Source organism: Caldithrix sp. (genome assembly GCF_056497305.1).
In genome coordinates, this window is sequence record NZ_JBSMDE010000060.1 from 1 (window position 1) to 57,671 (window position 57,671).

Below are 57,671 nucleotides of genomic sequence, written 5' to 3' on the forward strand. Positions count from 1 at the left end.
AAAAAAAATTACATTTTTTAACAAATAATCTTGATAAAGTGAACAAAATTAATTACATTTAGCGGTCATAATAAAAATTGGATTGATGTCGGTAGGCTATGCTTGAAGAACTAACTTCTAAACTGGAATCGACGTTTCGGCGGTTACGCGGCTACGGAAAACTGACCGAAAAGAATATTGACGATTCGTTAAAAGAGATACGCCGGGCTCTGTTAGAGGCGGATGTCAATTACAAAGTTGTAAAAGATTTTATAGCCTCGGTAAAAGAGAAAGCGATTGGCGAGGAAGTACTGCGCAGCGTTACGCCCGGGCAGATGATCGTCAAAATTGTGCATGATGAACTGGTGCGTTTGTTGGGCGGGACGACGGCTACCATCCGGAATGCCGGCATCCCACCGACCATCATCATGTTAACCGGATTGCAGGGCTCCGGTAAAACCACTTTTGCTGCCAAACTGGCTAAATATTTGCAAAAGAAGAATCGTAAACCCTTGCTGGTGGCCGCGGATGTGTATCGTCCCGCAGCCATTCAACAATTAAAAATATTGGGCCGCAGCATCAATGTGCCGGTGTACGATGAAGGCGCGGGCGATCCGGTAAAGATCGCTTTTAATTCCATCAGCCAGGCCCGTCAGCAGATGCTCGACACGGTCATATTGGATACGGCCGGTCGTTTGCACATCGATGAACAGATGATGGAAGAGCTGGTCAAGATAAAGAATCGCATCCGTCCACACGAAATTTTGTTCATTGCCGATGGCATGACCGGGCAGGATGCGGTTAACACCGCCCAGCAATTTGCCCAAAAATTAAATTTTGACGGTGTTGTCCTGACCAAGATGGATGGCGATGCCCGCGGCGGTGCCGCTCTTTCTATCAAGGCCATTACCGGTAAGCCGATCAAGTTTATCGGTGTGGGTGAAAAAGTAGACGACATCGAGCAGTTCCATCCCGATCGCATGGCCTCGCGCATTCTGGGCATGGGCGATGTGGTTACCCTGGTTGAAAAAGCCCAGGAGACCATTGATCGGGAAAAAGCCGAAAAATTAGAAAAAAAGCTGCGGAAGGCAGAATTTGATCTGGAAGACTTTCTGGATCAATTGCAGCAAATCAAAAAAATGGGTTCTCTGGAGTCGCTTTTAAAGATGATTCCTGGGGTAGGGAGTCAGTTGAAAAACGCACAGGTTGACGAAAAAAATTTGGTGCGGGTGGAAGCTATTATCAATTCAATGACTCTGGAAGAACGGCGCAATCCGCGCATCTTAAATGGCAGCCGTCGGAAGCGGATTGCCATGGGCAGTGGAACGCGGGTGCAGGATGTCAACGCCTTAATGCGCCAATTTGAGCAGATGAAGAAAATGATGAAACAAATGAATAAAAAATCATTCCGGGGACTCGGCGGAATGCCCTTCGGAATCGGTTAACAAAAAATAATTGGAGGTTTTAACTTGGCAGTCAGAATTAGATTACGTCGCATGGGAAGAAAGAAAAGGCCATTCTACCGCATCGTGGCAGCTGATAGTCGTTCACCGCGTGATGGACGTTTTATTGAGACTTTGGGTACCTACAACCCATTAACAGAACCGGCGACCGTTGAGGTCAAAGAAGACCGCGTGTTCTACTGGTTACAAAACGGTGCTCAACCTACGCAAACTGTAAAGGATCTGTTGCGTCACAAAGGAATCTGGTTAAAATGGGATTTGATGAAGCATGGAGCTGATGAAGCAAAGATTGAAGAAGAGTTCAAAAAGTGGGAAGTGCTCCAATTAGAACGTCAAAAACGTTTAGAAGCCAAAAAGGTACAGAAAGAAGCCAGCACAAAGGCTAAAACAAAAGAAGAACCAGCGGCAGAAGCTAAAGAGGAGCAGACAGCAGAAGCTCCGGCCGACGAACAGACAAATTCTGAGGCTCAGGAAGCATAAAAGTCTTGTTTTTTGCGAAGAATCTTGCTATAATTATTAGTAAGCATTATAGTTAACAGCAGTTATGAGTTCACTAAACGGAGGGACGTATTGTGGATATGAAAAATTTCGTCGAGTTCATCGCCAAGCATCTGGTTGACAAGCCTGATGAAGTTCAGGTAACAGAGGTCGAAGGTGAGCGTGTAACAGTTTATGAACTGCGCGTTGGCGAAGGCGACCTGGGCAAGGTGATTGGTAAACGAGGCCAGACTGCGAAATCCATACGGACTTTGTTGGCAGCTGCTTCTGCAAAGCAAGGAAAACGTGCTGTTCTGGAAATTCTCGAATAAACGAGAATGTTTGTTGTTGGCAAGGTATTAAAGCCGCAAGGCATCGATGGCTCGGTTAAAGTGGAAATTATTACCTCTTTTCCCGAGCACTTTTTAGACTTAAAACGAGTCTACATTGAAAAAGAAAATAAGAAACAAGCCTATTCGATAGAACAGGTACGTTTATCGAATAGGTTTGTTTTTATCAAATTTAGCGAAATAAATAGTATTGAAGAGGCGGAAACGCTTCGCGATCAATACCTTTACATTGCCAGGGAAGACTTGACCCCGCTGGGTGAAGATGAATACTACATCCATGACTTACTGGGGTTAAAAGTGTTCGATGAGCAGGGCGTCTATCACGGTGTGGTGAAGGATGTGCTGACCTTTTCGGCAAATGATGTCTATGTGGTAGAAACAGCGGCAGGTAAAGAACTGTTGTTGCCTGCTATAAAAGAGGTCATTAAAAAAGTAGACCGGGCAGCCGGAACCATGACCATTCATTTGATGGAAGGTTTACTCGATCTTTGATATGCGCATTGATATTATAACCGGATTTCCCAGGATTCTGGAGCAGCCCCTGAACGAGAGCATTATTAAAATGGGGCAGCGCAAGCAGGCCGTGGAGATTCACATCCATGATTTGCGCGATTTTACAACGGACAAGCACCGCACCATCGATGATTATCCCTATGGCGGCGGGCCAGGCATGGTGCTCAAAATTGAGCCTTTCTATCGGGCCCTGAAACAGATCTTTGAAAAGCAGGATGTAAAAATGGCGCACATTGTCATGCCTTCGCCAAAAGGCAGGGTGCTCACACAGCCGGTGGTTACCGAACTGAGCATAAAAGAGCATCTGGTCTTTTTGTGCGGGCATTACAAGGGAATCGATGAGCGCATTCACGATTTCTTTGAAATCGATGAAATCTCCATTGGCGATTACATCCTCAGTTCCGGTGAGGTGGCCACTCTGGTGATGGTAGATGCTATTGTGCGTTTGCTGCCGGGAGTGATCAAGGACATCAATTCAGCCTGGACCGATTCCTTTTCGGATGATTTGCTAGATGCGCCTTATTACACGCGACCCGATATTTTTGAGGGCAAAAAGGTTCCGGACGTACTTCTTTCCGGTAACCATCAAAAAATTGCCGAATGGCGACAAAAGATGCGTGAGAAAATTACGCGTCAGCGTCGCCCGGATTTGTACGAAAAATATTTGAAATCAATTAAATAAAAAGAGTGAGACAGAACCATGGACATTTTACATCAGGTTACAGCCAATCAATTACGAATGGATATCCCTGAATTCAAAGCCGGCGATACGGTTGCCGTACATGTGCGCGTTATCGAAGGGAATAAAGAACGGATTCAGGTATTTCAGGGAGTATGCATCAAACGCAAAGGTGGCGGCATAAACGAAACATTCACCGTGCGCAAAATTTCAAACGGCATTGGCGTGGAAAGAATTTTCCCCATTCATTCGCCAAGAATTGCCAAAATTGAGGTCTTGCGTCGCGGAAGGGTGCGTCGCGCCAAGCTCTATTATCTGCGCAAATTGCGTGGCAAAGCCGCCAGAATTAAAGAGAAAAAATAGTCTTCTAAAACCGCCGTACGGCGGTTTTTTTGTTCTCACCCTCAATCTGCCTTTACCGCAGTGGGGGCGGAGGGAAAAACCTGACCAGTAGCTGTGCTTTCTTAACCTCACCTGGAACAAACGCGGATTGAAATTTGTTTCAACCAGCCAACGATTAACTTTCCGAATGCTGCCTTACATTTCCTTTGCCTTGAATAGTAATTTGCTGCTATATTACCAAAGCATTGTATGGAGAACGGTCTTGAAACGAGGAATTTTTCTTTTATTAATTTTTAACCTTCTGGCCTGTGCAGTTCAGGGACCGCCTTCTGGTGGGCCTGTAGACCGAACGCCTCCGGAAATTGTGCAGAGTTCGCTTTTGCCCGGGGCCGTGCATGTTTCTCAAAACTTAAAAGAAATCCGCTTTACTTTTTCTGAAGCCATGAAAGAGGGCAGTGAGCGCAACAATTTATTCCTCTCTCCGCCTCTCGAGTTTTCCAGCGAGTGGAAAAGAGGGAAAATTTTGCTCATCCGTTTTCATGAGGCGCTTAAGAACAATCAAACCTATGTTTTTACGGTGGGAAGTGGAATCCAGGATTTGCGAAATAATAAGATGGCCCAGAGTTTTATTCTGGCCTTTTCCACAGGCGATAGCATTGATCAAGGGCAGATATCCGGAAAAGTGTACGACCTGAAAGCCGGAGAAACCTTCAATGTTTTTGCCTATTTGCTGTCCGATTCGCAGGCCTTTGATCCCTTTAAGCAAAAGCCGGATTACATTTCACAAACCGGCGAGGACGGCGCCTTTGCCCTTCAATTCTTAAAAAATGGCTGCTACCGCCTGCTGGCTGTGGAGGATCGAAATCACAACCTGGTGGTCGATGCCATCATCGAACGCTTTGCCTTGAGCTACCAGGATGTCTGTCTGGATTCTGTGCATCACAATTTTCGGGGAATCGGACTCAAACTGGCGCAATTTGACACCCTTGCCCCGCAGGTGATTGCTGTCCGTGCCCTGTATCAGGACTGGGTGCGTGTGCGCTTCAGCGAACCAGTGGTTCTGGATTCAACGTTTTCCGTGCAGATTCAGGATAGTGCAAATCAGCAGGATGTGCCCATTACTTTTTGGGGCAGAAATCCGGAAAACGATAATTGGCTGGACATCTTAACCCAATCCATGGATAGCGCAAAAACCTATTCCATCCATTTTAGCCAGTTTAAGGACAGTAGCGGAAATCGGCAAAGCGATCAACTGAATTATGACTTTAAAGGCTCGGCAAAGAAAGATACCACGCGTTTAAAGATCGTCAAATATTTTCCGCAGGATAGCGCCAAAAATGTCAGGCCAGAGAGCAAAATCTATTTTAAATTTTCGCTGCCCATTCGCTGGCAGGAATGGATGGAACATTTCAGCTTGGTTTTGCCTTCCGGTCAAGAAGTGCCCGGCGCCTGGCACAGGTATTCGTTGTTTGATGGCGCCTTTGTGCCGGATGTATTATTAAAACCAGATTCTCAGTATGTGGTGCACTTTAACTGGCAGGAGGTACACGATTTCCGGGGGCAGCCGCCGGCTGATTCACTTTCAGCATTTACTTTTTTTGTTGTTTCGGCTAAAGAAATGGGACAGGTGAGCGGTACGGTTACAGAAGAGCATCCGGCTCATTCACTTGTGTTAACATTGCAAAAATTATCGGGTAAAAGATTGACTTTAAAGACGGTTTTACGGAACAGCAATCGATTCTATTTCCCTTATGTACCCGAAGGAGAGTACCGGTTACATGGTTACGAAGATCGAAACAGCAATGGCCGATTCGATAGCGGACGTTTGCTGCCCTTTCAATTTTGTGAACCATTTGCCCTGTATCCCGACACCATAACCGTTCGAAAACGCTGGGAAACCTCAGGAATCAAATTCAGCATACCCATAACAAAAGAAGGGCCATGAAAAAAATAATTCCCTTTGCCAAGCTACAAGCTACCGGCAACGATTTTATTGTGATCAATGACCGCGATGCGCAGTTAAACGAAATAACGCCAGCCATTATTCAAAAATGGTGTGACCGCCACTTTGGGATCGGTGCCGATGGCCTGATCTTTGTGGCTTTGAAGGAGGTTAAATTTCCCCGGATGCATTTTTTCAATGCCGATGGGCAGCGCGGTGCAATGTGCGGTAATGGCTTACGGGCCGTGGCCCAATATCTGCTGACCATGGGCGTGTGCGATCAAAAACATGAAAATACCATCGAAGCCGATGATGGCCTTCACACCTATTATTTTAATCAGCAAGGCCATATTACAGTAGAACTTCTAATCTCTGAACAAAGGCAGATGAATGTAGACCTTAAAGCATTGGAATTGCCATCCGGAATTTTACCGCTCGGATTTAAAGTCGTCGGTGTGCCGCACCTGGTATTGGAAAGCAGAGAACCTGATTTGCAAGATTTTGAGTTGCTTGGACGCCGGTTGCGCGCCCATCCGCTGTTTGGCCGGGAGGGAACCAATGTAAACGTACTCTATCGGGTTAGTCCCAATACCCTCCGTGTGCGAACCTTTGAACGGGGCGTAGAAGGGGAGACTCTGTCCTGTGGCACCGGTGTTACAGCCTGTTCCCTATTGTTCTGGGAAAAGTATGATGAATCCAAACCGCAACTGAATATTGAAACCCGAGGCGGAAATCTTAAAGTTAGCCAAAAAGAGGGTCGACTATTTTTAACAGGAGCGGCAAATGTCGTTTTTGTCGGCCACATCATCTTAAACAGATGAGTAATCTGTACCATTTAAGCGTGGGAGGGAACCATGCGTTGTATTTATGTTTTAATGCTCACCTTTTTTATTTCCGCCTGTGCGGTCTTTCAGCCCAAAGAAAAAGCCAAACCACAGGTGCAGCCCCGGGTTAGCCAGGAAAATGTAAAAATGAAGGTGGACAGCCTGATCGCCGCCGGCATTCGCTGGCATGCCAATGGAAATGACACCCTGGCTATTGAAAGCTGGCTGAAAGTAATGAACTACACAGATACCATCCCGGATGTGTACAACTACCTGGGCGTGGCTTATCAAAATTTCGGCCAGTTTCAGCAGGCGCTCGACTATTTTCAAAAAGCAATCCGCTTAGATAGCACCTACTACGAAGCGCTCAATAATGCCGGATACATGCTCTTGTATCTCAATCGCTTTGAGGAGGCTAAACGTAATTTTGAAAAAGCGCTTGCGTTGAATCCGCATTTTGAACGGGCCAGAGAGAATCTCAATCTGGTTAACAAAATTTTAGCCGGAAAATTGGACTGGAAAGTTTTTTCTCTTACGGAAAATGCAGAAAAAAGCAATGACTTTTTTGAAGAAATTCAGGGCTACAAAAAGGTTTTGCGCCTGGATTCTACTTATGCCAAGGCTCACAACAACCTTGGCGTAATCTATTATTACGAGGGGAATCTGGACAGCGCTTTTAAACACATTCGTCTGGCGCTTACCTATGAGCGGGACTATCCGGAAGCCCTGAACAATTTGGGCTACCTGCACAAAGAGCTCGGTAATTACGACCTGGCTATTCGTTTATTTTTTAAAGCCCTTACGCTCAAACCAAGATACATCGGTGCGCTGAACAATTTAGGGGAAACCTATTATTTAAAAGGGGAATACGAAAATGCCAGACGTGTGTTCGAGACCGTTCTGGAACTGGAAAAAAATAATCGTGTTGCGAAAAGATGGCTGAAAAAGCTGAACGCTCTTTAAAGTCTGCTTTAATTTAATGTAAAAATTTATTAGTTTAGTGGCATCCAGTGTAACTCAATATGTTCGGGTTAACGAGTAGTGCAAGTTTTACATAGGAGTATTCAATGCATATTGTTCTAATGGCCGGGGGAGTCGGTACGCGTTTTTGGCCCAGAAGCAGAAAAAATTTCCCCAAACAATTATTAAATCTGGCAGGCGATAAATCCATGATTCGTCTGACCTACGAGCGTGTAAAAGACTTAACCAGCGATGAAAATATTCTTATTATTACCAACCAGGAATTAAAAGGGCCGATCCACGAACAAATTCCCGAAGTTCCCACCGAGAACATTGTGGCCGAACCGTTCGGCAAAAATACAGCGCCCTGTATTGGACTGGCTGCAACCATTGTGCGTAAAAAGGCCTCTTTACAGGAACCGATGGTCATTTTGCCCGCGGACCATTTAATTAAAGAGATCGATGTGTTTCACGATGTCATAATAACTGCGGTGGAATATGCCCAGAATAATGATGCGCTGGTGACCCTGGGTATCACGCCGGCCTATCCGGAAACAGGTTACGGGTACATTCAACGTGGAGAGCCTGTTGCAACATTAAACAATCGTACTGTGTATCGGGTTAAAACCTTTGCCGAAAAGCCCAATTTAGAGACCGCACAGCTTTTTTTAAAAAGCGGCGATTTCCTGTGGAACAGCGGCATGTTTGTCTGGAAAACCGGTGTCATCCTGGATGCGTTCAATAAACATCAGCCGGAGATGGCTCAGGGATTTGAACGCATTTATCAAAGCCTCAACACAGACAACCAGGAAGAAACCATAACGGATGTTTACATGCGCATAAAGTCTATTTCGATTGACTATGCCATCATGGAAGTGGCTCAGTCTGTTTACATCATCGAAGCCGATTTTACCTGGAATGATGTGGGCTCCTGGGAGGCGGCCTACGCCATTTCTGATAAGGATGAAAAACAAAACGCCCTGACAGCAGCGCATAATGTGGTGATCGATTCTAAAAACAATTTCATCTATGCTCCCAAAAAATTGGTAGCCCTGATTGATGTGGATAATTTGGCTGTGGTTGAAACGGACGACGCCATTCTCATTTGTCGCAAGGATGCTTCGCAGCGTGTGAAAGAGGTGGTCGATCTCTTAAAACAACGCAAATTAGAGCAATACTTGTAAGGTGAAATTAAACAGGTAATAATGAAACAGTGGGTACCATAAACAATCTGGATAAACGGAATGAAGAAAAGATCCTGGAGAAACTTCTGACATTGTTGCAGGAGCTGTCGATTACGGTACGCTATGATCGGGGCTTTTTTAACGGAGGGTTGGTCCGGTACAAGGATCATTTGTATTTGTATCTGAATAGAAAAAGCAAGAATAGAAACAAAATAGAGTTAATTCTGGAAGAACTAAAACATATTCACATCCCGGAAGAAAAGATTCCGGAAGCATTAAAACCGTTCTTTCAATTTAACAAGCAGGAGGTTTAAATTGGATTTCAGCGGCCGTAGTGCAAAAAGACTGGAAACAGAAAACCTGTTGGCGTTTCAGTTGTTCGATGACAAAGATCAGGTTATTTTACAGGGTGTGGTTAAAACAATCGACATCAGCCGCACGGGTATTAGTATTGAATCGTTTGATGCGATGGAGCTCGGTCGTAAAATTGAGTTGACGGTGGGATTGGGGGAAAATGTTGTCAAGGCCCGCGGTACCATTAAAAATTGTACGCCTAAAACCGATAAAACCTATCACGTTGGCATTGAATTTGACTATTTAAGCGACGAAGACCTGAACAAGATGGCTATGGTTTATCCTGAAATTTTGCGTTAATAATAAATCCCCCTATCCATAGATCCTTTTAAAGCATCCGGTTTGCTCTAAAACGCGGCCCATGACTTAATCGAACAGGTTGTTGATCTTTCTCAAATCTTGTTGACAAAGAAACTGAAAGAAAGGTAAACGCGTACACGATCAAGATTTTTGGAATAAGCAAATGCCCGCACTAAGGCAACTTATAGTACCTGGTCATTCTCCCTTATAGCTATAGTTTTCAATTTTATCATTTTCCCCCAAAATACTTTACAATATTTTAGACCCAATCAAAAAAATTTTTCCCATATTTGATTTTGTGGTTATCTTTTTTTTAATTTAGAGCTATAAAGATTAATAAGTGGTTAAAAACAATTGAGGGGATTCTCTGGCCGTTTCGGATCGTTGTAAGAGCAAACTGGTAAAAGGGGGAAAAAAATAGAATTATTTAATCGGCCGGAGAAAATGGAAAATCATTTTTTATTGTGCAAAATGTGATAAATAACATATTATTATTTGCAGATTAGTAATAATCTTATTAAAAGTGTCATAAGAAAAAGGAGGAGAGAGCGTGCGTTTTGTTACAACTTTATTCGTAGTCCTATTTTTTATTGTTACGGTTGAGGCTAAAGGCCTTCCAAAACAGATCGCCAAATACAAATCTTTCAGAGCCCACATACAAAAAGTAACCTTCCATGATGAATGGGCTTCTAAGGAATCAAACCAGATTATTCCAGGTAGTGAGCATCCCGTTCTTCCTCTTCAAAAACCGATGGCGGCAGCAAAACTGTACACAGACAACTCAGTCCTGGTCAAGATTGATTCTTCGCGCAATGGTTTTGGCTGGTTAAACACAGCGATCCGTTCTGTGGATCATTTTGAAGGCATTGACGCCCTGGATGTGGATGCAGATTTTGTGTTGGCGGCCTATCGGCAATATATTCTGGCGAATCCCGCCACCGGAATTATTGGAGCCACAACGATTGATGTTTCTAATGGTCTGGATAATGGCGAGTTTTTTCGCCATGTGGAATTAAATCAGGACCTGTATGAAGGTACTGTTGGCGGGCGTTATCCTGGAGCCGTGGCGATCGATCGTCCGTTCGTCCATTTTAACCAGTACATTTCGGGAGATGCCCAATCCAGCCCTGCGCTCTCGGATCCTTATTTGATTACCGATTATGGTTCCTACGGCGTAAATGGTGGCGCCTGGACGCCTTCCTTTCGGATGGATGAAGGGTATCAGCACTGGACCTTTGCTCAGAATCGTTTATGGAACGGACCGGTAGAAATTGTGAAAGGGGAGGATGAAAATTACCATTACTTAGGTGCCTACCGTAATTGGACCATCGAAGGCGAGAGTCAGCCCTATGAATATGTTTTACTCAATGCCGAAACGGATGACCCCACTTTTGGCTGGACCATCGATACCGATCCAACGGTCATTGACACCATGAACTTTTTTATTTATCCAGCTATCTCAATGAACACCAGCGGGTTTGGAGCCTGTATTGGGGTGGGGCATGCCGGCCCACATCCGGGCAATACGTTTTATCTTAGCGAATTACGGTTAATGGTCATGATCACCCATGATTACGGCAAAACCTGGTCAGATGTAAGGGAAGTTAGCTGGGCTGAACTTGGAATTCCAGAAGAGATTACAGCGGACGATTCGGTATATGTGCCTGCTAATCCAGGTGACCCCAACGACACGACCATGGTAATCTATGAAGGCCCGGCCTATGTGGCCATTCCCAACAACCATTCTGTGGATGTGCTGGTTACAGAAGACAATAAAATTTACACGGCCTTCGATATTACCTGGGGGCCCTGGGCCGATGAAAATAGCTATTACCGTAATTACAAATATTGCGGTTTGCATTTGGGAATCAGTACGGATGAAGGTCAAACTTTCAAAGACTCGCATGTGGCCATTAACAACGGCTTTTTTGTGGGCGATGAATTTAGCGAAGAAGTCGAAGATAATTTCTTTTTTAATTCAGAAGCCGATATCTCCATTGATGAAAATGGAGCCATTTATCTGACCTGGTTAGATCGACCCAGTAAAAATGTAGAACCTGCAGAAAAGAGTCGTTACAACAACCCGAATGAAGGTATTTTGTTAAAAGCCGATGTTTTTACGGCCCGTTCCATCGATGGCGGCAAGACCTGGACATGGAAAATGAATGTCACCCAAACACAACATGTGGATGAGTATGAACTTAAAGCCGTTCGTCGGGCTTCCTCGCGGAACAATGGAACAACCTGGTTCGCTTATTGCGAAGTCAATCCCAATGAACAGGTTGCTCAGGGCGATCCGGACGCTTATACCTATCGCACCAATCGTGTGTGGGTTGGCGAAGCCTTTAGCTATCCGGATTCAGGAGTAGGTATCGAAAATGAAGAGCAGCTAATTGCAGTCAATCATGTCCTGTTGCGCAATTATCCGAATCCTTTTAATCCCAGTACTCAAATTGAATTCAAGAGTGAGCAATCGGGTAAAGCGGTCCTTGCTGTTTATGATGTAAACGGCCGTTTAATCGGTAAGATTTTTGATCAGCCCGTGACGGCCAATCAATTGTACAAAGTTTCTTTTAAAGCCAGCGAACTGGCTTCGGGCGTTTATTTTTATCGCCTTAATGTCAACGGCCATTTTACCACGCGTAAAATGGTATTGATGAGATAAATGTAAGGTAAGTTCAATAAAATAACTCGGAGGAGGAGTTATGCGTCGTCTTTTTTCTGTAATTTGTGTTTTATTAATAACCGGACTGCTTTACGCAGGCCAAAAACCGATTGCCCCTGAGGCTAAAATGGCTAAATACAAGGTCTCAAATGTGGTAAAAACAGTTTCAGAGACTCCGGTGGAGCCTATTATCCCTTATGCTAAATATCCGGTTGCTCAAAAAAAAGCAAGCCAGAGGGGCTTGATGAAACGAACGGCCAGCGCAACCAATGTCTATCTGGATCGCTCTGGTAATGGCTATGGTTGGTTAAATTCGATGACCAGAAAATTGGATCGCTGGGCTGGCACTGATGTGCAAACAGGAGATTCTCGGGATGTTGTCTTAGTCGGTTACCGCGGTGAGATGTCAGATGAAAATGGTAGTGCTCGTGATATCTGTGCCGCCGAAGTGGATGTTAGCGCCGGTTTGTCAACAGGGATCAATACAGCTTACATCTATTCCGGTGATGATGGCACGGAACTCAATGCCGGATTAGGAGGCATTGGCGGTCGCTACCCCAGTGTTTCGGCTCTGGAATATCCCTTTGTTTTCTTTAATCAGTACATTTCGGGGGATGTACAAACCGTTCCGGCAGAGTCACATCCTTATATGATTACAGAGTATGGCACCTGGCTGGACAATGGAGGTATCTGGACCACACCGGATTTTCTAATGGATCAAGGCTGGTTGGACCCGGATTTAAATGATTTGCTCGCCTACAAAGTAAATCGCCTGTGGAACGGCGCGGTCACTGTGGTTAAAGATGCGAACGGTGTCTACCACTGGTGTGGCGTCTATGAAACCTGGTATTCAAACCCTGAAGAACAAAACTATGGCAAACAAAATCACAAAAATATCATGACAGCTTACTCAGACCCGGACGACCCCACTGTTTGGACCTATGGCTGGGACGTGGGCAATGATCCGGTTTTGATTGATCCTTATGTAGTTACTTTACCGCGCTGTGGCATTGCCATGAATTCCAGCGGTTTTGGCGTGATTGCCGGGCCAGGACATTTGGGCTGGCATAATCCCGATTCCGGATACTATTATGATTCTTTGTTTGTAACCTATGCTACAACTTATGATTTTGGCGTTACCTGGTCTGACTGGGATACAGTTGGCATGGTTACCGATTTGGGAATACCTGGCTACATTCGCGCCTCTGAAAAGATGATTATCTGGGATATTCCGGCACCAGGAGATACCGTGTGGTATGATGGCCCTGCCTTTACTGGAACTAATTTTGATATGAGTGTGATGGTGGATGATAATAATACAATCTACGTGGCCTTTAACTCTATGTGGGGTGCTATTGGCAATGGAGGCTGGTACCCGAGTTATCAATACAGTGGTGTGTTGCTGGCTCGAAAACCGGAAGGAGGAAGCTGGATTGGTTCACGAATTGCTTACAACAATGGAATATGGCAGGGGGACGACCAGATTTCGGGCATGTCCAATTACTTCTTTGATTCCGAATGCCAGATCAGCCGGGATGAACAGGGCAATATTTATGCCACCTGGTTAGACCGCCGTCACAATCAAGTACAGGTTACGCAATTCAATAGATACAGTGATCCGGAAACGTATGGTTCAGATGCTACCTTCAAAACCGATGTCTATGCAGCCCATTCAGTTGATGGGGGCGATTATTTTTCTGATCCCATCAATTGTACAGACTCTCCTTCTCTGGATGAATATGAGTTGAGTATGTCTATCCATTCCGCCAATCAAAATACTCGTGGAGATTACGGAAAAATCTGGTTCTCGTACTGTCTGGCGGATACTACGGTAGGTAATCCATCTACCGATGCCTACATTGAGTTGCCGAACGATGTGTGGATTGGGGAGACCAGCCAGTTTAACCCACCGGCTGCGGTAGAAAAAGACGCAAAAGTCGTTCGTGCTTATGCCCTTGAGCAAAATTATCCTAATCCGTTTAATCCTACTACGACCATTGAATTTACGCCTCTGAGAAATGAATTTGCGACTCTTGCGGTGTTTAATACCGCAGGCCAGAAAGTAGCCACATTATTCGAGGGGCAGGTTGTGAAAGATCAAAAATATCAAATCACATTTGACGCAAAGAATCTGGCTTCTGGTGTCTATTTCTACAAATTTCAGACTGAGAAAGGCGTTGAAATTAAGAAGATGGTATTGATGAAATAATATTTATATGTAGCAGGAAGCTACGGCTTCCTGCTTTTTTCTTATCTTCACATCTATAAGAACTTATGAAAATTAAGAAAAAGGTATGGTAGTTATTATGGAACGCCTGAGTATTGTTATTACGTCTCTCCTTTTTACAATCTCGTCAATCATAGCTGGTACTACTGGGAAGATTGCCGGTAAGGTTTTTGACGCCCACACGAAAGAGCCTCTGGTTGGAGCGAATGTCTATCTGGAGGGCACTAATATTGGTGCCTCTACCGATGCGGATGGTGAGTTTTATATCATTAATGTTCCGGTTGGCACGTACACCATCATAGCCGTCTATGTCGGTTACAAAAAAATTGAGCATAAAGGTGTTAAGGTTATCCTGGATCAGACTACCGTGGTCAATTTCCCGATGACTGAGGAAATTGTCGAAGGGGAAACGATTGTTGTTACCGCCACACCATTTAAAGTTCAAAAGGATGAAACAGCCAAGAAGATTACCATTCAGGCTGATGAGATTCAATCTATGCCTGTACAGGATTTTTCAGACCTGGTGGTAGCGCAGGCTGGTGTGGTTCAGATCGAAAGTAGCGTGCAGGGCATTGCCGGATTTGAGGACCGGGGCATTGAAGAAATTCACGTGCGCGGCGGTCGCTCCGGCGAAATCGGCTACACCATCGATGGAACGTACATCGTCAATCCCTTCTACGGTTCCAAATATTCCTGGACAGAATTGAATGATTTTGCTGTGGAACAGGTGGATATGAAAACCGGTGTGTTCGATGCCGAATATGGCGGCGCTCTTTCCAGTATGATCAATATCATTACGCGCGATGGCGGGGAAAAATATGAAGGGAATTTGCGCTTTTACACATCCAATCCTGCTAATTTAATGAATTTACATCAATTTACTGTCGATCCAGAATCCCGTCTGCGTCTAGCTCCTTTAAAACAAGATTATCTAAGAGATTATCGGGAAGTAACAGGAGGCTTTGGCGGACCAGTTCCATTCACCAATAAAAAGTTACGCTTTATCATCACTGGTAGTCGGTTAGCTTCTGCCTATCGCGTTTACGAGTTTGATTATATAACTTATGATAAAACCCAGGATCAATTTTCTGAGCATAACCGCTTTCTGAATAAGCTGGATACTATCGCCGGCTGGCACCAGATGGGCTTCAGATACAGCTGGGATTTGTATGGGAAATTGAGCTGGAAGATTGGCAATTCCATGAAGTTTACCTTTTCCAACTGGAATTTAAAGACCATTTTCCGATCGGCTAATCTGTCCAACTATCCCTATCAATACTATGAGGCGGGCAGAAATATTGCCACGCAAACATCCGACCGCCAGGCGATTACCTTTAACCATCAGCTCTCAAAAAGTACATTTTATGATGTGAGAATTTCTCGCTTCTTTCAGAAAATGTTCATCGGCGTAACCGATAATGGCGATATTAATGGCCGCTATTTAGGACCGGATGAATATGAGCGGCCGGGATATGATGAGGACTGGGAAAACAATCCTTACTGGTTTGAATACTATGTTAAAGGACATGATCGCTATTATCACACCAATTATGCTGAAACATACGAGGCGATCATTAACCTGTTAAGCCAGGTGACCAAGCACCATCAGTTAAAAATTGGTACGGATTACCGCAGACATACCATTTTTATTGATGAAATTCAATTACCCTGGTTGTTAACGCCCTATATAGAAAAATACAAACGCCATCCGGAAGAACTGTATTTTTATGTACAGGATTTGCTTGAATATGAGTATATGACCATTCACCTGGGGATGCGCGTGGATATGTTAAATGCCCATGCTAAGTACTGGAAAAATCCTTATGCCACAGCTGAAGAACGTAAATTGGTTGACTCTGGCTGGGAAGTACAGTACAGCCCGCGCATTAGTTTTTCGCATGTCATTACCGAAAATGCCACCTTTACTTTTGGCTACGGGCAGTTTACGCAAACCCCTACCTATCGCAATAAATACATCAATCCAAATCGTGACCTGAAAACCTATTCGCCGCTGGTGGGCAACGCTGGTTTAAGCATGGAAAAAATGACGGCCTATGAGTTTGGTTTAAATGTGGGAATAACGGACAATATTATTGCTCAGGTCATCGGCTGGTCCAAGGAATATTCGGGATTGACCTCAACGGAACGCATTCCGCAGTTTCCCTATTCTTACACCATCTTTTTAAATACTGATTACGCCACGGCGCGGGGCATGGATGTGGTCATTCGCCGCAGAGGCGCTAATTCTAGCCTGATTATACAATACACATTGTCCAGAGCTACGGCCAATCGCAAAGACCCATGGGAAGGGTATCGAGAAACGGATACTCCTCGCACCATGCCCAAGCGGGAGATCCTGATGTCTTATGATCGTACGCATGATTTCAGTTTGATGTATTCTTATCGATTCCATGATAAACAAGGGCCGAGAATTATGGGCTTATTCCCCTTGCAAAAAACCAGTTTTGACCTGATGTTTCTGGCCATGAGCGGTGCGCCGTACACGCCGGTTATCGGTAATGTGGCAGGCGAAACCAATTCTGAACGAGGGCCCTGGAATCTAACAACCAATTTCAATTTCCGGCGTTTCTTCTCGGTGGCCGGTTTCAATCTTATCTTTGGAATCAGGGTACAAAACCTGTTCGATTGGAAAAATCCCATTGACATCTATCCGGAAACGGGTAAAGCCAATGATCCCGGGCCCAGAATTAATGAGTTGATTCAAATGGGTTGGTTTTCCAGAACGCTGTGGGATCAACCGTATCGTTATGGTCGCAGACGTCAGATCGATTTTTCGTTAGAAATTGCATTTTAACAAAGAGTATTGGTGGGAAAGATTATGAAAAAGTTGTTAATTGTCTTAATAATGATCGGTTTTGTTTTACAGGCTAAAGAAATTCCAAAACAATCGCCATTAGCTAAAAAGACCGCGATAAGCGATCCATTACTCAACAGAGCGCGTGCTTATCTGGATAAAGGTAAACTTAAAATTGCCGTCGAAAACTACGGCATATTTTCCGGAACGGCCTCTCCCCAGGGATTGTGGGGCGATTTCCAGTACATCTCCAATTTATCGCTGGTCGTAGGCATTCCCGGGAAAGATAAAAACGGTAACCCCTACCCATGGGCCGTGGGGCCTAAAGAACAGTTTAATGTGAAAACACAGGACTTTCAGACCTTTGGCACAGATACGACATACTGGGGGCCAACCGTTTCTGAATCCTGGTTCGATCGAACACCGCAATTGAACCGCACCGATTGGGAAGCGGTGGAAGATCATCGAATCCGCTTGCATAATCCGCTGGCCACAGCCGGTGAATACTATGGAAAGTTAGGCCTGTACACCAATCCGGAGGATCAATATCCTTTAATTGCCACCAGCAACATCCCCGATACCTGGCCCGGAACGGACGAGGAACGGCATTGGCCAGGGCCATGGGCTACAGACCCGGCTGACTCTACCAAACAATTAGAAGGCGTTTTTGTCTCTGATCAGGACATCTATTTTGAATTTGATGATCGCCTGGCAACCAGAGATATTGATCCCACTCAGGGATATCCCATTGGAATCCGGGCTAAAGTCTCTGGATATTCCTATGGCGCCAGTATTTCGGAAGATATCATCTTTTTTCGAATGGTCCTGGTAAATGAGTCTCCCTATCATTACGAGAATATGTACGCCGGTTTTTATTTTGATGTGGACTCCTACAATCGCCTGGCTAATGGCTCTTATGTGGGGCGCACCAACGACGATGATATGATGGGCTACAATCTGGATTACAACTTTGGTTACATTTACGATCTGGACGGCGATCACAATAACCCTTTTGTTGGGGATAAAAAGTTAGCCTACACGGCTGTAAAATTATTGGATACCCCTACGGCCACTGAAGATATCGATCTGGATGGAGATGGACGTATTGACATTTTTCAGGGCGACAAATTAGGATTGACAAGCTGGCACTGGTTTGATTGGTATTTCCGCCCAGGCGCCCGCGATGTCCATCCGACCCAGGGGCCCTGGTCCGGCGACGGGCAAACTCCTGTGGCTAAGAATAAAGAAGAAATTCAATACAAAATCTTAGCCGGCGATACCACCAATCTGTCGGTTTACGATTCCACCTATTATTTCCACCCCTTGCGAACCGAAGTGGGCTACGGAAAATTAAATCCACGCTTCGATTCCATCGAGGGGCTGCTCTATGAATATCCGGAAGGCCTGGATTGCGTTTTCATTATGGGCTCCGGACCGTTTAGCATGGCGCCCGGTGATTCCGTGCCATTTTCTTTTTGTGTCATCATGGGCGAAGATGAGCAGGACCTGGAAAACAATGCTAAAATTGCACAATTGATGTATGATAACAATTATCAGGGAGCAAGACCTCCCAAAGCGCCTAACGTCATCGCTAAAGAAGGCGATCAGGAGGTAACGCTTTACTGGGATGCGGTTTCTATTGAAGATAAAGATGTGATTACCGGTTATCAGGATTTTGAAGGATTCCGTATTTACCGTAGTGAAGACAATGGAAAAACCTGGGGCACCAAAATCATTGATGAAGAGTCCAAAACAACCTACTGGGAACCATTGGCCCAATTTGACCTGGAAAATGATATTGAAGGTTATGATCCGGTGGCCCCGCACCGTTATTTAGGCGACAATTCCGGGGTGGTTTTTAAATATGTAGATACTGATGTGGAAAATGGGCGTGAATATCTGTACGCTGTTTGCGCCTATGACCGCGGCTATGTCCCCAACGATCCTTTGCGTGATCCGGACAATTTAGGTAGCACAAAGGGGCTGAATTTTGACATCCCCTCTCTGGAGAACTTTTTGTCCAATAGTACCAATTTGCCGCACATTGTTAAAGCCATTCCGCACAGACCGCCCAGCAATACTGAACTTTCAGACCTGGAAGTGCAACGCATGGAAGGCACCATTGGTAATGGTGATTTTACGGTGGAAGTGATCGATCCCAAACAGGTAACCGGCCATGTTTACCAGATTGCATTTGATTGCCAGTACAGCAATCCGCCGGAAAATACAAACATCATCCCCGGTTCGCAAACTTTTGATATTATCGATATGGCTACTGCAGACACCCTCTTTAAAGACAGTCAGGAATGGAATGAAGAGGGCCAGACTGAGGGAAATAAGTTTTTGCTCTTTGATGGCTTGCGCCTTAAAGTGACCATGGCTAAAGAGATCAGTATTCAATCGGATGAAGCATACTGGACGACCAACTCGAAATGTACCTACCAGATTCTCGCTTCCATCACGCCAGCCAATGCCACGCGTGCCCGCTATGCCATTGTTTTTAAGGGGGACAATGCCGATACAGTGTATTCCGACAGAACTCTGACCCAGCCCAAATATGGCATTCCCTTTCAGGTCTGGAATCTGGTTACCAACCGTAAAGCCAAATTGTGGGAACCAAACCGAAAATTCACCGAATTTGATCGTGAAGTAAAGTATTTTGTGTTTGAGAACCATGTGTATGAAAGCCCGGACGATCCCACCTACCGGCAGACCTGGTTGTTCCAATTTAACTGGATCAAAGATGGCGATGTGGATGAAGATGGCAAACCGCTACCGGCTGATGTGGACTGGCAACCCGGTGACTCGCTCATTGTGCCCGTTCGTTTGCCCTTTGAACGGGGTGATGGATTTATGGTGAATACAGGCAATGTAGCCAATGTGCGTTCAGTGCAGAAGGATGATCTGAAAAAAGTTAAAGTGGTGCCCAATCCATACATGGTTCATGCCGGCTGGGAAACCGATGATTTCGTACGTAAATTGCAGTTTACAAACCTGCCCTCTAAGTGCAAAATACACATTTTCACTCTGGCGGGCGAAAACGTCATAACCCTTGAACATGATAATGAATTCGACGGCAGCCTCGATTGGGATATGCTAACCAAAAACAGACAGGAAATTGCGCCTGGTCTTTACATCTTTGTGGTGGAAACCGAAGATGGCAAAACGCAAACCGGAAAGTTTGTGATTATTAAATGATCGCAAAATAACAGGAGTGATGTTCATGAAATGGTTGAGCTATTTATTAGTAATAATTTTAATTCCCGTATCCGGACTTTTGGCCCAGAGGGAACTTTCCAAAGTAGGTACCTCGATGGCCCAGTTTCTCAAAATCGGCGCCGGAGCACGGGGAACTGCATTAGGAGATGCTTATTCCTCTGAAGTAAAAGATATTACTGCGCTTTACTGGAATGCCGCCGGCATTCAAAAGATCGGGCATCCGGCTTTTGGACTGGCCCAAACCAGGTTGTACGCAGATATTACCTACAATTTTTTGGGCGCTGTGTTGCCCCTCAATTCCAATACGACCGCTGGTCTGTCCATTCTCTATTTAAATTCCGGCAATATTGAAATGACAACGATCGCCGAGCCGGAAGGCACCGGAACCACTTTCACTGCGACCAGTGTGGCGGTCGGATTAACTATTGCCCGCCGCCTGACCGATCGTTTCGATTTAGGCGTTACGTTGAAATACATTCAAGAAAAATTGTTCCGTGAAAAAGCAGCCACTTTTGCTTTTGACATCGGTTCTCAGTTCAATACGGGCATCTATGGTATGAAATTGGGCATGAGTCTGGCTAATTTTGGCGGCAAGATGAAACTGGATGGCCCCGACCTTTCCAGAGATGTTAAAAATGACAACACAGGTATTACCTATGACGGCGGTGTGCGCTGGAAAACCTTGGATTGGCCCATTCCATTGGTATTCCGTTTGGGAATTTCCGATGATATTATTGGCGAAGACTCTTATTTGATCAAAAGTCAGAAACATCGCCTTACGGTGATCATTGAGGCCAATGATCCAACAGACTTCTATCTGCGATATAATTATGGTCTGGAATACGAATGGCAGAAGTTTTTTGCCCTGCGTTTTGGCTACAAAGCCAATTACGATGAGGCCGATTTTACAGCCGGTCTTGGTCTTAATTTTGCAAAATTCGGTCTGAATGGTAGGCTGGATTATTCGTTCAACAATTACGGTTTATTGGGGTATGTGCACAATTATGCCTTTGAATTCAATTTTTAGAAAAGACACATAATGAGGAGGAATTAGTATGAAGCGTTTATTGTTACTGTGGCTTTCGCTTTTATTGTTAAGCGTCGGCCTGATGGCCAGTGAAAAACCACGTCCGGTTTTCCCGGAAAAGAAGAAGGCCAAAATGGATTTCAAGGTTCCGAAAACCGAATTTTACAAACAGCAGAATACAATTCAGAGCGCAAATCAACTTGGCTTTGAAGGTGGAATTATTTTTGAAGAAAATTTTGAGCCGGATGGTGTCTGGCATCGCTGGGAAGCGATCGACTTAACCCATCCGCGTCCGGAACATGGCCCCAGTTACTGGCACATTACCACCTGGATGGCCATGGACAGCACCTGCTGGTGGCTGGCCGATACCACATTGGGCGATGTAGGCGGTTATGCGAATCACTGGTACCAGGTGCTGGACACCCCGCCATTCATGGTCGATGATACCAACGCTGTGTTTTCTTTCTGGCATCGTTTTAAAATAGAAGGCACCGCCGGAGCAGAAGACCCTTACGACGGCTGGGACGCCATGAATGTGCGCATTTCTTACGATAGCGGTAAAACCTGGCTGGTGCTGCCATTTAGTGATTATGACATGCAAAATAGCTGGGCGTTTGGTCATCCTTCTCAGGGGCAGAATGAAGGTTTAGGCATCCCGGGTTGGTCTGGCGAGCAATTAGATTGGCATAAAGAGATGCTGCCTTTAAAGGATTTTATTAAACCCGATACGGCCATCATGCTGCGCTTTGCTTTTGCTGCGGATATGGGCTATTCCACCGCTGATGGCGGACCGGATTTGTTCGGATGGCAGATCGATAGCATTCTGGTGGCCAGCAACGACTCTGTTTTCTTTTTTAACAATGGCGAACAAGACGATATGATGGCCCTGGATGTGGAATTTATTCCGCCCGAAGGGGGCAATTTATGGCACATCGTGGAATTTATGGATGATATGGATGCCTATTTACCCCATTTTGCCCCTTCCCCCACGCACTTTGCTGCATTACAAAACAGTGGCGAAACCTTTGACCCCCTGGCAACCTACAATCCTTACATGGATAATGTTTTCCAGACCGGGCCGATCGCCCTGCCAGATACTGCGCCGATCTATCTCGATTTTACCCACCTGCCTTTCTTTGCAGATGAAGATGTCTTCCCTGATGTGGAATTCTGGCGCGTCGATGTGCGGGCCGTTGACAGTACGAACTGGGAAGCGGTCTGGATGGGACCCAATGGCGAACAGTGGGTCTTTGCGGAAGGATTCGATCAGTGGGTATGGTTCTCCTATTTCTGGGGCTATCCCAGCAATATGTCGCCGTTAGACCTTTCGCGCTACGCCGGACAGGATGTTTACCTGCGCTGGCACTTCTGGTCTGATGAAGATGAACCGATTGGCATGGGCCTGCTTTTCGACGACGTTGTTCTTTACGCGCCCGTGAAAACCATTGAAGCTCCCACCGGCTTGGAGGTTATGGCCGGCACCGAAGACACGACGATTACCCTGCAGTGGGATTTACAACCCGATCGGATTGTGCAGGTCTGGCGAACCACGCCGGGAGATCAATATCTGCACCTGATTGCAGAAGTGGCAGATACCAACGCTTACGTGGATGATGAAATTGAACCGTTCCAGGCCTATTATTACACATTGCGTTCCGTGGCTCTGTACGAAGGTACATCTGAGTTCTCGTCTCCGTTGGTCGGTACTGAGGTCATACCTAAAACGGTGTGGGAATTGGCTTACGACCGTTCTACTCCGGATACAAACATCATCGCACCCAGGAACAAGCTGGTTTACGTCAAATTTACGCCCATTGCCTATCCTATGGATTTAATCGGATTTAAGGTCGCTCTGGACACTTCCGGGACCAATGTGGTTGGCGCCTATCAGTTTACCTTCTGGGATGACGACGGCGTAGATAGTTTGCCCGGAACCAAGCTGCGCTACCTGAACAAAAGCGGTTTGGGCTTCGGTTACAATCGTCTGATCTTCGACGATAGCATTGCTGTGGACAGCGGTAGTATTTACATCGGCTTAAAACGCTTTGGAAAAGCTCCGGTCATTTTTGCCGAGTCAGATTCGGTGGATGGCCATACCTATGTGGATACAGATACTGGCACCATTGTTATGGCTGATGTAGATGCGCTGGTTCATGCCTATTTTGATACGTCTCGCACACAATTTCCAACGGGCATTCGCGATAAGGATATGCCGCTGGTTGCCGATCGCTACTATCTGGGTAAAAACTATCCCAATCCGTTCAATCCAACCACGACCATTCCTTTTGTGATTCCGGATTACGCGCGGGGTCAAAAAGTTAAAATTAATGTGTACAATGTGCTTGGTCAAAAAGTGGCCACCCTTTTCAACGGTGTGGCGCATGTCGGATTGAACACGGTAACCTGGGATGGTAAGAACAGCTCAGGCAAACCGGTAGGTTCCGGAATTTACATCTATCAGTTAAAAGGTAAGAATGTTTCATTGCAAAGACGTATGTTGCTCATCAAATAGCCATGTGAACACATTGTGTTCCGCCTTGATCTCAAAGGGGATTTTTTCCCCTTTGAGATTTTTTATTAACTGATGAAAGAAGAGAAGTACGTACAGCCTTCTTTTCCAGATGAAAAGCATTAGAACGAAAAGGGCTTTAGTTCGTTAAATGATCGAGTAAACATGTAATCGTCAGATATGAGAGGGTCGGATTTGTTTTAATATCCTGGTCATCTGAACGCGTATCCGACCGTTAAATAGAGAGTGTTTTAAATTGGAAATCGCCGGGTTCCGTGCGCGGTTCATCAACCGTTGTGTTTCCAAGGCAAGTTTAATAATTAATGTAAATGAGCTATCGCGTAAATAGGAGTAATTGTGTTAAAACGAATTTTTTTATTAGGATTTTTCCTGTCCGTTTTTGCCTTAAGTCAGGGACAGGCTCAGGAATTCTATCAAAATCAGATTCTATTTTGTTTAAAAGCCAATAGGCCGCCCATTGTAACCAGTCAGGTACGGGGACAGTTACATACCAATTACCCGCTATTGGATCGCTTATTTAACCAACTGGGCGTGGTTAAGGTCGAACGCTGGCTGCCAATGGCGGATGATCGGGATGTAGTGGACGGTGTGCGCCTGGCCAACATCTATCAGGTTACTTTTAAGGATGAAAAATCCAAAAATCAATTGCTCCAGATTCTGGAACAGTTCCGGCAAATAGACGATGTGCACTCGGCAGCTCTGCAAGCTGTGAACCGCATCGCCGGTTCCATTAAACCCTATATTCCCAATGATCCCTATTTCGAACATCAGTGGTATTTGAACAAAATTGCTGCGCCGGATGCCTGGGGCCTGTGGAGAGATAGCCTGCCCGGTGATTCCACGGTTCTGGTTGGCGTGGTCGATACCGGCGTAGATTATGAACATCCCGAATTGGAAAATGTGCTGTACATTAATCCGGGTGAAGACATCAACCATGATGGCCGTTTCACCAGTGAAGATGAAAATGGCGTGGATGATGACGGCAATGGCTACATCGATGATGTTCGCGGCTGGGATTTTGCTGGAAGCAAAAAACCCAACGAAGCGCCGGACAATGATGTGCGCCCGCCGCAGGCTGGCCCAAACCAGGAACTGAGCCATGGGACGCATGTGGCCGGCATTATTGCCGCCATGGCAGACAATGGCATCGGCATTGCCGGAATTTCCTTTAGAAGCAAAATCATTGCCACCAAGCATGCCTTTGACGATGATTTGACCGAGCCGGGCATTGTGAAGGGATATTCCGGTGTTTTGTATTGCGCAAAGATGGGCGCTAAAATCATCAATTGTTCCTGGGGCGGGGGCTACGACTTTTACGGCAAGCTGGTGGTAGATAATGTGACCAAAAATTATGGCGCCATTGTAGTGGCGGCTGCAGGCAATGACGGGCACAATAACGATGATCACCCACAGTACCCCAGCGATTTTGATAATGCTGTTTGTGTCGCTGCTTTGCGCAATGATGATAAAAAGGCCTATTACTCCAATTGGGGGCAGGTGGTGGATATCAGCGCGCCGGGCGGCGAAGGGAGTGGTTACACCACGGCCATTCTCAGCACCATCCATGCCAATGCCGGTTCTTACGCCTCCTGGCAGGGAACTTCCATGGCCACGCCTGTGGTGGCCGGCGCCCTGGCCTTGCTCAAAGCCTGGTTCCCGCAAGATTCCCGCAATCAGTTATTGAACCGCCTTTACAATGCAGCTGATCCCATCGACCAGGTCAATCCTAATTACAGCGGGCTGTTGGGCCACGGTCGCGTAAATGTTTACAATGCCATTGCCCGTGGCATTCTGCCCGATATTCATCTAAGCGATTACCAGTTCGAAACCAGAGATGGCGCCCCGCCTTCGCCAGGCGATTCTGTTTCTTTAAGCCTTGTTTTGACCAATAGCCCCAACTGGCAGGATGCCTACCATGTTAAAGCCGTTGTGCAATCCAGCTCGCCCCATGTCCATGTTCTGGACTCGCTCTTCTGGATCGATGAACTGCCGTCGGGAGCCGATACCATCCTGGATCAGTTCTATCCCCGTATCTGGATTGATTCCCTGGCTCCTTTGCAGGATTTGCAATTGCAATTGAAAATCAGCGCCAATGATACTTCAGAATATTCTTTTGAATCGACCAGCCATTTGTCGTTATCGATCGCCATGAATCAAAAAGGCTTTCCGGTGCAAGGCTACGGCATTAATTCGCCGCTGGCCTTGGTCAAAAGCGGTTCGCAAAAATGGATTGTGGGCATCAACAGCCAGAGCGATCTGTTGGTGTTTGATCAGAACGGCAAAAAGATCACCGGTTTCCCCATTGCGGTGGATGCTACGAGCGCAGCGCCGGTAGTGGCGGATATGGATATGGACGGAGAACAGGAGATCATCACAGTCAATCGCCGCGGCCTGTTGCGCATTGTTGATTTCCATGGAAACATTAAAAAACAATTCGACCTTGGCGAACCTGTCTATGGCGATCTGGTTGTGGGCAATTTCGATTCCGATGCGGAATTGGAAATGGCTTTTGGCACCATGAGGAAAAACTTTCATATCTTTAATCTGGACTCCAGCGAGGTAACCGGTTTCCCTAAAGCCATGCCCAGCCTGGTGAATTTGGGAAGCGCCGTGGCCGATTTAAATGGCGATGGCGTGGATGATATTGTGTTCGGCACCTTTGACAATGGTTTGCACATTTTTACCAGTCAGGGGGATTCTCTGACCGAAATCTCAACCTCTTTAAGTACGCGTATTATTGCCAACCCGCTGATTGCCAAAAATCAGGACAGCCTTTTTATTCTGGTAGCCACGCTGGACAAAAAATTAATCAGCCTTGACCGCCAGGGCCGAGTGATTTTTGAACGCACTCTGGATGCGGGTATTGTGGGCGCGCCGTTAATTGCGGATGTGGATCAGAGCGGCATCCCGGAGATTGTGGCCGTGACCAATGACGGAAAGTTGCATGTACTCGAACCAGACAGTACCTATTTCAGCGATCTCTTCCCAATGGAGCTGGGAGGTACGCCCCAGAGCAGTCCAATCACTTTTGATGTGGATGGCGATGGATGGCTGGAAATCTTGACCATTGTGGATCAGGGTATCGTACATCTGCTCAAGATGAACGGCCAGGAAGTGCCCAATTTCCCGGTTGATCTGGGCCAGGGCATTAGTTCGATTCCGGTAATCGATGATCTGGATGGAGACGGCGATACGGAAGTGATCATCGGCGGGCAGTCCAATATTTTTGCCATCGATCTGCGCCTTCCCGCTGGACAGGCCGCGGCCTGGAACACCTATCAGGGTAATAATCACAGAACGGGTAGCTATGGAGTGCAGGTGACTGCCCTGCCCGACCATGAGGAAAAATCCATTGCGGAAGGTTTTGAGTTGTTAAGCAACTATCCTAATCCGTTTAACAGCCAAACCTTTATTCGGTTGAACATTCCGGCCAGGCTGAGTACTTTGCCCTTGCATCTGAAAATCTACAACGTATTGGGCCAGCTGGTTTACCAGAAAACCGTTACTAACTTAAAACCCGGATTAAACCGTATTAAATGGGACGGTACCGACCGCTCCGGTCGTACGCTGAGTTCCGGTATCTATTTTTACCATGTTAAATTAGGTAATAGGTCACGAATCGAACGCTTATTATTGATTAAATAACAAGAAACGGGTTAAAATCCCGACAAACCTTTGAATAGTCAGGTTTAGGTCAATGTTTTCAAAAAATACCATTTGGTTGGTTTTGTTTCTTTCCCTGGCCCTCAGTCAGGCTCAGGAAAGAATCCCCAATCAGTTGTTAATTGCTCTCAGGCCCGAAGCCCCGGCTTTGCCAACAGGTAGGGTAAGCGAGACCACCCGAATAAACAACCAGCAGCTTGCTTTGTTGCTTCGCAAATACCATGTGCTTAAAATTGAAAGATGGCTAAAATCCGCTGATGAGCGAGATGTTTTTAAGGGAATTGATTTCAGCAAAGTCTATCGTTTTCATTTTGAAAAGGCATCGCTTGTTAGTCAGGCGGCCGCTGCTTTTAAATCCGCAAGCGATGTTTTACAGGTAGATTTTGAGACGCCCGTCAAGATTGCGGTTCCCATCCCTCCGGCCATGACTTCCGATCCTTTTGTAGAACGCCAATATTACCTGGACAAAATAATGGCCAAATATGTCTGGACCTTAATGGAAAAGGTCCCGCCACCGCAAAAAACCATTCTGATTGGCATAGTTGATACAGGCATTGATTATTTACATCCGGAAATGGCGCCCGTGCTCTACGTAAATCCCGGTGAAGATGTGGATGGGGACGGACAATTTACCAGCGCCGATTTAAATGGAATCGATGACGATGGCAACGGCTTTGTGGATGATGTGCGCGGTTGGGATTTTTCGTATGCTTCCGATTCCGTGGCCGGAGACAACGACATCCGTCCGCCCAGCTCAGGCGGCTATGATATTTTAAGCCACGGCACCCATGTGGCCGGTATTGCCGGGGCCATGGCCAACAATGCAGTGGGCATCAGCGGTATTGCCCGCGGTTACAAGATTATTGGCACCAAACACAGCCTGGATGACGATTTAAGTCATGGCTATTTGTACAATGCCTATGATGGCATTCTGTATTGCGCAAAGTTGGGCGCTGATGTGGTCAATTGCTCCTGGGGCGGTGGCGGCTATTACGAGCTGGCTCAAAAATTGATCGATATGGTGCGCGAAGAATATGGAACGATTGTGGTCGCAGCGGCCGGCAATGACAATAATAACAATGACCGGCACCATTTTTATCCCAGCGATCTGAACGGCGTGGTTACCGTAGCGGCCCTGGGCCCAGATGACCGTAAAGCCTCCTTTTCCAATTACGGCCAGGTCATCGATATTAGCGCTCCTGGTGTGGGCATTTTTAGTACCATTCATTATTACAAAGGCGGCTACGCCACCTGGCAGGGCACATCCATGGCCAGTCCGGTGGTGGCCGGTTCGATTGCCCTGGTAAAATATTTTTTCCCTGATTTGTCGCCGGATGAGCTGGTTCAAAAGGTTCTGGAGGCAGCAGATCCATTAGATGAAAAAAACGAAGGATTTCAGGGATTATTGGGGGCTGGACGCGTCAATGTGTACAATGCCGTGGGGCCCACATTTTTACCCGCCTTACAGGTTGTAGATGATAGCTTGCAGGTTGAGGATCTCAACCAGAACGGCCAGATCGATCCGGGCGAACCCATTCAAATCGCTCTATCGGTTTCAAATAAACCAGGCTGGCAAACCGCTCAGCAGGTTGAAATTGTGGTATCTTCGGATGACTCTCTGTTACACCTGGCTGATTCTGTGGCTCACATTGGGGACCTCACAGCGGGTGATGTCCGCTGGACGCCTCTGGATGCTTTCCAGATTTTACCGGACCTACAACACGATTACGGACCGATTCATCTCCATTTTTTAATTCGCGGAATGACCCTTTCGGGACAGCCGGTTGAAGAACATTATGAAAAAGAAATTTTTCTCTCCATGTACCAGAAATTCTTTCCTAAAACCATACAAACCGCTAATGTGCCGGTTTCAGTGATAAAAGATTCCGGGGCTACAGATTCCCGTTTGAGTTTAATCACCATGGACAATCGGTTGCTTCTTCTAAATGCCAGGGGGGAGCCCTTGCCACCCTTTCCCATCGATTTGCAGGAATTTCATCGCGCTCCGCAGGTGGTGGCTGATGTAGATCATGACGGGCAGCAGGAAATCGCCACTTTGAGCAACTATGGCAAATTACGGGTTTTTAAGCAGGATGGCAATCTTCTGCTCTATCTGGATCTCAATGAGGTGATTTACGGTAACTTTGCCCTGGATGATCTGGACGGAGATGGAAACGTTGAATTTATTTTAGCCACCATGCGTAAAAAACTGCACGTCATTACGCCGGACGGTTCAGAGCTTGCAGGCTTTCCTATTAATTTAAAGGCTTTTGCCCCCAAAGGAGTGGCCATTGGAGATGTGGACGGCAATGGCACAAAAGAAATCGTACTGGGCACCTTTGACAGTAAACTCCATGTCATTGATTATGCCGGCAACGAGCTGGAAAACTGGCCGGTAGAGCTGAGCGCTTCCGTAAAATTCACGCCCTTGATTGGAAAAGATATTAATGGACTTTTCATTGCTATTATTGATAAAAAGAATCAACTGGTTTTGTTCAATGCCGATGGATCGCAAAGGCTTTCTGTTCATCTGCGCAACGATGTGAATACGGAACCATTTTTAATGGACCATGACCGGGACGGACAACTTGAGTTTTCCTTCATTAATGATAAAAATCAACTCGTTGGCTATGGTTCAGACAACCGTCGGATTCTGTTTGATTTAGGTACGGAGGTTAACGGTTTGCCTCTCGTATTTCAGTCAAATGATGAGTTGCGTCTGTTTACTCTAAATTTTAAAGGCCAGGTTACTGTTTTTAACAAAGATTTTAGAGCGCGGCACTACGCTCCGGTTCACCTGCCCTGGGCATTGAATCGTTTTGCCACCTTAACCGACCTGGACGGCGATGGCGATATGGAAGGGATTGTCACGGCCAATAAGCAATTGGTGATTTTAGACCTGCCCGAAAAAGTCGATGAGGCTGCCAATTACTGGCCAACCTATCTGGGCAACGAACGCAGAACCGCCTATCTGGAAGTTGATTCTGCGCAGACCACGAGCCTCGCTAACAACCGGTTATTGCCTTTCCATTTTACTGTAAAAACGTTCCCCAATCCATTTAATTCTACAGTCAAAATAGCGATTTCCGGTGGTTTGCTTACGCGCGGGCAAAGGATTTCTGTGAAGATTTTTGATATCCGGGGGCGCCGCATTCTTACATTAATGGAGGGCCGGCTTGAAAATAGTCCCCTGCGCCTGACCTGGAACGGGCAGAGCAGCAATGGGCAGCCGGTAAGCTCGGGATTGTATTTTTTAAAAGTCAGAATTTCCGATAAACATCAGTTTGTAAAAAAGATAGGGTATATTAAGTAAAAATTGGAGGAGCAAAATGAGACGGTTCGTTTTCATCATTTTGTTACTGGCTCAAATCGTTTGGGCCGAAGAAGGGTATTACCTGAATCGCGTGCTTTTTTGTTTGCATCGCGATCAGCCCGATTTGACTATTTTGTACAAAAATGGTCAACCGCGTACTGAGTTGCCTCAATTAAATAGCCTGCTGGAAAAATATCAGGCTAAAATTCTGGAAAAGTGGTTACGGTCTGCGGACGATCGCGACATAGTGGGCGACATTAATTTAAGTAAAGTGTACCGTGTGCAATTTGTTTCAGAATATTCGCCACAGGAATTGCAGCAAATTAAAGAAGAATTTGCCAGAATACCCGAAATCCATTCGGCAGATTTTGAAGGCATCTATTATGCTATGGATGTAGCCCAGGTAGATCCTTACGTTCCTAACGATTCCAGGTACAATGAACAATGGTACATCAAGAAAATTCAGGCCAATGACGCCTGGGGCCTGTGGGGCGGAAACACACCCGGCAGCACGGATGTTCTGGTGGGGGATGTGGACACAGGCGTAGATGATCAGCATCCCGAATTAACCGATGTGCTGTACATTAATCCTGGCGAAGATATTGACCATGACGGACAATTTACCAGTGCAGATATTAATGGCGTCGATGATGACGGCAACGGTTACGTGGATGATGTGCGAGGTTGGGATTTTGCAGATAATGACAATGACATTCGGCCGCCCAGTTCTGGTGTAGACGACGCCTTAAGCCATGGAACGCATACCACGGGCATTATTGGCGCCATGGGCGACAATAATGAAGGTATTGCCGGCGTGGCCTTCCGCGTAAAAATTATTGCCACGAAAAACAGCTATGATTCTGATTCAACTACATCGCAACCAGGGATTATCAATGGCTATGACGGTATTTTGTACACGGCCAAATTAGGCGCCAAATTTATCAATTGTTCATGGGGCGGTATTTTCCTTTCGTCCTACGAGCAGGGTATTCTGGATGATGTGTCTGATAACTACGGCGCTGTGGTGGTCGGCGCTGCCGGAAACGATAACCACAGTAACGATGGCTTTGGCAATGCGCAATATCCGGCGGATTATTCCAAATGTATTTCGGTCGCTGCTACTGATAATACCGACCATAAGGCTTCTTATTCCAATTGGGGCTCTGCTATTGATATCAGCGCGCCGGGCGGCGAATATGGCGGCGGCTCCAGCACGGCAATCCTCAGCACCATACATTGGAATGCTGGAGGGTACGACTCCTGGGCCGGTACGTCTATGGCGACACCGGTGGTGGTGGGCAGTTTTGCCTTACTTAAAGCCTGGTTCCCATCGCAGAGCAGACAGTGGTACATTGATCAAATTTTAAACCATGCGGATCCCATTGATGACTTAAATCCCGATTATTCCGGATTATTGGGCTCGGGCCGCGTAAACATTTACAATTCCATTGCCCGTAACAGTTATCCTTATTTAACAGTTGATTCGTATTCCATAGAAATTATTAATGACAATGGAGATGGAGAGTTAAATCCGGGGGAAAGCGCGAAAATTGTGCTGACCATTGCCAATGATCCTAATTATCAGGATGCCAACAATGTATTGATTACGGCCTCTTCTCCTACAGGGGATTTCATTTTTAGCGACAGTACGGCCAGCCTGGGGAATATTGCGGCCGGGGCATCGGCCACCAATACTTCGGACGACATCGTTTTTCAGGTTAGTGATGATGCGCCTTTGCAACCTTTAACCATCCACATTAAAAAGGAAGCCAATCAATCCGGTACCTATCCCTATTCCCACACAGAAGATATTACCGTTCAGCCGCAGTTGAATCAAAGCGGATATCCCATTACCTCGATTAAAGTTTCGGATGCTGTGGCTGCCGGGGATTTGACCGGTGACAGTAAACTGGAAGTGGCTGTGGTGAGTGAAGGAGATTCGCTTTACGTTTACGATGCTTCCGGGAATTTACAAAGCGGTTTTCCTATGGATTTGGGCGGTACGGTTTCCATGGGGCCGGTCATCGCCGATATGGATAATGACGGAAACAATGAAATCGTCATCTCGGAGCGCGTAAATGGTTATCTAAAAATTATCAATGGCGATGGCTCCTTAATGCTGGATATGACCGTTGGTGAACAAATCCGCAGCGAGTTAACGGTGGCCGATTTAAACGGCGATAACAATCTCGAAATCATTTTTGGCACCATGTCTAAAAATTTACATGCCATTCAAATTGATGGTACCGAATTGCCTGGATTTCCCATCACCTATTCTTCTCAGATTGACAAAGGCGTTGCCGTAGGCGACGTAGATGGCGATGGACAGCCGGAATTAGCATTTGATCTGGTCAATTCCAATTTTTATGTCATCGAAGTGGATGGCACAGTGTTAAGCGGCTTTCCTTACGATTTGCCCGCTCGCCTGGCCAATAAACCTGTTATTGCCAATGTAGAAGGCACTATCCATTATGTGCTTACGACAACCGGGAGAGACCTGATTATTCTGAGCAGTGCGGGCGTGGAAGAGTTAAATTACGATACGGTTGATCCGGTCAATGCCACTCCTTCCTTATGCGATGTTGATAATGATGGACAATTGGAAATTGCCTTTGGTACAGATAACAGTACCGGCAACTACGGCAAATTGTATCTGATGCATTTTAATGGCGATACAGTTGCGCCCTTTCCTATAACATTGGATGCTCCCATAAATACTTCGCCGGTTTTTGCTGACCTTGACGGCGATGGTCAGTTTGAGATCATGACCAGTACAGAAGGGGGTTACATCTATTGTTTCAGAGCCGATGGCAGCTATTACAAAAATTTCCCGGCCTATTTTTCGGGGGCACAAAATGGTTCTGGCTGCATTCGCGATATCGATCTGGATAATGATTTTGAAGTGATTGTTGGCGGAGCCAATGGCTTAAATGCCATAGATGTCCAGGAGACCAGGGGAACTCAGACCAATGTCTGGCAGGATTATCAGGCCAATACACAGCACACCAATTACTATTATTTCCCGGGCGCCAGTGCTATTGCTACAAAAGATCGGCCCTTGCCTAAAACCTTTTCTCTGGCTCAAAACTTCCCCAATCCGTTCAATCCGGTCACACAAATTACATTTTCGTTACCTGTGAGTGGTCAGGTGCGTGTGGAAATATTTAATATCCTGGGCCAGAAAGTTAGAACTCTGATCGATGAAATAAAACCAGCCGGCGTTTATCAGATCGATTGGGATGGCCGAAACGATGCTGGAGAGGTATTGAGTAACGGAGTTTACATTTATCGAATGCAGGTGGTTTCTCAGAAAACCGAAAAAAACTTTACTGCACAGAGAAAGATGGTATTCATGAAATAACAGCGCCTCAGTTTAAAAAAGATATTGACAGTTGTTGGAAAAGGGTCGCAGTTTGCGGCCCTTTACTGATTATTGAGTCCAAAGCCTGTTACTGACGTGGGAAAGCACAGAAGCTTTATTGAATTACGAATTATTTTGTGAAAGGACCGGTTGTGCCTGAGAGGTGGAAGCCTGTGCCGGCATGTCATTCTGAGTCCCCGATTTATCGGGGGAGGAAGAATCCCTTACACTTGCAGACAATTCGCAGGCGCAAGGTAACTCGAGCTTCAACTCGAGACGTTGTAAGGGCGAAGCATTTTTTGCAAAGTCTTTCTCAAGAGCGATTTTAACTTGTACACAAAGAGGTTGCGCTAATTGGAACAACCTTCAGGAAAATGCTTCGTCCTTACGCCTGAGAAAGATTTCTCCGCTCTTCACGTCGCTTTCGCTCAGCGCATCGGTCGAAATGACAATCAGTGAGGCTTCGTGCCGAGCGTCATTCCAAATCCCGATCCTCGGGAACAGGCCCGTCTGGCAGCACCAGCCTGACAGGCCCGCCCGTCTGGACGGCTGTCCAGCCGGACAGGTCTGGCCACCGGTTGGAGCGCAGCGTAAATCCCGATTTTCGGGGGCAGGCCAGTCTGGCAAGGCGCAGCCTGACAGGCTTGTCCGGCCAAAGGTTGGAGTGAAACGGAAATCCCGTTTTCTGGGACGGGCTATTCAACCATTCAACAATTCAACCATTGAACCATTCAACCAATCAACAATTCAACGGTTTTACTTCCTCACACAGCACAAAAATTTTGTAATCCCGTAGCGCGACTCTCCAGAGTCGCGTTGGCTCGATAGAGCCAATAAAAATAATGTGTAAGAACGGAATCGATTTTCTTTACTACACAGATTCTAAGGCAGCATAGCCGCAACCAAAATCAACCACAGAGAGTACAAAGATTTCGAAAAAAAAATGAAATTTATTGACATGAAAGGCGAAAACTCAGCAAAGCGGCACAATTTTCTCCCCCTTCCCTTTATTAAAAGAAGGGAAGGGGGCCGGGGGGTTAGGATCTTCATTACAAAAATTTTAGCACGCTAAAGCGTTTTATATTTTGAAGGAAGTATTCTAAGGCAGCAAAGCCGCACCCAAAAACTTCTTTGAATAATGACAGCCGGTACCTCGGAACCTTTTAACTATTACACTTATATACTCTTAACTTTACTCCCCTAACAGCAGAAGTCATTTCACGAATTAGCCCTCACCCCCTCGGTCCCCCTCTTCCAGAATAAAAATCTGTGAGAGAGGGAAGGCTTGTGTGTGAAGTTTACTTAATTGTCTGGCAGCATGACAGGCGCCCTTTGTGCCTTTTTTGGGCTCTCTGTGGTCTTTTTAAGGCTGCGGCTCTGCTGCCTTAGAATGATGATTAAACACTTTCGATTTAGGAGGTATCTCATTGTGCGTCACGCGTTACGCATTTACCAAACTTTTCGCACGCTAAAGATCCATATCTATTGAAGAAAATATTCTAACTTTAAAATGATTTTTGCATCAAATTAAAATTGTGGACATATTTTAAGCATTGAAAACAAATTAAAAACCCATCACTAAAATGATTAAATAAAAAAGCAAAGGAGGCACCATGAAATTAGCCGAGCAATTGAAATCTGCAGACTGGAAAAAAGAAAAACATGCGCCGGTCATTGAAGCCCCGGAAAAAGTTAAAGCAGGCGAAACCTTTGAAATTAAAGTCGGCCTGGGCAAAGAAATCGCCCATCCTAACACTACCGAACATCACATCAGCTGGATTTCCGTCTTCTTTAAACCCAAAGGCAGTAACTTTACGCATCAGGTAGGGCATTTTGAATTCTGGGGCCACGGCGAGAGCACCAGCGGTCCTAACAAAGGACCGGTGTACGCCCATCCTTCGGTCAGCGCTTCAGTAAGCTTAAATGAATCCGGAACTCTGTTTGCCATGGCCTTGTGCAACATCCATGGCTTGTGGGAAAGCAGCAAAGAGATTGAAGTAGCATAATTCTTGTGGCGGAGGGTTACCTCCGCCATTTTACGATGCACAAAACCAATTGACTAAAAGTAAGGAAAATTTTTCCTAAAGGTAATCTTTTTTCCCCTAAATGCTTCCACCCCTAAGATAGCCCCTTTACCGCAAACCTGGCAAAGCCTTAATTTACACGCGTTGCAGCGCAATCGACTTTCAATGCTTAGGCCTGGCATGGTATTTGTCTCCATCCCAGGCAACAAATGAACAGGAATTAACAGAAATGATTAGAAAGCAGAAGATTTTCATCGTTTTGATTGGCTTGTTGATCATGCTTCCACATCTGGGTCAGGCACAATCAGCCCTGCCCAAAGTGTCTATTGGAGTGGAGCAGAGCTCGAATCCAAATGATCTGGTACCTGCTTTGCAAATCATCTTCATGATCACCATTCTGAGTTTAGCGCCTTCTATCATCATTATGATGACCTCATTCACGCGCTTGGTGGTAGTCTTCCATTTTCTCCGTCAAAGCCTTTCCACGCAAACGGTTCCTTCCAATCAAATCCTGGTTGGACTGGCGCTCTTTCTGACCTTCTTTATCATGAAACCGGTCATCACCAAAATCAATAACGATGCGCTTCAGCCCTATTTAAATAAAGAAATTAATCAGCAGGAGATGTTTAAACGGGCTTCTGAACCATTAAAAAAATTTATGCTCAAACAGACAAAAGAAAAGGACATCCGTTTATTCATCCAGTTGAAAGGGGGACCTAAACCCCATAGTCCGGCGCAGATCGAGTTGACGACACTGATCCCGGCTTTTATCATCAGCGAATTAACGACCGCTTTTAAGATCGGTTTTTTGTTGTACCTGCCCATGTTGTTAATCGACATTGTGGTGGGTAGTGTGTTACTATCCATGGGCATGATGATGTTACCACCAATCATGATTTCAATGCCTTTTAAAATTTTATTGTTTGTGCTGGTGGATGGTTGGTATTTATTGGTAGAATCTTTAGTGCGAGGATTTTAAATGACTACTGATTTTGTGCTTTACATTGGCCGTCAGGCTTTGACCACGGCGTTTTACATTCTGCTGCCCATTCTGGGAGCCGGCATGATTGTCGGTTTATTGATCGGCATCTTTCAGGCTGCCACACAGATCAATGAAATGACCTTGACCTTCGTCCCTAAAATTGTCATTATGTTTCTGGTGGTTTTCTTCCTCATGCCCTGGATTTTAAACCTGTTGATGGATTTTACGATAGAAATGTTCAACTACATGATACTGGTGACGCAATAATATGTACGGGGTAATCGATAAAATAAGCCAGTTGACGCCACTGTATCTGCTGGTTTTTGGCAGGTTGTCTGCCATGCTGATGACCATGCCGCTGTTTTCCTTTGGCACGGTTAATGTGCGCGTACGCGTTTTATTGGCTTTTGTGCTGACCCTAATTGTCACCCCGCTTTTAAGTCAGCAAATAACCTACATGCCCCAACATTTATTGCAAATGATTCTGGATGTAGTGCGCGAAATCTTGATCGGTTTAATGGTTGGTTATGGCGCCCAGGTAATTTTTGAGGCCATTATGATTGCCGGCACCTATGTAGGATTTCAATTAGGTCTGGCCATCATGAACGTTATTGATCCCACCAGTCAGGAAAACATGCCCATCATTGGTAATTTTTGGGTAATGGTTATCTTAATGTTTTTGATCATCTCCAACACACACTACTTTCTGGTGGAAACACTATTTCTTAATTTCAAGATCATTAAACCAGCGGCGGCCAGCTTTCATGCTGCAGCCGGTCAGGCCGTCATCGAAAGCGGCAAGGTCATGTTTGACCTGGCCGTAAAATTTGCCACGCCGGTCATGATCTTTATTTTGCTGTTTGACGTGGCTATTTCGTTCATGGCCCGCGTCATGCCCCAGATGAATATTTTCTTTGTCAGTTTACCATTAAAAATTGCCTTTGGCATTTTTCTGTTGATCGTTTCATTAAATATCTTTCAGGGATTATTTGGTTACATAGTAACTCAAATGGAAGGCCTGGTAGGGCATATTATTAAAGGAATTTAAGCGATGGCAGACACAGCACAGGAAAAAACCGAACAACCTACCCCGCGGCGCCGTGAAGAGGCGCGGGAAAAGGGCAACGTCGCCAAAAGCGCGGAGCTGAACTCAGCGGTGGTGCTGTTTACAGGCATTCTATCCTTAAAGTTAACCCTGGCAGCTTACGGCCACCACATTGGGGATTACCTGATGGCGATCTATCAGGACGCTTCTACCATGGATTTAACCACGGACACCATGTCTTATCTCGCTTTGATGACTTTAAAAGTATTTGCCATGCTCACCTTACCGGTTATGGTAAGCATTATGATAGCCGGGGCAGCCATCAATTTTGTGCAGGTGGGCCCCTTACTCTCTTCCAAAGCCCTCAAACCGGATTTCAAAAAGATGAATCCTTTGAGCGGCATTAAAAAGATGGTTTCACCGAACGCCCTGGTCGAACTACTCAAAGGCAATCTGAAAATTGCGATTGTAGCCCTGGTTTCGTACATGGTTTTCGATAAGTATCTCGGTGAAATCAATAATTATGCCTATCTTTCGGTTGAGGAGCAGATTAATCTGCTGGGACTGTTATTTCTGGAATTAAGCGTCAAGGTCGGCATTGTGCTGTTGATTATGGCTCTGGCCGATTTTGGTTACCAGAAATATCAGTATGAAAAAGGCTTAAAGATGTCCAAGCAGGAAGTAAAAGAAGAAGCCAAGCAATACGAAGGTAATCCACGCGTTAAGAGCGCTATTCGTAGCAAGCAATTGCAGATGGCCCGCATGCGCATGATGAAAGAAGTTCCTGAAGCCACAGTTGTGGTAACCAACCCGACGCACATCGCCATTGCGCTCAAATATGAACCAAAAAGTAAACAGGATGCCCCGATTGTGGTGGCCAAGGGCAAACTGAAATTAGCCGAACGCATCAAGGAAATCGCCCGAAAACACGGGGTACCGGTTATCGAAAACAAACCTCTGGCCAGGGGCCTGTATGATGTCTGCGAAGTAGGCCAGGAGATTCCGGTGGCCTTTTACCAGGCTGTGGCCGAGGTGCTAAGTCGGGTTTACAATATGAACAAAAATAAATTACCAGAACTGGGAGAATTAAATGGCTGAGCAGAATAACAATTTTCTTCTAAAGCTCGCTTCCAATTCCAATTTGATGTTGACCGCCGGTATTGTGCTTATCATTGCGGTAATGATTTTACCCATGCCCAGCTTTTTGCTGGACACGTTACTGGTCATGAATATTTCGGCAGCTTTGTTGGTCTTGTTTGTCACCCTGTTCATCTTACGGCCCATGGACTTTTCGGTATTTCCGGGATTGCTGCTTATCTTAACACTGTTTCGGCTTTCGCTGAATATTGCATCCACGCGGCTTATTCTTAGCAGAGGCTATGCCGGCGAGATTATTGCCTCGTTTGGTTCGTTTGTGGTTCAGGGAAACTACGTAGTGGGCATGGTCATCTTTCTGATTCTGGTCATCATCAACTTTGTGGTTATCACCAAAGGGGCCAATCGCATTGCCGAAGTATCTGCGCGTTTTACCCTGGACGCCATGCCAGGTAAACAGATGTCCATTGACGCCGATCTGAACGCCGGTTTAATCGATGATGTGGAAGCGCAGCGCCGGCGCCAGGAAATTTCCCAGGAAGCCGATTTTTACGGTGCTATGGATGGCGCCAGTAAATTTGTGCGCGGTGATGCCATTGCCGGCCTGTTGATTACCCTAATAAACCTGATCGGAGGTTTGTTAATCGGAGCTTTGCAACGCGGACTCTCATTGAGCGAAGCGGCTTCTACCTATTCTCTGTTAACCGTGGGCGATGGATTGGTCGCTCAAATTCCGGCTCTGCTCATCTCCGTGGCCTCCGGTATTGTCATTACGCGCGCTTCCTCCAGCTCCAATATGGGCGATCAGTTAACCAGCCAGTTAGTGGCCCAACCGCGGGCCATTTATTCTTCGGCCGGTGTGGCCTTTTTGATGGGCATCATGCCCGGCATGCCTCTCATTCCCTTTACCGTGGTCTCTCTGATCATGGCCGGCATTGCCCGACAGATTCAGCTATTCCATCAACGGGAAGAGGAAGCCAAACAACTGGCTGAAGAAGAAGTGGAAGCGATTGAAGAACCGGAACGCATTGAAGAATTTTTACATCCGGATCCCTTCGAAATTGAATTGGGTTATGGACTTATTCCTCTGGTCGATGCCAGTCAGGGAGGCAATTTGCTCAAACGAATCAGTACCATTCGCAAAAGTCTGGCCATTGAATTGGGCATTCTGGTGCCTCCCATTCGCATCAGAGACAACATTCAGTTAAACGCCAATGAGTACATTTTTAAAATTTATGGCGTTAAGGTGGCCAGCGGGCAGGTGATGCTCGACCGCTACATGGTTGTCAATCCGGACAAATCCTTACAATTACGGGGCATCGAAATGGAAGAACCGACCTTTGGTCTGCCGGCTTTGTGGGTCAATGAAGAAGAGCGCGAACGGGCGGAAATTGCGGGCAACACCGTTGTGGAGGCGCCGGCCGTCATTGCCACGCATCTGATGGAAGTGTTACGCAACAATGCTTTTAAATTACTCGATCGGCAGGAAACGCAGCGCATGCTCGACCATCTGAAAGAGACGCACGGCGCCCTGGTAGAAGGCCTGGTGCCCGATGTCGTCTCTTTAGGCACTATCCGTTCCATTCTTAAAAACTTGTTGCGCGAGCGCATTCCCATCCGCAATCTGGTTACCATTTTAGAGACCATCGCAGACTACGCGCCCTTTTCTAAAGATGCCGATGTGCTGACCGAATATGTGAGATCAGCTCTGGCCGAGACAATTACAGAAATCCTGAAAGTGGAAGAAGGCTATGTGGCCGTGGCTTTACTCGAACCCAAACTGGAAGATCACATTCTGTCGGTTATCCGAGAAGGAGGCGCGCATTTGCAGAATCTGGGATTTACTCCACAGCAAGTGAATAATCTCTTTGAAGATATCGCCAACAAAATTGAAGACATGTCTAATCTGGGCGTGCAACCCACGCTGCTGGTTTCTCCGCAAATCCGGCGGGCCGTACGTAAATTTACCGAAACCATTTTTCCCAATTTGTTTGTGGTAGCCTATTCTGAGCTTACTGCAGACACCGAAGTTAAGTCAGTTGGAACAGTGAGATATCCCAATGAAGGTTAAGTATTACACAGGAAGCAGTCTGGCCGAAGCCATTACCAAGGCCAAACAGGAACATGGCAGTGACATCATTTTACTGGATTCCAAGGAGATCCAGAACACGCTGGACGGACAAAAGATTGTCCAGGTTTCCATCTCAGTGGATGACCATAATGGCCAGGTAAAAGATTGGAAACCGCCGGTCATGGACAAAAAGACCAAACAATTAAAACCTTCGCAGGTGGAAACCAGAGAAGACTTTAATTCCGTCATTGCCAACATACTTTCCCGTAAACCAAAATCGCTGGAACAGGAGAAAAAGATTCTGGATGAACTGGCCGAATTAAAAGAACAGATCAACAAGCTGCAACAGGCCAGTTTCAGCGAGTAGCTGCCTTTGCCTGAAAACTACGAACAAATTTTGCTCGGCTTGCAGGAAAAAGGATTTGCGTCCAAAATGGCCGAGGCATTGATCAAACGGGTGTATCAGCTCATCCCTAAAGGGCCCAAAGCTTCTAAACGGGAGATTATTTACGGGCTGAAAAAAGAGCTGCGCCAGAAATTGCGATTTTTTGATTTAAGCACCTTAAAATCGCAAAAAACCCAGAAAGTGATTATGATGGTTGGCCCAACCGGTACAGGTAAAACCACCATGGCTATGAAATTAGCAGCCCACCCCAAAATCCTGGCCAATCGGGAAGTGGCCATCGTTTCCACGGATCCCTATGGCCCCTCGGAAGCTCTAAAAGCCTTTTCCAGGATGAGCGGGGTTACAGTCCTTGAGAAAAAACGGCATGATGAGTTAACGCCCCTGTTACGCAAGTTGCAGGAATACGATGTGGTCATTGTAGATGTGGCGGGCAACAGCCCGTTCACGCCCAATTTTGTCAAAAAGATGGAAGAATACGTTAAACTCGTTAAACCGGATGAAATCTTCTTTGTGGCTCCGTTGAATATGGACCTGGATGATCTGTTCTCGGCCGCTTCGGTGTACATGCTGCTCAAACCTACAGGGCTGATCTTAACCAAGGTTGATGAATCGGCGAGGATTGGGAAATTTTTTACTTTAATGGATGAACTTGAGCTTCCGGTGGTTGCTTTTGGCGATGGCAAACGCATCTTTATTGATATTGCCCTGCCGGAAGAGAGCTACATTTTCGAAAAAGTCTTTGAGGGGCTTGCATGATTACTAAACTCAAACCAGGATTTGATGGCACAATTCAGGTAAGGAGAAACACAAAGCGCCAGAGTCAAATTATCGCCATTACCAGCGGTAAAGGGGGCGTGGGAAAGACGACCATTGCGGTCAACATGGCCATTGCCTGGCAGCAATTGGGTAAAAAAGTGCTGCTGATCGATGCCGACCTGCATCTGGGCAATGTGGATCTGAATTTAGGCCTGCGTACTGAAAAGACCATTGCCGATGTCGTCAAGCACGATCTGCCGTTGAATGAGGTCATTGTCCGCACGCCCATGAAGATCGATCTGCTGCCAGCTTCTACGGCCTCTCTGGACCTGATTGAGAGCGAAACCGAGGTTTTGGGAACCCTGGCTAAAAAGTTCAAAAGATTTGAGAACCATTACGATTATATCATCGTCGATACAGGAGCTGGCATTGCACTGAACGTGCTTTCATTTCTTTTAGGAGCGGATAAAGTGAGTGTGGTCATCACGCCGGACCCGGCTTCTATTACCGATGCTTATGCTGTAATCAAAGTGGTTAAAACCGTGAATAAAGATCTGCCGATTTATCTGATCGGTAATATGGTGAATCATAACGATGAAGGCGATATTTTATTCAAGAAAATGAACGTAATGGCCCATAAATTTTTAAATAGCCAGATTTTTTACGGGGGTTCCTTATTGAAGGACGACATAATTTCCCGCTCCGTTAAAAAACAAAAACCGTTCATCCTTGAACACCCTAACGGCCTGGCAGCCAATGCCATCCGGGCCATGATCCGCCGATTGATGCCTGCTCTGGCTCAAAATGGACTGGGCGGTAAAAATATTTTTGAACGTGTGTTAGAAACCAAAAATACTCAGGTAGAATGGAACCGTTGAGAAAATTCATTTTGAGAATCGCCAGTTTAGCTGCTGTGATTACCTTTGTCAGCTGCGCACTGAACGGCATTACCCTGGTAACCAGCCTGTTCCGCAGCGCGGTTGTCTATTTGCTAACCATATTGCTGGCAGTGGTTATGCTGAATATCTTGCGCTGGGGCGTGTGGGCTACCTCTCCGCCCCATAATCTGCCTCAAAAACAGGAAGAAGAGGAAGCAACAAAAGAGAAGAGTGAATGATGCAAACAACGCTTACCAACCTCAAGGAAGCAGGAGAAGCCCTGGTCAATGAATATGTGACCACAAGAAACGAACGCCTGAAAGGCAAAATAGTTGAACATTACGCCCCCCTGATTAAAAACATCGTAGGGCGGTACAATCTGCATTATTCTACCACCCTGAGCACAGAAGACCTTTACCAGTACGGCATTCTGGGGCTGCTGAAAGCGCTGGAACGGTTTAAACCCAATGGTGTGCCCTTCCATACCTTTGCTTACAAACGCATCTATGGCGAAGTGGTGGATGCCCTGCGGCGCGAGGGCATGATCGGGCGGGACAAATACGAAAAGGTACGTAACCTGGAAAAGACCATCAAAAAATTGACCGCATCGCTGGGCCGCGAGCCGGCGGTGCAGGAAATCTGCAAGGCCATGGATATTGAAGAAAAAACCTATTACGATATTCTCAACACTTCACTGTTGGTTTACACCACATCGCTCAATACCAAAATCAGCGACGATGAAGGCGATTTTATTTACAAAATTGATACCCTGAGCGATGAAAGCGCTCTCAGTCCGGAAGAGGAAATCGAACAGCAGGACCTGAAACGGCGGCTCAAAGAAATCATCATGAATGAGTTGACGGATCGCGAAAAGATCATCCTTGCCCTGTACTTCTATGAAGAATTAACTCTGGCCGATATTCGCAAGGTGGTCAATTTAACCGAGGCCCGAATTTCACAGATTTTGAACAAAACGCTGGTTCAAATTCGCGTTAAATTACTTAAATAGGTTAATGACTTGAAGAGGAAAGTTCAGGTAAGGTGGCGCAACATTTTAAACGACTGGTGATCATCGAAGGCGATTTACAGGCCTTACGCAAAAAGCTTCAAAAGGGCAGTGTGCTCAAAGGCCGCATCGTTTGTCATTTAGCCGAAAATCGCTACCTGTTGCGCCTTTTTGGGCAAAACCTGGTCATGCAGTCGAAGCTCAAATTCCAGCCCACCCAACAGGTTTACTTTAAATGCCTGGCTGTGCAACCTAAAATCCAGTTGCGCGTGTTTGACCCGCGAAACGGACTTATGGTTTCCAGGAGGTCCAGATCCATGAACATCGTTGTCTAAGGAATGGAGTGCAATTTAATGAGTCAAACAGATCAAAAAGCCATTTTACGGGACTACCAGACAACCATCACCATTCTCGAACATCTCTCTGACGCGCTTTTTATTTTAATGCCTGATGGAACCATTCAATATGCCAATCGGGTAGCCTGCGACCTGTTGGCGATCCGTCTGCCTGAAATATTGAACAAAAACCTCAATGCTTTTCTGGAACCGCCGTTTCCCTTTCTGGAAAATGAAAAGACCTTTCTGGAGCAAATCTATCAGAACGGTGTGTTGGAATTGGAAAGCACCTTAAAAAATGGCCCTTATGCCACACCGGTAGTGATCAGTTTTGGCTTTGTACGCAATGCGCAGGACGAGGTCGATTACATTATTGCCAACGCGCATGATATCAGCCAGCGGAAAAATCTGGAAAAAGAGTTGTACCAGCAGCAGCTTTATGCCCAATCCCGGCATCAGTACAGGGAATTGGGCGAGCTGGCCATAAACATCGTTCACCGTCTGAGTCAGCCCATTACCTCCATTCAGCTCATAATAGACATGCTACTAAAAAAAACGCAAAACGACCAGATGGAACGAACATTTTTTGAGAAGCATTTTCAACAGATCAGCGGACTGCTGAACCAAATGAACGAAGTTATTTCCAATGTTAGAAATTTTGCCTTCATGACCGAAGAAGAGCATCTCAAACCGGTCGATCTTTTTTCAGGCATTCAGGATGCCATTCAGCATTTGCATTATGAAATCACTGAAAACGATCTGGAAATTTTTATCAACAAAGACAAAGTCCTTCCTTCCATCTTCAGCGATCCATTGAACATTCAGCAGACCTTCAGCACGTTGCTGCGCTTTTTTCTCGCACGTTCTCTAAAAGGGAAACGGGCGCTGAACATCGATTTAATCAACGCCGATGACCGGTGGGTGAACGTACGATTCAGCAATGCACAATCACAATCTGCTCAACTGTCCGCTTCCGGGCCATTGAAATCGGATTTTAATCTGGCCGTGGTGCAATTGATGGTTACCTCCTGCGGAGGTGATTTTAAACATCTGCAAAATGAAGCCGGCGAACACATTTTTGTGTTGCGCTTTCCAGCCGCCGCCACGGACGACCGTCAACAACTCCTGAATATGATCGATTTAATGCACCACTAAAACAGGTAATTTTTTCCTCTCAAAAAGCAATTCCTTCCTTTCCCCTCATGCTATACTGATTACCGTGTTAAGGGCACTTTTTGTCATAGTGAAGTAGAAAAGCATTTAAAGTATTTAAAAACAATGAAATAAAGTGATTAAGAATCTCGCTTTTATTGGGCTGGCACCACCGTTGGTTAAGTTGGCATTGCATTTGCAAATAGTGCTAAAAAAAGAAGAGAGAGAGGCGACCATGAAGCTAAACATGACATCCATGAAACAAGCCATGCTTGGCCAGTTGCAATTGAATGAGGTGATCGCCAACAATCTGGCCAATATCAACACGCGCGGTTTTAAAAAGGATTTAATTTTTTTTGAGATGCTGCATAAGGATGATGATAACAGTAAAGCGCGCCAGGCTACAGACTTTGCCCAGGGCGCATTGACTGAAACCAATAATCCGCTCGACGTTGCCCTTTCCGGACGTGGCTTTTTCACCATTCAAACCGAGAACGGCATTGCTTTTACGCGCGATGGCCATTTTAAATTGGACGGCGATGGCGTGTTGCGCACTCAGCAGGGGCAGGCTGTTCTTGGCGAAGGCGGAGAGATTGTGTTGGTCGATGATGATTTGAAACCTGAGCAAATTACCATTACGCGCAGTGGAGAGATTTATCTTGGCGACGTGTACATCGATCGGCTGGCTATTAAAGATTTTGACGATTACAGTAAGTTACAAAAACGGGGAGAGAATATGTTTGTGGCGGATCAGTCTGTAGAAGCCAGAGAGTTGAGAGAGCCGGAGGTGCATCAAGGTTTTCTGGAAGAGGCCAATATTAATCCGGCCGAAGAAATGATCCAGTTAATAGAAGTGCAGCGGCAGTTTGAGAGTATTCAGCGCATGGTGCGCACCCTGGACGAGACCTTTCACAAAGCGGCTGCCGAAGTCGGAAAATATTATTAAAGGAGGTTGAGGGATGTTACGGGCTTTAAAAACCGCAGCCCTGGGAATGACAGCCCAGCAATTAAATGTCGATGTGATCGCCAATAACCTGGCCAATGTAAACACCACAGGCTTTAAGAAGAGTACCATTGAATTTCAGGATTTGCTTTACGAAAACCTGCAATTAGGCGATCGGGACGCCCGCAAAGGACGTGAAAATCCCGTAAAATTACAGATCGGCCTGGGAAGCCGGCCTGTGAGTACTTTTCGTTCCTTTACCAGAGGCGATGTGGTGCAAACCGGCAATTCCCTGGATCTGGCCATTAACGGTCGCGGCTTTTTTCAGGTGGAACTCTCAGATGGGAATTACGCCTACACGCGGGATGGCTCCTTCAAAATCAATGCAGAGGGTTACCTGGTGACCAGCAGCGGCCTGAAAGTGGTTCCGGAAATTGCCATTCCGGAAAATGTCAGCAGCATCCAAATCAGTGAAAACGGAATCGTTACGGTCATGATCGATGGGGAGACCGAACCCCAGGAGATCGGTCAGATTGAGCTGGTCACCTTCATGAATCCGGCTGGTTTGCTGGCACGTGGCGGAAATCTGTTTTCTGTCACGGAAGCTTCGGGCGAACCCATTTTTGGCTTGCCCAATGAACAGGGATTTGGCGGTCTGATGCAAGGCTATCTGGAAAAATCAAATGTGGACGTGGCCCAGGAGATGATTAATCTGATTGTGGCTCAGAGGGCTTACGAGATCAATTCCAAGGCTGTAAAAACAGCCGATGAACTACTTTCCATGATTAATAATCTGAAGAGGTAAGGAAGGTGAGGGCAGTACAAAAAGCGGTTTTGCTGGCATTCGTGGTATTGTTATTGCAGGCGCCCATTCAGGCCAGGGACAATTTGCAAGCGTTAATTAAGGAGAAAATCCAGCAATTTTACGTGCAACGGTTGTCCGTTTCGGCCGAGGATTTACGCCTTACGTTTACACGCTTGCCCAAACTTACAGCTTTGAAAGATCAGGCGCTCACCATTGAATGTCGTTCTCAGTCCAATGTCCTGCGTCTGGGGCGTCAGTCCATCTGGGTGCTTTTCATTAAAAAGCAGAAGATCATCTTAAAATCGCCGGTCACGGTGGATGTCGCTGTGCGCAAAAAGGTCTTTTTAACGCGCCAGAGTATTGGCTACCGCCAGAGGATTGAGCCCCATCAGGTGCAACAGGAAAAGGTGTGGATTCGCGATATTGAGGTTTATGAGCGGGCCATTACCAGCGAAGAACAATTGGTCTTTAAAGAGAGTACGCATTTCATTCCGCGGGGCAAAATTCTGCTTAATAGCGATTTGCAGGAGCCCACGGTGATCAAACCCGGTGACGAGGTTGAAATTTATGTGCGGGCTGGCGGCCTGGTGCTTAAAACCAGAGGTATTGCCTGTTCTGCCGGCAGTGTGGGCGATATGGTTTCGGTAAAAAATACCATGACCGGCAAAAATTTAAAAGGCAAAGTCACCTCGCCAGGCGTTGTTTTCATTAACCAATCGAGGTCATTATGAGAGTCATTGTCTTTATGTTAGCTTTTGTGTCATTTACACTGGCTCAGGCCATACCATCCCTGTACAGCGATATCAAGGCGCATCAGGTTGGCGATGTGTTGTCTGTCATTATTGTAGAAAAGGCCAATGCCAGCCGTCAATCCAAAAGCGATAGCAAATTAAATTCCGAAATAGGTATGGGCGCCAAATCCTCCGGAAATGTTGCCGACTTTTTGCCCGTTTTTGGCGGTTCGGGCTCGTTTTCTTCCAAACATTCCGGCGAAGATGGTACGGCGCAATCCGACCGGTTAACCGGCCGGATTTCTGTACGCATTGTGGAGCAGACAGAGAACGGTATGTTCAAAATCAAAGGCGAACGGAAATTGAATGTCAATGGCGAAGAAAATTTAATGCAGTTGCAGGGCTATGTTCGTCCCCGGGACATTACCTTCAGCAATACGGTGTATTCTTACAATATCGCCGATGCGCAAATTACCTACCGTAAAAGCGGTCTTGGTCAAAAATTTTTAAAAACCAGAACGGTTGTTAAAGCGCTTAGCTTTGCACTGGCCGGCTTAATGGTGGCAGCCAGCACAGGTTATTTTGTATTTAAATGAGGTCAGACCCCGATGAAATTAAAATCCAGTGTGTGCGCATGGTTAATCGTAGTGTTGCTTTTCTCAGCCGTCAGAGCTCAGGTGCGCATTAAAGATGTGGTAACCATCGAAAACGGGCATCGCCTTTCTCTGATCGGTTACGGCCTGGTGGTTGGCCTCGCTGGTACGGGCGACCGACCGGCCAGTCGTAGAGGAGCGATCTTTACCGTGCAATCCATCAGCAACATGCTGGAACGCTTTGGCATTACCATACACCGCGAAGAGCTGCGAACACGTAATGTGGCCGCGGTGATGGTCACGGCTCAGATTCCACCTTTTAGCCATGTGGGCGCGCGATTCGACGTGGTTGTTTCCTCGTTGGGCGATGCTACCAGTCTGGAAGGCGGCGTGTTGTTGATGACGCCCTTGCGCGATGGCGCAGGAAATGTGTATGCCATGGCGCAGGGACCGCTTTCGGTTGGGGGCTTTAATGTGGAAACCAGTTCCGGTGAACGTCTCAAAAAGAATCACTCCCTGGTGGGGCGCATCCCGGATGGCGGCTATTTGCAGGTTGAGCCGCCCAATCAGAATATCGATTTAAGTAAACCCATCGGCCTGCACTTAAATGAACCGGATTTTGTTACAGCGCGAAGAATCGCACAAAAAATTAATCAGGCTTTCCAGACGGTCAATGCAGAAAAAGAACTGGCACAGCCTGTGAGCCCGGGTCTGGTGCAATTGTCCTTTCCCGATTCGTTGCAAAGCCCGGCTCAGGCTGTGAGTTACATTGCGCAGATTGAAACCCTGATGGTCAACGTGGACGTGGAAGCGCGCGTGGTTATTAACGAACGCACGGGCACCATTGTGGCCGGGGGCAATGTGCGCATTGACGAGGTGATGATCTCGCACGGAAATTTAACCATCCACACCATGAGTTCTCCGGTAATTTCGCAACCTGCGCCGTTTAGTCGTGTGGGCCGTACGGTGGTAACGCGTATTACCCAGACTTCCGCAGAAGAGAGCGAAGCCAAAACCGCGGTCATTCAAAAAACAACGACAGTAAGCGAGCTGGCCAGTGCGTTGAATACGCTGGGCTTAAAACCGCGCGACATCATTGCTATTTTTCAGGCCATTAAAGAGGCCGGCGCCTTAAAAGCAAAACTGATTATTAATTAGGAGCGCTGTCATGGAAGTCGTTACATTGCAAACAAACCCAGGGCCAAAAGTTAAAGAGCCTGAAAAACCAACGACCAACAAAAAAGAAGAGGTGAAACTGCGCTCCAGCGCCAAACAGTTGGAAGGGTTGTTTTTAACGTTTGTTTTGAAAGCCATGGAAAAAACCATTCCCAAATTCGACAATAAGACCAGTTCCAATAATCTGGTTTCCATGATGTTCAGCAGCGTAATGGGCGAAGACCTGGCCAAACGAGGGGGAGTCGGCCTGGCTGATTTCATTTATCAGCACATGAAAAGTGATGATGCCAGGATCGCTTTACCGACCCAACAGTGGATTGAAAATTTACCAGATAAAATCATTTCAAGGAGGAACAATGGATCGTTCGAACATTTTCAGCCCAGAATCGACAAAAAATAAATTGTTCCAGCTCTTGCTGGAGGAAATCCATGCCTACAGTTACCTGGCAGAGACGGTGAAGCAGAAGCAGGAAGCGATCATTCACAACAAATTTGCTGAAATGGAAAATTTGACCGGCATTGAACGCCTGTTGGTAAAAAAGGCGGAGTTGATGCTGAAAACCAGAGAGAGTTATCTCAAAAAATTGCTGGGCAATGTAGACACGGATTTGCCTCTGCAGCTCAATTCCTACATCGAAACATTACCGGTTGAAGAACAGGCCCGCTGGCGCAGTTTACAACAACGCATTGCGCGTACAGTGGACAAAATCCGCCATATTAATCTGGAAAATCACCAACTGGTACAGGCTTCACTCAACTACGTACGCGGGGTGATTGATATGCTCTACGCCATGGATGAAGAATCCGTGCTTTACAGCAGTAATGGCCAGGAGCAGAAAGCGCCCGTCTCAAAACAGGTGGTAAATTACAATGTTTAAAAGGTGATGCCATGAGTATTTCCAGTATTTTAGAAATTGGTAAACGTTCTTTACTGGCCTATCAGTCTGCCGTAAGGACCACCAGCGATAATATTTCCAATGTAAATAACGAATATTATCGCCGCAGGCGTGTAAATTTCGATCTGCTTAATGCCGGTTACAGCCGTCTTGGATTGAATGTAAACGATGCCATCCGCCTACGGCAGCGCTTTGCCGAATACCAGATTTACTCCGAAAATCAACTTTTAGGCAAATACCAGAATACGCATCGGCTGCTTTCCCAGGTAGAGGTCATGTTTAACGAAGGGAGTGAAGCCGGTCTGTCCACGGTGATCAGTAATTTCTTCAGCGCCTGGAACGATCTGGCCAAAAACCCGGAAAGCGATGCGGCTCGCAATCTGGTGTTAGACAAAGCGATGGTATTATCGGATACTTTTGCCCGTATCGATGGCGATCTGCAGCACATTAAAGATCAGGTTCTCCCCGAAGCACAATTGACCATCGATGATATCAATAAAAAATTGAATTTAATCCACAAAATCAATCAACAAATCCGGAAGCAAGCTAATGCCGATTTACTCGATCAAAGAGACCGCATTCTGGATGAACTTTCCACGCAACTTAATATTCAGCTAAAAGAAAAAGACAATGGCGAAATTAACATCTATTCTGACGGGATTCTGCTTGTTTCTCATGACGTTATGAACGAACTGAAGGCCGTGGCGGTAAATGAAGACAGACAATCAAAGATTCAAGTCCAGCTCAAGAAAAATGGATATCAGCTGAAGATTGACAACGGTCAGTTAGGTGGATTATTGGAATTCTACAACGAAGTCTTACCGGAATACAAAGAAAAACTGGACACCCTGGCCCGGACATTAGCCAGTAAGGTGAATGAACTTCACCGCCAGGGAGAAAATCTGGAGGGCATCAGCGGACTCGATTTTTTTGCCCCGGATATTACCGGCATCTCCAACTTTAAGGTGAATCAGGTCATTGTGGAAAACAGCGGGCTGATTGCCAGCAAACCGATTGGCGGAGAAGTGGGCGATGGCAGTATTGCCCAGCAGATCAGCGATCTGCAATTCGCCTCCATTTTTAGCGAAGGCACAACCAATGACTACTACCAAACCTTTTTAACAGGCATCGGTGAACGTGTACAGGAAGCGGAATTTCAGGGCAATAGCCAGGAAATGATCGTGCAGCAATTAAAAAATCAACGTGATGCCGTGACCGGTGTTTCCATGGACGAAGAGATGACGCACATGGTGCAGTTTCAGCAGGCCTACGAAGCGGCCGCCAAGGTTATTACCACCGTAAATGAAATGATGACCACCGTCATGCAAATGGTTTAAAATTGAGGAATAAAGGATGCGCATCACACAATCCATGTTTTTACGCAATACCATGCAGCGCCTGTTCAAAAGCAGGGGCCAGCTGTTGCAAACTCAGGAACGCATCGCCACGCAGAAAAAGATTAAGCATCCTTCTGACAATCCTGTGGCTTACTCACGCGTTCAAAGATTACATGAGGCTCTGCGCCAGAATAAACTCTTTTTGCAAAACATAGAAGAGTCGGAAGGCTGGTTGAATAACACATCCAATTTACTGGAGCAAGTCTATCAGAATTTAGTCGATGCGCGGATTGAGGCCAGCAAAGGTACCGACGCGGTTGCTACCACTCAGTTGAGAGCTTCGCTGGCCGATCAATTGCAGGGCACCCTGGATGAGATGGTTACCATTTTAAATTCTACCTATCTGGGAAAAAACGTTTTTGCCGGAACCATGACCAAAGACATCACCCCTTTTCAAAAAGATGGGTTGGATGTTACTTACCAGGGGAATGACCAGAGCATTAAGCGCAAAATTTCCAAACGCAACGACTTCACAATTAATGTGCCTGGCGATCAAATCATGGACAGCGGCCTATTTGATGCCATGAAGCAAACCATCGAAGCGCTGCGCAATGATGATGTGGACGCTCTGAATTCCGCCCTGGAAAATATGAAAAGCGCGGAAAAAAAGTTGCTCAATCTCAGCACGGTGTATGGTTCAAAGATCGACAAATTACAGCTAATCAAAAATCGTTTGACCAGGACCAATGAAAATTTCCGAAAATTCATTTCTCAGGAAGAAGACGCTGTACTCGAGGAAGAGGTTATTCAATTAAAGTCCGAAGAAATCGCCTACCAGGCCGCTCTGCAATCGACCAGTCAAATTATGGAGCTGAGCCTGATGAAATTTTTGTAAGGATGAGCCATGATCGAAGAAGTAGTGTTTAAAACCTGCAAAATGTGTGGTAAAAACTGGTTTACGCGAGATCAATTCTGGAAAGATCCCCATATTCTTTTACTCGGTTACCAGGCGCATTTTGCTGACCCGGAAAAAGGGCTGTTGTTATTTGAGCACCATGAACAGGGTTGCGGCACAACCATTGCCGTACGTGTTCGGGATTTTAACGATCTTTTTACCGGAATCAGATATCCGGATTTAAAACTGAATTCTGAGGAATGTCCGCGCTATTGTCTGGATGAAAAAAATTTTAAAAGATGCCGGAACCAGTGTAGCATGGCTTTTGCCCGGGAAATTGTCCATTCTATTCAGAGCGGTAAAAGTCATGTTGGCGCGGTTTAGTTCTTTTGAGGAGAAGACAATCCATACACAAATGTAATCAATGGATTAGCATAAGGAGAAAATTATGGTTGTGGTCATTGGAGGAATGCATCGTTCAGGAACATCGCTTTTGGCGCGCATGCTCAATGTGCTCGGACTTGATCTGGGGCCAGAGGAAAAACTCATGCCTGCCGGGCAGGATAATTCGGAAGGCTTCTGGGAACACCTTGATTTCGTTAAGTTGAACGATGCATTACTGGAACACTTTGGCGGAGCCTGGGACTTTGTACCTTCATGGCCGGAAAATTGGAGCCAGGCACCGGAAATCCAGGAATATTTTGATCAGGCCGAACGAATCATTTTGCCTTTTGAAAACAAACCCCTGTGGGGCTGGAAAGACCCGCGCAATTCATTGACCTGGCCTTTCTGGAAAAGACGGTTACCCGAGGCTAGATTTATTCTGACCATCCGCCATCCCCTCGAAGTGGCCCGTAGCCTGCACGAAAGAAACTTTTTTTCCATCCCACATGCGCTTTATTTGTGGGAACAGTACAATGCGCCCTGGGCGCAGGCAACAGAGAACGAGGATATTTTGGTCGTGCATTATGAAGCGCTTTTGTCCCATCCGGAAAGCCAGCTGCAGCGCATTGTCCGTTGGCTGAACCTTGATCTTTCCTCTGAAAACATTGAAGCCGCTGTCTCCGTTGTAAAACCGGAATTGAAACACCATCGAGCCAATCAGGTTCTCTACGATCTCGAAGCCAAACAACCATCCGTACTGGAGTTGTACCGTCGGTTGTGTAAGCTGTCAGAACATGAACCGCAACTGTTGAACGCATCAGATTTAAGATCACAGCAAAAAGAGCAGATAACTCTGCGCTACAAAAACTGGTACACCGAATATTGTCCGGACCCTATTTTTGTGATCGGCTGTCATCGTTCAGGTGTCAGCGTTTTAGCTCATTCCTTAGCCAAACATTCACAAAACTGGATTGGGGAAACATCAGATTTTATGGCGCCCATCGCCAGTCAGGCCAGAGAAGCCTACCGACTGGGTACGCAACGCGGAGAACGACACTGGCTAACGGCCCAAAAAGTGGACCTTGATGAATTTATGTTTTATCTGGGCCTGGGGATTAATGCGCTTTACACCAGGCGCACAAACGAAAAACGCTGGATTGAACAGACGCCAGAGTACACTCTGCATGCCCTGGATTTAGCCCAGATGTTCCCTGATGCCCATTTCCTGCACATCATTCGCGACGGACGTGATGTTGTACACTCTATGTTAAACAGCGGCTTTGATACGCCCTGGGCTAAAGATTTTAAAACGGCCTGTCAAACATGGGTACGTTTTGTTACGGCCGGATTACAACTCGAAAAGGAACGTCCCCATCAGGCCCTGAGAGTGTATTATGAGTGGCTCAAAAAGCAACCAGAAGAACAGTTTAAGCACTTGACTCAAAAACTTCACCTGCCCTACGAAGAAGCGTTGAGTGAAATGTTTGCCGATGGCGGAATGATTAATTCTTCGTTTTCTAAAAAAGGGAAACTTACCTGGCAAAAAAGCTGGTCGCGAAAAGAACGGGAACTTTTTCATTCCATTGCCGGTCCATTGTTAATGGCCCTGGGGTATGAATCAAATGAAGGCTGGATCGATCAACCTTCGACAGGCAACTTACCTCCAGTTGATCTTACAGCGGACAAGGTTTTGGAACAGGTTAAATTACAAAAACCGCCGGCGACTTCTACGCGCACTCAGGTTCTTGCATCCCAAAAGGAAAAAGAGGCCCGGCCCCTGGTCTCCATTGTAATCCCTTTGTACAACAAGCTGGAGTTGACGCACCAGTGTTTAAAATCGATTTTAACCCATACACATTATCCAAATTTTGAAATTATTTTTGTGGATAACCATTCGACCGATGAGACGCCCGATTATTTAAGAAAACTAAAGGTGCCCAATGTAAAAATCGTGATCAATGAACAAAACTTGGGTTTTGTGGGCGGATGCAATAAAGGGGCGGAACAGGCCGAAGGGGAATTCATCCTGTTCCTGAATAATGACACCCAGGTACAGCCAGGCTGGCTGGAAGCGCTGGTGATGACCATGCAACAGCGGCCCGACTGTGGCATTGTGGGCAGCAAACTGGTTTACCCCGATGGTAAACTGCAGGAAGCTGGAGGTATCATCTTTTCTGATGGACAGGGCTGGAATTATGGCCGAGGCATGAACCCGGATGATCCACGATTTAATTTTGTGCGTGAAGTGGATTATGTGTCCGGCGCATCTTTAATGATCCGCAAAGATTTGTGGCAGAAAATAGGCGGTTTTGATACGCGCTACAGCCCGGCCTATTACGAAGACACCGATCTGTGTTTTAGCGCTCGCGAACACGGCTTTAAAGTACTTTATCAGCCCAAAAGCGTGGTCGTCCATTTCGAAGGTCAAACAGCCGGGCAGGACATCAATCAAGGTTTCAAGAAATATCAGCAGATTAACCATCAAAAGTTTGTGCAAAAATGGCAAAGACAATTAAAATCTCAATACAAAAACAATCCCAATCTTGTCCCCAAGGCTTCGCAACGTAATGTAGGCGCGCGCATCTTAATCAGCGATCCCTTCTTACCCATGTGGGACCGCGCTTCCGGTTCGTTGCGCCTCTTTAACTACATTAAAATTCTCAAAGAAATGGGCAATCATATTACCTTTATTGCCCGGCTGGGTTCCACAGACCCCAAATACAAAGACACCCTGCAACAGATGGGCGTAGAAGTCTATGAAAATGATGAAAAAGCTTTAAACTTTGCCGGTTACACGGTTCATGCCCAATGGCCTGCTATTCCTTACGAACTTATTTTTGAGGAACGTCAGTTTGATCTGGCTATTCTGTCTTTCTGGTACAATGCAGAGTACTATTTGGGACTGGTACGCAAATATTCCCCCACAACCAAGATTATCATCGATACGGTAGATATTCACTTTGTGCGCGAGTTACGAGAGGCAAAGCTCAAAAATGATCGGATTATGGAGCAGGAGGCCAAACTTAAAAAAGAACGTGAGATAAACATCTACCGTCTGGCAGATCGCCTATGGGTGGTTACTGAACAGGATCAAAAACATATTGAAAAATATGTGCCAGATATTCCCATTGATATTGTGCCCAATATTCATGAAACGGTATCCTTACAAAAGAGCTTTAAGCAAAACGCCGATTTATTGTTCGTCGGTAATTTTGGCCACCCGCCTAATATCGACGCCGTTCAATTTTTTGTGAAAGAGATATGGCCCACAGTAAAAGGCAGCTTAAAAAATGTAAAATTCTATGTGGTAGGAAATAACCCGCCTCCGGAAATCCAGAAACTGCAAAGCGAAGACATTATCGTAACCGGCTATGTGGAAGATTTAAAACCTTACCTGCAACGGGCCCGCGTCTCGGTTAGCCCTTTGCGTTACGGCGCAGGAATGAAAGGTAAAATTGGAGAGGCCTTAAGCTATGGTTTGCCGGTTGTCACCACTTCCATTGGCGCCGAGGGCATGAATCTGATTCATGGACAACATGCTCTGATCGCAGACGAGGCCGGGGATTTTGCTCGGCAGATCGTTCGTTTGTACAACGATCAGGCGCTCTGGGAAAAACTGGCTGAAGAAGGCAAACGCTATGTGCAGGAGAACTGGGGGCCGCAGGCTGTCAAAAAGACCTTGCAAAACATCCTTTCTGATCTGAACTCGAACTTAGATGTGCAGCCCAAAGTGTCCATTATCATGTTGACTTTTAACGCCCTGGATTACACCAAAAAATGCCTGAACAGCATAATACAAAACACACGCATTCCCTACGAGATTATTTTGGTCGATAATGGCTCCAGCGATGGAACTGTGCCCTTCCTGAAATCCATTCAAAAAAAATATCCTCACATTAAAGCCATTTTTAATGACAAAAACAGAGGTTTTGCTGCCGGAAATAATCAGGGCGCCCGCCGGGCAAAAGGAAAAT

The 57,671-nt window shown here is 46.1% G+C and carries 46 protein-coding genes (1 of these 46 running past the window's edge); 45 read left to right on the forward strand and 1 reads right to left on the reverse strand.

Translation table 11 applies throughout. The features are described 5' to 3' along the window. Positions 1-98 precede the first annotated feature (98 nt). From ffh to ACWB0I_RS04920, 21 genes are all read left to right on the forward strand, one after another. On the forward strand, positions 99-1,424 hold the full coding sequence (gene ffh / locus ACWB0I_RS04820; RefSeq protein WP_479386904.1) for a signal recognition particle protein: 1,326 nt from the start codon (positions 99-101) through the stop codon (positions 1,422-1,424). A gap of 24 nt (positions 1,425-1,448) precedes the next feature. Beyond that, positions 1,449-1,922: a 30S ribosomal protein S16 gene (rpsP, locus tag ACWB0I_RS04825; RefSeq protein ID WP_479386905.1), complete on the forward strand. Its 474-nt coding sequence runs from the start codon at positions 1,449-1,451 to the stop codon at positions 1,920-1,922. 98 nt (positions 1,923-2,020) lie between these two features. Further along, positions 2,021-2,251, forward strand: a complete 231-nt coding sequence (locus ACWB0I_RS04830; protein WP_006928831.1) for a KH domain-containing protein — start codon at positions 2,021-2,023, stop codon at positions 2,249-2,251. A 6-nt stretch (positions 2,252-2,257) separates the two neighbouring features. Beyond that, complete coding sequence (rimM, locus tag ACWB0I_RS04835) at positions 2,258-2,761, forward strand: ribosome maturation factor RimM (RefSeq protein ID WP_479386906.1); 504 nt, start codon at positions 2,258-2,260, stop codon at positions 2,759-2,761. Position 2,762: 1 nt separating this feature from the next. After that, the gene (gene trmD, locus ACWB0I_RS04840; RefSeq protein WP_479386907.1) at positions 2,763-3,464 is read left to right on the forward strand and encodes a tRNA (guanosine(37)-N1)-methyltransferase TrmD; all 702 of its coding nucleotides are present in this window, start codon (positions 2,763-2,765) and stop codon (positions 3,462-3,464) included. Positions 3,465-3,482: 18 nt separating this feature from the next. Next, a complete protein-coding gene (gene rplS, locus ACWB0I_RS04845; protein ID WP_479386908.1) occupies positions 3,483-3,824 on the forward strand; it encodes a 50S ribosomal protein L19 in 342 nt (113 codons plus the stop codon). A 241-nt stretch (positions 3,825-4,065) separates the two neighbouring features. Next, on the forward strand, positions 4,066-5,748 hold the full coding sequence (locus ACWB0I_RS04850) for an Ig-like domain-containing domain (RefSeq protein WP_479386909.1): 1,683 nt from the start codon (positions 4,066-4,068) through the stop codon (positions 5,746-5,748). Further along, positions 5,745-6,566: a diaminopimelate epimerase gene (gene dapF / locus ACWB0I_RS04855; protein WP_479386910.1), complete on the forward strand. Its 822-nt coding sequence runs from the start codon at positions 5,745-5,747 to the stop codon at positions 6,564-6,566. The genes ACWB0I_RS04850 and dapF overlap by 4 nt, the downstream gene beginning before the upstream one ends. A 33-nt stretch (positions 6,567-6,599) precedes the next feature. Then, the gene (locus ACWB0I_RS04860) at positions 6,600-7,532 is read left to right on the forward strand and encodes a tetratricopeptide repeat protein (protein WP_479386911.1); all 933 of its coding nucleotides are present in this window, start codon (positions 6,600-6,602) and stop codon (positions 7,530-7,532) included. A gap of 104 nt (positions 7,533-7,636) precedes the next feature. Then, positions 7,637-8,713 carry a mannose-1-phosphate guanylyltransferase gene (locus tag ACWB0I_RS04865; RefSeq protein ID WP_479386912.1) on the forward strand — a complete coding sequence of 359 codons (1,077 nt, stop codon included), beginning with the start codon at positions 7,637-7,639 and terminating at the stop codon, positions 8,711-8,713. Between the two features lie 29 nt (positions 8,714-8,742). Next, positions 8,743-9,027 carry a hypothetical protein gene (locus ACWB0I_RS04870; protein ID WP_479386913.1) on the forward strand — a complete coding sequence of 95 codons (285 nt, stop codon included), beginning with the start codon at positions 8,743-8,745 and terminating at the stop codon, positions 9,025-9,027. A gap of 1 nt (position 9,028) precedes the next feature. Beyond that, positions 9,029-9,367, forward strand: a complete 339-nt coding sequence (locus ACWB0I_RS04875) for a PilZ domain-containing protein (protein WP_479386914.1) — start codon at positions 9,029-9,031, stop codon at positions 9,365-9,367. 550 nt (positions 9,368-9,917) lie between these two features. Further along, positions 9,918-12,032, forward strand: a complete 2,115-nt coding sequence (locus ACWB0I_RS04880) for a T9SS type A sorting domain-containing protein (RefSeq protein WP_479386915.1) — start codon at positions 9,918-9,920, stop codon at positions 12,030-12,032. Positions 12,033-12,072: 40 nt separating this feature from the next. Then, positions 12,073-14,241: a T9SS type A sorting domain-containing protein gene (locus ACWB0I_RS04885; protein ID WP_479386916.1), complete on the forward strand. Its 2,169-nt coding sequence runs from the start codon at positions 12,073-12,075 to the stop codon at positions 14,239-14,241. Positions 14,242-14,326: 85 nt separating this feature from the next. After that, complete coding sequence (locus tag ACWB0I_RS04890; protein ID WP_479386917.1) at positions 14,327-17,074, forward strand: TonB-dependent receptor; 2,748 nt, start codon at positions 14,327-14,329, stop codon at positions 17,072-17,074. A 24-nt stretch (positions 17,075-17,098) separates the two neighbouring features. Then, entirely contained in the window at positions 17,099-20,272 is a 3,174-nt protein-coding gene (locus ACWB0I_RS04895; RefSeq protein ID WP_479386918.1) for a hypothetical protein, read from the forward strand. 25 nt (positions 20,273-20,297) lie between these two features. Beyond that, complete coding sequence (locus tag ACWB0I_RS04900) at positions 20,298-21,320, forward strand: PorV/PorQ family protein (RefSeq protein ID WP_479386919.1); 1,023 nt, start codon at positions 20,298-20,300, stop codon at positions 21,318-21,320. A gap of 28 nt (positions 21,321-21,348) precedes the next feature. Then, positions 21,349-23,832: a FlgD immunoglobulin-like domain containing protein gene (locus tag ACWB0I_RS04905; RefSeq protein ID WP_479386920.1), complete on the forward strand. Its 2,484-nt coding sequence runs from the start codon at positions 21,349-21,351 to the stop codon at positions 23,830-23,832. A 354-nt stretch (positions 23,833-24,186) separates the two neighbouring features. Then, positions 24,187-27,495 (forward strand): S8 family serine peptidase, encoded by a 3,309-nt coding sequence (locus ACWB0I_RS04910; RefSeq protein WP_479386921.1) that lies wholly within the window; start codon positions 24,187-24,189, stop codon positions 27,493-27,495. A 52-nt stretch (positions 27,496-27,547) separates the two neighbouring features. After that, entirely contained in the window at positions 27,548-30,826 is a 3,279-nt protein-coding gene (locus ACWB0I_RS04915) for a S8 family serine peptidase (RefSeq protein WP_479386922.1), read from the forward strand. Positions 30,827-30,842: 16 nt separating this feature from the next. After that, entirely contained in the window at positions 30,843-34,187 is a 3,345-nt protein-coding gene (locus ACWB0I_RS04920) for a S8 family serine peptidase (protein ID WP_479386923.1), read from the forward strand. A 366-nt stretch (positions 34,188-34,553) separates the two neighbouring features. On the opposite strand, the gene ACWB0I_RS04925 is transcribed toward ACWB0I_RS04920, so the two are convergent. Next, the gene (locus ACWB0I_RS04925; protein WP_479386924.1) at positions 34,554-34,814 is read right to left on the reverse strand and encodes a hypothetical protein; all 261 of its coding nucleotides are present in this window, start codon (positions 34,812-34,814) and stop codon (positions 34,554-34,556) included. Positions 34,815-35,800: 986 nt separating this feature from the next. Here ACWB0I_RS04925 and ACWB0I_RS04930 point away from each other — a divergent pair. From ACWB0I_RS04930 to ACWB0I_RS05045, 24 genes are all read left to right on the forward strand, one after another. Beyond that, complete coding sequence (locus ACWB0I_RS04930) at positions 35,801-36,193, forward strand: class II SORL domain-containing protein (RefSeq protein WP_479386925.1); 393 nt, start codon at positions 35,801-35,803, stop codon at positions 36,191-36,193. Between the two features lie 247 nt (positions 36,194-36,440). Further along, positions 36,441-37,190 carry a flagellar type III secretion system pore protein FliP gene (fliP, locus tag ACWB0I_RS04935; protein ID WP_479386926.1) on the forward strand — a complete coding sequence of 250 codons (750 nt, stop codon included), beginning with the start codon at positions 36,441-36,443 and terminating at the stop codon, positions 37,188-37,190. Further along, positions 37,191-37,460, forward strand: a complete 270-nt coding sequence (fliQ, locus tag ACWB0I_RS04940) for a flagellar biosynthesis protein FliQ (protein ID WP_479386927.1) — start codon at positions 37,191-37,193, stop codon at positions 37,458-37,460. Between the two features lies 1 nt (position 37,461). Beyond that, a complete protein-coding gene (gene fliR / locus ACWB0I_RS04945) occupies positions 37,462-38,241 on the forward strand; it encodes a flagellar biosynthetic protein FliR (RefSeq protein ID WP_479386928.1) in 780 nt (259 codons plus the stop codon). A gap of 3 nt (positions 38,242-38,244) precedes the next feature. Next, entirely contained in the window at positions 38,245-39,336 is a 1,092-nt protein-coding gene (gene flhB, locus ACWB0I_RS04950) for a flagellar biosynthesis protein FlhB (protein WP_479386929.1), read from the forward strand. Next, on the forward strand, positions 39,329-41,404 hold the full coding sequence (gene flhA, locus ACWB0I_RS04955) for a flagellar biosynthesis protein FlhA (protein WP_479386930.1): 2,076 nt from the start codon (positions 39,329-39,331) through the stop codon (positions 41,402-41,404). The genes flhB and flhA overlap by 8 nt, the downstream gene beginning before the upstream one ends. Next, positions 41,394-41,771 (forward strand): hypothetical protein, encoded by a 378-nt coding sequence (locus ACWB0I_RS04960; protein ID WP_479386931.1) that lies wholly within the window; start codon positions 41,394-41,396, stop codon positions 41,769-41,771. Before flhA ends, ACWB0I_RS04960 begins: the two co-directional genes overlap by 11 nt. Before the next feature lie 6 nt (positions 41,772-41,777). Next, the gene (locus ACWB0I_RS04965) at positions 41,778-42,566 is read left to right on the forward strand and encodes a flagellar biosynthesis protein FlhF (protein ID WP_479386932.1); all 789 of its coding nucleotides are present in this window, start codon (positions 41,778-41,780) and stop codon (positions 42,564-42,566) included. Then, positions 42,563-43,444 carry a MinD/ParA family protein gene (locus tag ACWB0I_RS04970; protein ID WP_479386933.1) on the forward strand — a complete coding sequence of 294 codons (882 nt, stop codon included), beginning with the start codon at positions 42,563-42,565 and terminating at the stop codon, positions 43,442-43,444. The genes ACWB0I_RS04965 and ACWB0I_RS04970 overlap by 4 nt, the downstream gene beginning before the upstream one ends. Next, positions 43,432-43,683 carry a hypothetical protein gene (locus tag ACWB0I_RS04975; RefSeq protein ID WP_479386934.1) on the forward strand — a complete coding sequence of 84 codons (252 nt, stop codon included), beginning with the start codon at positions 43,432-43,434 and terminating at the stop codon, positions 43,681-43,683. The genes ACWB0I_RS04970 and ACWB0I_RS04975 overlap by 13 nt, the downstream gene beginning before the upstream one ends. After that, positions 43,680-44,453: a sigma-70 family RNA polymerase sigma factor gene (locus tag ACWB0I_RS04980; RefSeq protein WP_479386935.1), complete on the forward strand. Its 774-nt coding sequence runs from the start codon at positions 43,680-43,682 to the stop codon at positions 44,451-44,453. The genes ACWB0I_RS04975 and ACWB0I_RS04980 overlap by 4 nt, the downstream gene beginning before the upstream one ends. 32 nt (positions 44,454-44,485) lie before the next feature. Further along, entirely contained in the window at positions 44,486-44,785 is a 300-nt protein-coding gene (locus tag ACWB0I_RS04985; protein WP_479386936.1) for a hypothetical protein, read from the forward strand. An 18-nt stretch (positions 44,786-44,803) separates the two neighbouring features. Further along, entirely contained in the window at positions 44,804-45,940 is a 1,137-nt protein-coding gene (locus tag ACWB0I_RS04990) for a PAS domain-containing protein (RefSeq protein WP_479386937.1), read from the forward strand. Positions 45,941-46,172: 232 nt separating this feature from the next. Next, positions 46,173-46,883, forward strand: a complete 711-nt coding sequence (gene flgF, locus ACWB0I_RS04995; protein WP_479386938.1) for a flagellar basal-body rod protein FlgF — start codon at positions 46,173-46,175, stop codon at positions 46,881-46,883. 13 nt (positions 46,884-46,896) lie between these two features. Then, positions 46,897-47,685 carry a flagellar basal-body rod protein FlgG gene (gene flgG / locus ACWB0I_RS05000; protein WP_479386939.1) on the forward strand — a complete coding sequence of 263 codons (789 nt, stop codon included), beginning with the start codon at positions 46,897-46,899 and terminating at the stop codon, positions 47,683-47,685. Positions 47,686-47,690: 5 nt separating this feature from the next. Next, positions 47,691-48,416, forward strand: a complete 726-nt coding sequence (gene flgA, locus ACWB0I_RS05005; RefSeq protein WP_479386940.1) for a flagellar basal body P-ring formation chaperone FlgA — start codon at positions 47,691-47,693, stop codon at positions 48,414-48,416. After that, on the forward strand, positions 48,413-49,012 hold the full coding sequence (locus ACWB0I_RS05010; protein WP_479386941.1) for a flagellar basal body L-ring protein FlgH: 600 nt from the start codon (positions 48,413-48,415) through the stop codon (positions 49,010-49,012). The genes flgA and ACWB0I_RS05010 overlap by 4 nt, the downstream gene beginning before the upstream one ends. A gap of 12 nt (positions 49,013-49,024) precedes the next feature. Further along, the gene (locus ACWB0I_RS05015) at positions 49,025-50,167 is read left to right on the forward strand and encodes a flagellar basal body P-ring protein FlgI (RefSeq protein ID WP_479386942.1); all 1,143 of its coding nucleotides are present in this window, start codon (positions 49,025-49,027) and stop codon (positions 50,165-50,167) included. 10 nt (positions 50,168-50,177) lie between these two features. Next, on the forward strand, positions 50,178-50,585 hold the full coding sequence (locus tag ACWB0I_RS05020) for a hypothetical protein (protein ID WP_479386943.1): 408 nt from the start codon (positions 50,178-50,180) through the stop codon (positions 50,583-50,585). Continuing rightward, the gene (locus ACWB0I_RS05025) at positions 50,542-51,063 is read left to right on the forward strand and encodes a flagellar protein FlgN (protein ID WP_479386944.1); all 522 of its coding nucleotides are present in this window, start codon (positions 50,542-50,544) and stop codon (positions 51,061-51,063) included. Before ACWB0I_RS05020 ends, ACWB0I_RS05025 begins: the two co-directional genes overlap by 44 nt. Before the next feature lie 11 nt (positions 51,064-51,074). Beyond that, positions 51,075-52,418 (forward strand): flagellar hook-associated protein FlgK, encoded by a 1,344-nt coding sequence (flgK, locus tag ACWB0I_RS05030; RefSeq protein WP_479386945.1) that lies wholly within the window; start codon positions 51,075-51,077, stop codon positions 52,416-52,418. 16 nt (positions 52,419-52,434) lie between these two features. Further along, entirely contained in the window at positions 52,435-53,313 is an 879-nt protein-coding gene (locus tag ACWB0I_RS05035) for a flagellin N-terminal helical domain-containing protein (protein WP_479386946.1), read from the forward strand. A 9-nt stretch (positions 53,314-53,322) separates the two neighbouring features. Continuing rightward, positions 53,323-53,697 carry a hypothetical protein gene (locus tag ACWB0I_RS05040; protein WP_479386947.1) on the forward strand — a complete coding sequence of 125 codons (375 nt, stop codon included), beginning with the start codon at positions 53,323-53,325 and terminating at the stop codon, positions 53,695-53,697. Positions 53,698-53,761: 64 nt separating this feature from the next. Next, a protein-coding gene (locus ACWB0I_RS05045) for a glycosyltransferase (RefSeq protein ID WP_479386948.1) crosses the window boundary here: on the forward strand, positions 53,762-57,671 show its 5' portion. Its footprint extends 1,646 nt past the window's final position; the window shows 3,910 of its 5,556 coding nt (coding positions 1-3,910); the start codon lies at positions 53,762-53,764; its stop codon lies off the right edge, out of view.

Bases quoted from the DNA above. Each gene is read 5' to 3' on its own strand.
- ffh (WP_479386904.1), top strand. From the start codon at position 99: ATGCTTGAAGAACTAACTTCTAAACTGGAATCGACGTTTCGGCGGTTA.
- ACWB0I_RS04830 (WP_006928831.1), top strand. From the start codon at position 2,021: ATGAAAAATTTCGTCGAGTTCATCGCCAAGCATCTGGTTGACAAGCCT.
- rimM (WP_479386906.1), top strand. From the start codon at position 2,258: ATGTTTGTTGTTGGCAAGGTATTAAAGCCGCAAGGCATCGATGGCTCG.
- trmD (WP_479386907.1), top strand. From the start codon at position 2,763: ATGCGCATTGATATTATAACCGGATTTCCCAGGATTCTGGAGCAGCCC.
- rplS (WP_479386908.1), top strand. From the start codon at position 3,483: ATGGACATTTTACATCAGGTTACAGCCAATCAATTACGAATGGATATC.
- dapF (WP_479386910.1), top strand. From the start codon at position 5,745: ATGAAAAAAATAATTCCCTTTGCCAAGCTACAAGCTACCGGCAACGAT.
- ACWB0I_RS04860 (WP_479386911.1), top strand. From the start codon at position 6,600: ATGCGTTGTATTTATGTTTTAATGCTCACCTTTTTTATTTCCGCCTGT.
- ACWB0I_RS04865 (WP_479386912.1), top strand. From the start codon at position 7,637: ATGCATATTGTTCTAATGGCCGGGGGAGTCGGTACGCGTTTTTGGCCC.
- ACWB0I_RS04885 (WP_479386916.1), top strand. From the start codon at position 12,073: ATGCGTCGTCTTTTTTCTGTAATTTGTGTTTTATTAATAACCGGACTG.
- ACWB0I_RS04890 (WP_479386917.1), top strand. From the start codon at position 14,327: ATGGTAGTTATTATGGAACGCCTGAGTATTGTTATTACGTCTCTCCTT.
- ACWB0I_RS04895 (WP_479386918.1), top strand. From the start codon at position 17,099: ATGAAAAAGTTGTTAATTGTCTTAATAATGATCGGTTTTGTTTTACAG.
- ACWB0I_RS04900 (WP_479386919.1), top strand. From the start codon at position 20,298: ATGAAATGGTTGAGCTATTTATTAGTAATAATTTTAATTCCCGTATCC.
- ACWB0I_RS04905 (WP_479386920.1), top strand. From the start codon at position 21,349: ATGAAGCGTTTATTGTTACTGTGGCTTTCGCTTTTATTGTTAAGCGTC.
- ACWB0I_RS04915 (WP_479386922.1), top strand. From the start codon at position 27,548: ATGTTTTCAAAAAATACCATTTGGTTGGTTTTGTTTCTTTCCCTGGCC.
- ACWB0I_RS04920 (WP_479386923.1), top strand. From the start codon at position 30,843: ATGAGACGGTTCGTTTTCATCATTTTGTTACTGGCTCAAATCGTTTGG.
- ACWB0I_RS04930 (WP_479386925.1), top strand. From the start codon at position 35,801: ATGAAATTAGCCGAGCAATTGAAATCTGCAGACTGGAAAAAAGAAAAA.
- fliP (WP_479386926.1), top strand. From the start codon at position 36,441: ATGATTAGAAAGCAGAAGATTTTCATCGTTTTGATTGGCTTGTTGATC.
- fliQ (WP_479386927.1), top strand. From the start codon at position 37,191: ATGACTACTGATTTTGTGCTTTACATTGGCCGTCAGGCTTTGACCACG.
- fliR (WP_479386928.1), top strand. From the start codon at position 37,462: ATGTACGGGGTAATCGATAAAATAAGCCAGTTGACGCCACTGTATCTG.
- flhB (WP_479386929.1), top strand. From the start codon at position 38,245: ATGGCAGACACAGCACAGGAAAAAACCGAACAACCTACCCCGCGGCGC.
- flhA (WP_479386930.1), top strand. From the start codon at position 39,329: ATGGCTGAGCAGAATAACAATTTTCTTCTAAAGCTCGCTTCCAATTCC.
- ACWB0I_RS04960 (WP_479386931.1), top strand. From the start codon at position 41,394: ATGAAGGTTAAGTATTACACAGGAAGCAGTCTGGCCGAAGCCATTACC.
- ACWB0I_RS04970 (WP_479386933.1), top strand. From the start codon at position 42,563: ATGATTACTAAACTCAAACCAGGATTTGATGGCACAATTCAGGTAAGG.
- ACWB0I_RS04975 (WP_479386934.1), top strand. From the start codon at position 43,432: ATGGAACCGTTGAGAAAATTCATTTTGAGAATCGCCAGTTTAGCTGCT.
- ACWB0I_RS04980 (WP_479386935.1), top strand. From the start codon at position 43,680: ATGATGCAAACAACGCTTACCAACCTCAAGGAAGCAGGAGAAGCCCTG.
- ACWB0I_RS04990 (WP_479386937.1), top strand. From the start codon at position 44,804: ATGAGTCAAACAGATCAAAAAGCCATTTTACGGGACTACCAGACAACC.
- flgF (WP_479386938.1), top strand. From the start codon at position 46,173: ATGAAGCTAAACATGACATCCATGAAACAAGCCATGCTTGGCCAGTTG.
- flgG (WP_479386939.1), top strand. From the start codon at position 46,897: ATGTTACGGGCTTTAAAAACCGCAGCCCTGGGAATGACAGCCCAGCAA.
- ACWB0I_RS05010 (WP_479386941.1), top strand. From the start codon at position 48,413: ATGAGAGTCATTGTCTTTATGTTAGCTTTTGTGTCATTTACACTGGCT.
- ACWB0I_RS05015 (WP_479386942.1), top strand. From the start codon at position 49,025: ATGAAATTAAAATCCAGTGTGTGCGCATGGTTAATCGTAGTGTTGCTT.
- ACWB0I_RS05020 (WP_479386943.1), top strand. From the start codon at position 50,178: ATGGAAGTCGTTACATTGCAAACAAACCCAGGGCCAAAAGTTAAAGAG.
- ACWB0I_RS05025 (WP_479386944.1), top strand. From the start codon at position 50,542: ATGGATCGTTCGAACATTTTCAGCCCAGAATCGACAAAAAATAAATTG.
- flgK (WP_479386945.1), top strand. From the start codon at position 51,075: ATGAGTATTTCCAGTATTTTAGAAATTGGTAAACGTTCTTTACTGGCC.
- ACWB0I_RS05035 (WP_479386946.1), top strand. From the start codon at position 52,435: ATGCGCATCACACAATCCATGTTTTTACGCAATACCATGCAGCGCCTG.
- ACWB0I_RS05040 (WP_479386947.1), top strand. From the start codon at position 53,323: ATGATCGAAGAAGTAGTGTTTAAAACCTGCAAAATGTGTGGTAAAAAC.